The 57,671-nt window shown below is 60.5% G+C and carries 38 protein-coding genes; 7 read left to right on the top strand and 31 right to left on the bottom strand.

All coding sequences use genetic code 11. The features are described 5' to 3' along the window. Window positions 1-326 precede the first annotated feature (326 nt). Window positions 327-1,649 carry a hypothetical protein gene (locus ACSQ84_RS08580; RefSeq protein ID WP_436211241.1) on the top strand — a complete coding sequence of 441 codons (1,323 nt, stop codon included), beginning with the start codon at window positions 327-329 and terminating at the stop codon, window positions 1,647-1,649. A 144-nt stretch (window positions 1,650-1,793) separates the two neighbouring features. After that, window positions 1,794-4,103, top strand: coding sequence for a glycosyltransferase (locus tag ACSQ84_RS08575; RefSeq protein ID WP_436211240.1), 2,310 nt, complete (start codon window positions 1,794-1,796; stop codon window positions 4,101-4,103). 52 nt (window positions 4,104-4,155) lie between these two features. Here the strand turns inward: ACSQ84_RS08575 and ACSQ84_RS08570 are convergent, their stop codons facing one another. From ACSQ84_RS08570 to ACSQ84_RS08450, 25 genes are all read right to left on the bottom strand, one after another. Further along, window positions 4,156-5,283, bottom strand: a complete 1,128-nt coding sequence (locus tag ACSQ84_RS08570) for a CgeB family protein (RefSeq protein WP_436211239.1) — start codon at window positions 5,281-5,283, stop codon at window positions 4,156-4,158. A 50-nt stretch (window positions 5,284-5,333) separates the two neighbouring features. Continuing rightward, window positions 5,334-5,759, bottom strand: coding sequence for a sugar 3,4-ketoisomerase (locus ACSQ84_RS08565; protein WP_436211238.1), 426 nt, complete (start codon window positions 5,757-5,759; stop codon window positions 5,334-5,336). A gap of 62 nt (window positions 5,760-5,821) precedes the next feature. Further along, window positions 5,822-6,697: a glucose-1-phosphate thymidylyltransferase RfbA gene (rfbA, locus tag ACSQ84_RS08560; RefSeq protein WP_436211237.1), complete on the bottom strand. Its 876-nt coding sequence runs from the start codon at window positions 6,695-6,697 to the stop codon at window positions 5,822-5,824. A gap of 12 nt (window positions 6,698-6,709) precedes the next feature. Beyond that, the gene (locus ACSQ84_RS08555) at window positions 6,710-7,870 is read right to left on the bottom strand and encodes a glycosyltransferase family protein (protein WP_436211236.1); all 1,161 of its coding nucleotides are present in this window, start codon (window positions 7,868-7,870) and stop codon (window positions 6,710-6,712) included. 31 nt (window positions 7,871-7,901) lie between these two features. Further along, window positions 7,902-9,206 carry a glycosyltransferase family 4 protein gene (locus ACSQ84_RS08550; protein ID WP_436211235.1) on the bottom strand — a complete coding sequence of 435 codons (1,305 nt, stop codon included), beginning with the start codon at window positions 9,204-9,206 and terminating at the stop codon, window positions 7,902-7,904. Between the two features lie 24 nt (window positions 9,207-9,230). Beyond that, on the bottom strand, window positions 9,231-9,998 hold the full coding sequence (locus tag ACSQ84_RS08545) for a class I SAM-dependent methyltransferase (protein ID WP_436211234.1): 768 nt from the start codon (window positions 9,996-9,998) through the stop codon (window positions 9,231-9,233). Continuing rightward, window positions 9,995-11,101: a DegT/DnrJ/EryC1/StrS family aminotransferase gene (locus ACSQ84_RS08540; protein WP_436211233.1), complete on the bottom strand. Its 1,107-nt coding sequence runs from the start codon at window positions 11,099-11,101 to the stop codon at window positions 9,995-9,997. Before ACSQ84_RS08540 ends, ACSQ84_RS08545 begins: the two co-directional genes overlap by 4 nt. A gap of 31 nt (window positions 11,102-11,132) precedes the next feature. After that, on the bottom strand, window positions 11,133-11,636 hold the full coding sequence (locus ACSQ84_RS08535) for a hypothetical protein (protein ID WP_436211232.1): 504 nt from the start codon (window positions 11,634-11,636) through the stop codon (window positions 11,133-11,135). Between the two features lie 153 nt (window positions 11,637-11,789). Next, window positions 11,790-13,421 carry a hypothetical protein gene (locus ACSQ84_RS08530; RefSeq protein ID WP_436211231.1) on the bottom strand — a complete coding sequence of 544 codons (1,632 nt, stop codon included), beginning with the start codon at window positions 13,419-13,421 and terminating at the stop codon, window positions 11,790-11,792. Further along, the gene (pseI, locus tag ACSQ84_RS08525) at window positions 13,337-14,410 is read right to left on the bottom strand and encodes a pseudaminic acid synthase (protein ID WP_436211230.1); all 1,074 of its coding nucleotides are present in this window, start codon (window positions 14,408-14,410) and stop codon (window positions 13,337-13,339) included. Before pseI ends, ACSQ84_RS08530 begins: the two co-directional genes overlap by 85 nt. Continuing rightward, on the bottom strand, window positions 14,407-14,808 hold the full coding sequence (locus ACSQ84_RS08520) for an N-acetyltransferase family protein (RefSeq protein WP_436211229.1): 402 nt from the start codon (window positions 14,806-14,808) through the stop codon (window positions 14,407-14,409). Before ACSQ84_RS08520 ends, pseI begins: the two co-directional genes overlap by 4 nt. Window positions 14,809-14,864: 56 nt before the next feature. Beyond that, complete coding sequence (locus ACSQ84_RS08515; protein ID WP_436211228.1) at window positions 14,865-15,635, bottom strand: SDR family NAD(P)-dependent oxidoreductase; 771 nt, start codon at window positions 15,633-15,635, stop codon at window positions 14,865-14,867. Then, the gene (locus ACSQ84_RS08510; protein WP_436211227.1) at window positions 15,632-17,215 is read right to left on the bottom strand and encodes an aldo/keto reductase; all 1,584 of its coding nucleotides are present in this window, start codon (window positions 17,213-17,215) and stop codon (window positions 15,632-15,634) included. The genes ACSQ84_RS08515 and ACSQ84_RS08510 overlap by 4 nt, the downstream gene beginning before the upstream one ends. Before the next feature lie 85 nt (window positions 17,216-17,300). After that, a complete protein-coding gene (pseC, locus tag ACSQ84_RS08505; protein ID WP_436211226.1) occupies window positions 17,301-18,473 on the bottom strand; it encodes a UDP-4-amino-4,6-dideoxy-N-acetyl-beta-L-altrosamine transaminase in 1,173 nt (390 codons plus the stop codon). Further along, window positions 18,470-19,465 (bottom strand): UDP-N-acetylglucosamine 4,6-dehydratase (inverting), encoded by a 996-nt coding sequence (gene pseB, locus ACSQ84_RS08500; protein WP_436211225.1) that lies wholly within the window; start codon window positions 19,463-19,465, stop codon window positions 18,470-18,472. Before pseB ends, pseC begins: the two co-directional genes overlap by 4 nt. Window positions 19,466-19,480: 15 nt before the next feature. Continuing rightward, entirely contained in the window at window positions 19,481-20,980 is a 1,500-nt protein-coding gene (locus ACSQ84_RS08495) for a putative sugar O-methyltransferase (protein ID WP_436211224.1), read from the bottom strand. A 26-nt stretch (window positions 20,981-21,006) separates the two neighbouring features. Then, complete coding sequence (locus ACSQ84_RS08490; protein ID WP_436211223.1) at window positions 21,007-21,873, bottom strand: phytanoyl-CoA dioxygenase family protein; 867 nt, start codon at window positions 21,871-21,873, stop codon at window positions 21,007-21,009. A 56-nt stretch (window positions 21,874-21,929) separates the two neighbouring features. Further along, the gene (locus tag ACSQ84_RS08485) at window positions 21,930-23,084 is read right to left on the bottom strand and encodes a hypothetical protein (RefSeq protein WP_436211222.1); all 1,155 of its coding nucleotides are present in this window, start codon (window positions 23,082-23,084) and stop codon (window positions 21,930-21,932) included. Window positions 23,085-23,154: 70 nt separating this feature from the next. Next, complete coding sequence (locus tag ACSQ84_RS08480; RefSeq protein ID WP_436211221.1) at window positions 23,155-23,859, bottom strand: class I SAM-dependent methyltransferase; 705 nt, start codon at window positions 23,857-23,859, stop codon at window positions 23,155-23,157. A gap of 40 nt (window positions 23,860-23,899) precedes the next feature. Further along, window positions 23,900-24,694, bottom strand: a complete 795-nt coding sequence (locus ACSQ84_RS08475) for a class I SAM-dependent methyltransferase (protein ID WP_436211220.1) — start codon at window positions 24,692-24,694, stop codon at window positions 23,900-23,902. 48 nt (window positions 24,695-24,742) lie between these two features. Beyond that, entirely contained in the window at window positions 24,743-25,966 is a 1,224-nt protein-coding gene (locus ACSQ84_RS08470) for an ABC transporter ATP-binding protein (protein ID WP_436211219.1), read from the bottom strand. Window positions 25,967-25,998: 32 nt separating this feature from the next. Beyond that, entirely contained in the window at window positions 25,999-26,937 is a 939-nt protein-coding gene (locus ACSQ84_RS08465; protein ID WP_436211218.1) for an ABC transporter permease, read from the bottom strand. 137 nt (window positions 26,938-27,074) lie between these two features. After that, window positions 27,075-27,590 carry a transcriptional activator RfaH gene (locus tag ACSQ84_RS08460; protein ID WP_436211217.1) on the bottom strand — a complete coding sequence of 172 codons (516 nt, stop codon included), beginning with the start codon at window positions 27,588-27,590 and terminating at the stop codon, window positions 27,075-27,077. Beyond that, window positions 27,590-28,189 carry a winged helix-turn-helix transcriptional regulator gene (locus ACSQ84_RS08455; protein WP_436211216.1) on the bottom strand — a complete coding sequence of 200 codons (600 nt, stop codon included), beginning with the start codon at window positions 28,187-28,189 and terminating at the stop codon, window positions 27,590-27,592. The genes ACSQ84_RS08460 and ACSQ84_RS08455 overlap by 1 nt, the downstream gene beginning before the upstream one ends. A gap of 304 nt (window positions 28,190-28,493) precedes the next feature. After that, on the bottom strand, window positions 28,494-30,479 hold the full coding sequence (locus tag ACSQ84_RS08450) for a hypothetical protein (protein WP_436211215.1): 1,986 nt from the start codon (window positions 30,477-30,479) through the stop codon (window positions 28,494-28,496). A 151-nt stretch (window positions 30,480-30,630) separates the two neighbouring features. Here ACSQ84_RS08450 and ACSQ84_RS08445 point away from each other — a divergent pair, with 151 nt between their 5' ends. Next, entirely contained in the window at window positions 30,631-31,629 is a 999-nt protein-coding gene (locus tag ACSQ84_RS08445; RefSeq protein WP_436211214.1) for a glycosyltransferase family 2 protein, read from the top strand. A gap of 46 nt (window positions 31,630-31,675) precedes the next feature. Continuing rightward, window positions 31,676-32,725 (top strand): CDP-glucose 4,6-dehydratase, encoded by a 1,050-nt coding sequence (rfbG, locus tag ACSQ84_RS08440; RefSeq protein ID WP_436211213.1) that lies wholly within the window; start codon window positions 31,676-31,678, stop codon window positions 32,723-32,725. On the opposite strand, the gene ACSQ84_RS08435 is transcribed toward rfbG, so the two are convergent. Then, window positions 32,713-33,774, bottom strand: coding sequence for a Gfo/Idh/MocA family oxidoreductase (locus tag ACSQ84_RS08435; protein ID WP_436212243.1), 1,062 nt, complete (start codon window positions 33,772-33,774; stop codon window positions 32,713-32,715). The genes rfbG and ACSQ84_RS08435 overlap by 13 nt on opposite strands. A gap of 276 nt (window positions 33,775-34,050) precedes the next feature. Here ACSQ84_RS08435 and ACSQ84_RS08430 point away from each other — a divergent pair, with 276 nt between their 5' ends. Genes ACSQ84_RS08430 through ACSQ84_RS08420 form a run of 3 tightly spaced genes read left to right on the top strand, consistent with a single transcriptional unit; the run spans window position 34,051 to window position 36,841 of the window. After that, window positions 34,051-35,301 (top strand): class I SAM-dependent methyltransferase, encoded by a 1,251-nt coding sequence (locus tag ACSQ84_RS08430; protein WP_436211212.1) that lies wholly within the window; start codon window positions 34,051-34,053, stop codon window positions 35,299-35,301. Between the two features lie 53 nt (window positions 35,302-35,354). Then, a complete protein-coding gene (gene rfbF / locus ACSQ84_RS08425) occupies window positions 35,355-36,125 on the top strand; it encodes a glucose-1-phosphate cytidylyltransferase (RefSeq protein WP_436211211.1) in 771 nt (256 codons plus the stop codon). Window positions 36,126-36,130: 5 nt separating this feature from the next. Further along, window positions 36,131-36,841, top strand: a complete 711-nt coding sequence (locus ACSQ84_RS08420) for a class I SAM-dependent methyltransferase (RefSeq protein WP_436211210.1) — start codon at window positions 36,131-36,133, stop codon at window positions 36,839-36,841. A 30-nt stretch (window positions 36,842-36,871) separates the two neighbouring features. Here the strand turns inward: ACSQ84_RS08420 and ACSQ84_RS08415 are convergent, their stop codons facing one another. The 5 genes from ACSQ84_RS08415 to ACSQ84_RS08395 form a co-directional block, all read right to left on the bottom strand. After that, window positions 36,872-38,488 (bottom strand): hypothetical protein, encoded by a 1,617-nt coding sequence (locus tag ACSQ84_RS08415; RefSeq protein WP_436211209.1) that lies wholly within the window; start codon window positions 38,486-38,488, stop codon window positions 36,872-36,874. 432 nt (window positions 38,489-38,920) lie between these two features. Continuing rightward, window positions 38,921-40,228, bottom strand: coding sequence for an HlyD family type I secretion periplasmic adaptor subunit (locus ACSQ84_RS08410; protein ID WP_436212242.1), 1,308 nt, complete (start codon window positions 40,226-40,228; stop codon window positions 38,921-38,923). Next, window positions 40,225-42,009, bottom strand: coding sequence for a type I secretion system permease/ATPase (locus tag ACSQ84_RS08405; RefSeq protein ID WP_436211208.1), 1,785 nt, complete (start codon window positions 42,007-42,009; stop codon window positions 40,225-40,227). The genes ACSQ84_RS08410 and ACSQ84_RS08405 overlap by 4 nt, the downstream gene beginning before the upstream one ends. Before the next feature lie 243 nt (window positions 42,010-42,252). After that, a complete protein-coding gene (locus ACSQ84_RS08400) occupies window positions 42,253-46,125 on the bottom strand; it encodes a M10 family metallopeptidase C-terminal domain-containing protein (RefSeq protein WP_436211207.1) in 3,873 nt (1,290 codons plus the stop codon). Window positions 46,126-46,753: 628 nt separating this feature from the next. After that, window positions 46,754-57,671: VCBS domain-containing protein (locus tag ACSQ84_RS08395; protein WP_436211206.1), on the bottom strand; the 10,918-nt coding region annotated here is incomplete at its 5' end.

Raw genomic sequence — 57,671 nt, 5'->3', positions numbered from 1 at the left:
ATTGAGGTATCCCTGAGGAAACCCGCAATGGCTGATACCCCGAGGGCCAGCAGGACGCGGCGACGAAACCCGCCGGCGACGGATTTCGGTCCGGCGGCGGCCCGCGCTCTGTTGTCAGGTCCGCGGTGACTGTTTCGGGCCTTAGCCGTTCGCGACGGCTTCTCGAGGGCTGGTCGGCCAATTTCCTTCAAATGCTGTTGGGGATTACGCAGCAGGTCGCGCTGATTCCCGTCTTCCTGCACTTCTGGACCAGCGACGTTCTGGCGGCGTGGCTCACGATCTATGCCGCCGGAAACCTCGTTCTCGTCGCTGATTGCGGCTTGCACGTGCGGGCGATCAATAGATTCCTCTCCCTTCGCTCCAGTGCGGATTGCGAGGGCCGGACAGCCCACTTCTATGCAGCCCTGCTCCGGATCTATCTCGTGCTGGCGGGAGCTCTGGTCGTCCTGTTGATGGCCGCCATGTGGTTGTTCACGCCGTCGGCGAGTTTGGGTTTTGCTGCGGTATCCCAGTTCGACCTGGCGTTCGCGACCATGACGCTGGGCATGTTGCTGGCGGTACCGTCCAATCTGGCGACGGCGCTTTATCGGGCACGCGGTCACTATGGACGCGCGGTACATTTGCAGAGTTGGGGCATGCTGGCGGCTCAACTCGCCCAGCTGGCCGCCGTCATTGTCACGGGAAATCTTCTTGTCGTGACCCTGGTTTACGTGACCGCGGTGCTGCTGTGGTCGATCTATATCCTCATGGTTGATGCGCCACGGCTGTTTCCGGAACTAGCTAGCAGACGCGTCACACCGTCGTGGCGCTGGATCATCGGCCAGTTCCGGATGGCCATGCCATTCGCCTTATCAGGCGCGACGGAACTTGCGCTGACGAACGCACCTGTGCTGCTCGTCAGCGCCTTCGTGTCTGACCGCGTAGCGGTCGCCCAATGGGCCCTCACGCGCGTCGTCGCGGGCCTGCTGCGCACAATATGCATGCAAGTCACGCTGCCATTGGCCGCCGAGCTTGGCCACGACCATGCGATGGGCCTGAAAGACCAGTTGCAAAACCTCTATGCGCGGGGATCAGCACTGGTGACTTTGCTGGCGAGCGTCGTGGTATCCGCGCTGCTGGCGTTCTGGCCGGATTTTTTCGCGATCTGGACCCACGGGTCGATTCCTTATGATGCATCGCTCACAGTAACTCTGCTGATCGGCACGGCCATCGCCGCGCCGTCGATCCTGGCCTTGAGCTACGCCAACTACAGTGACCGCGGAAAGCTCCTGGCATCGACCAAGGCCTTGCAGCTCGTCGCCTTTCTTGTCCTGTCGTTTCTGCTGATCCCGATGTTTGGTCCAATCGGCGCCGCGTTCGCGATCGTCTCGTGCGACGTGGTCGTCCAGTTTGGATTTCTCACCGTCAGCATCATGCGGCAGACCCTCAAACAGCCGCTTCGTCACGTAGCGCTCTTGACCGCCATCGTCGCGGTCGTCATGCCCGGCGGCTGGCTCCTCGGAACCAGCCTGCGCGCGTTCGTCCCGGGAACAGGACTCATCCATCTCGTGGTCGAATGCACGCTTTGGCTTTTGGTCGTTGCGTTGGCCGCAGCGCCGTTGTGGAATGCCGAAATCCGCAACCGGCTAACTGCGATCATTCCCCGTTGAGCCGCGGTACCGCGACTGTATGCACTGCGAAGCACCATACGTTGCACCGATCCCGCCGGTGCTATAGGAATTGCCGATCAGGACCAGCGTCCAGATAACTTTCCTTTCGCGCCGGACACCCATGGCCGATCAAAGACAGGCACAATGGAAAATCGCGTTTACTGTACTTGCTTCGATCACAACTACCTGTCGCGCGGATTGGCGCTCTATCATTCGCTTCAGCGGCACGCGCCGGGCTCGCGGCTCTGGGTCCTTTGCCTGAGCAACACCTGCTACCAGGTTCTGGTCAAGCTCGACTTGCCAGACTTGATAGCCGTGCCGATGGCGGATTTCGAAGCCGCCGACCTCCAGGTTGCGGCAACCCGTTCGAGCCGCAGTACGATCGAATACTATTTCACGTGCACGCCGGCGTGGCTGCTCTACGTGCTGGAACGTGAAACGACCGCGGAATGGGTGACCTATCTCGACGGCGACCTGTATTTCTTCGAGTCGCCGGCGACGATCTTCGCCGAATTGAATGATGCCGCGGTCGCAATTATTCCGCATCGCTACACCGACAAGCTGCAAAGGTTACGCAAGTTCGGCATTTACAATGTCGGATGGGTGGGCGCGCGGAACGATCCCGACGGTATCGCCGTCGTCAAATGGTGGCGCGAACAGTGCATCGATTGGTGCTACGACTACGTCGATGGCGGCCGATTTGCCGATCAGGGTTACCTCGATTCATTCTCCCGGCTGTTTGCACGGGTCAAGGTGATCGAGAACGTCGGTGCGAACCTGGCGCCCTGGAATATCGGCAACCACCGCATCGACGTCCGCGACGACAAGGTTCTGATCGACGGCAAGGATTCCCTGATCTTCTTCCACTTCCAGGGCCTGAAGAAATCGCTGGGCTGGTTCATCTTCAATAGTCATCGCCGGTACCGTGCGCCGTTCTCGCAAACCGCCAGCAATCATATCTACAAGCCGTATGTCGATGAACTGCTTGCCATCGAAAAAAACATCGATCCGATCTTTGACGCTTCCGACGCCAAGCCGCTGCAACGATCGGGAGCGGTCGATGGCCGGCGCTACCTCAGAAGCAAGATACAAACCACCCGCGACCGGGTTTTTCAGCTGCTGGACATCGTCTCCGGTCGCGCCTTCCTCGTTGTGGACGGCATGCGCAAAAGCCTGCGGTTCTGGAACGGCAACGGCCTGTTCGGCATTCCCGTCGGGGCGCCGGACCGCCGCAAGGACCTCGATCTCAACAAGCCGCTTCGTGTTGGCGTCATCCTTGAACAGCCGCTCGAGGTCGGAGGCGGATTTCAGCAGCCGCTCAACGATCTGCTGTGGTTTCGCGACTGGGCGAAGTCGGCGGGGACCGAGATCGTGGTATTTACCCCGCATGCGCGCAGCATCGAGCTGTTGCAGGAATTTGGCGTCAGGGCCCGCTTTCTGAAGGCGGGCTTTCTCGATGGCCTTGCGCTGTTCATGAAGTATCTCGGACCATTCGATCTTTTCCAGCGCTTCCTGCGGGTCCGGGTGCCGCTTGAAAAGCAGCTGATGCGAAACGGCATCGATGTCGTCTACTTCACGACCACGTCGATCTGGCACCTGTTGCTTTACAAGCTGCCATTCATCATCACGATATTCGACGGCTGCCATCGCGATGCACCCGAGTTCGACGAAGTACGCGAGTTCGGCGAATTTGAAAGGCGCGAAATACTGTTTCGCAGCGCCAGCACAAAGGCGGTGCTCGTCGTCGCAAATAGCGCGGGGCTGATTGCAGATCTCGGTCGCCGGTATGCGCTGGAACCCAACCGCGCCATCTGCATTCCATTTTCACCCTCGACCTACGTCACGCGATCGCTGACCAACGACAGCACGGCGGACGCCGCGGTGCTCGAGAAATACGGCCTGCAGCCTGGTTACCTGTTCTACCCCGCCCAGTTCTGGTCCCACAAAAATCACTCCACGCTGCTCGCTGCCGTGGCGCTGCTGCGGGATGAAGGCTCGACGCACAAGCTGGTGCTGTGCGGATCCGATCGCGGCGCCGGACGGCGGATCGACACCCTCGTCGCGCACTACAATCTGGCGGACCAGGTATCCATCATCGGCTTCGTCGACTCGACGGAACTCGGCGCGCTTTATCGCGCCGCCAGCGCCCTGGTGATGCCGAGCTATTTCGGTCCGGCCAATTTGCCGCCGCTCGAAGCCTGGACGGTGGGCACACCCGTCATCTATCCCGAGGAATTCGAGAGCTTCGTGGGCGATGCCGCCGTTCTGTTCGACTACGACAACACCCGCTCGCTTGCCGACGCCATTCTTCGCACCGGGTCACCGGAGGTTCGCGCTTCGCTTCGCAAGGCGGGCGATATCCGGCTGCAGCATTTTGCTGAACAGATCAAACTCGGCCGCCAGCAGTTCGCCGACAACATGGAGCGGCTCAAATTCCGCCGGCTGGCGATCTGACGGCAATCCGGAAAGCCGGCAGCTTTGTCCTATAATTCTCGCCAGTGCCGGATCATGCCCGAACGTGTTTGTTCAGGATATCGAGTATCTCGCGCATCCGTTGCTTAAAGGTATGTTCGCGCAGCGTGCGGGCATTGCCCGCCGCAGCAATGCGGTCGAGCCGCTCATGGTCGCGCAATAGCGCATTGATCTTCTCGACCGCCTCATCACGATCCCGGTAGGTTTCGATCTCGCGGCCAGGATCGAACAGATCGGAAAGATTGTCCTTCCGTTCCGTAAGCAGCAGCGCCCCCATCCCCGTGGCTTCATACAGCCTCATATTGTTGGCGTAGTTCTCGGACACGGCGATGTGCCTGTTTACCGCAATCTTGCTCCTGGCCAGGGCCCGGTACATTTCGAGCCCCCACACCTCGCCCTCGAATCTTTCCCTGATCGGCGAAAGCGCCGGAAGCTGGTCGACCCCGTAGCCGAAGAACCGGATCGGCGTGTGGCGCGCGAGGTGTTCCAGAAGCGGGATCGCCTGCTTGTGGCTTGGCGCCATGCCGCCGACGAATGAAACCGGGATGTCCCGCTCAACACCGCGGAAGGCTTCCGCAATACTCGGCTCGAACCCGAGCTTGACGTATTCGGCCCGCACGCCGATCGCCCGCAGTCGCGGCACGAAATGCGGAAACGATGTCAGGATGAGGTCGAAGCCGCTGACAAATCCCGTCGGCGGCAGCGGCGACGCGATCTGCCCAACGACCAGTTTTACATCGCGTTTGAGTTCTCGGAGCGCGGCCGGCGGAAAGAACGTCAGATCGTGGCAGAACAAGACGTCCGGCTTGATCGACCTGATCTGCGCCATCGCCGTGTCGAGAAAGCCGGGCAGCGCAGCCAGCAGTCTTCCAGCCACCGGCACGCGGTAAAATCGGTGCGGCACCGAGAAAGCCAGGGAATTCATCCGAATGCCATGCTCGCGGAGCCACGCCAGCTGCAACTCACGGCAATTCGGAATGAGATCGACGACGTCGCAACCGAGATCGCCAAGATGCCTCGAGTAGAAGTCGGACGTCGCAAACCGGGCTTCGATCAGCGACTTTTTCTGCCGCTCATAGCTCTCGGAGGCCAGCGACGGATGGTCCGAATAGTGCTGCTTCAGAAACCGCCGGTAATAATTATCGACAATCGCTATTCGCATCTTCTACCTGACGTCGTTGCGCGCACGGCTATCGCGCGGAGGCGCGCAAGCTAATGGCCTGATCCAGGCATCAGCGACGCCCTGTCGACAATATAGTCCTCTGCCTCGTATGGCCGGTCGCACAGCGCCAACAGGACGCAGCCGTCGTCCAAAAATGTCTCGGTGGCAAAAATCCCGGGAACGAGATTGAGAAAATCGCCGCGTTCCAGGACGAACTGCTGCGTGAGCGTTCCATCGAAGGCATCGACCTTGATCCGGCCTTGAAGACAGACAAGGAACTGGCTGCACAGCTTGTGAGCGTGCCCGCCTCGGATCGTTCCACGCGCGACATCGGCGATCCAGAACATCCGCACCGGGGCAAACGGCACGACATCGACGGTGTCGATGACGCCAAGGCCGCCACGGTCGTCGTCGACGAGCTTGGCCTTGCCACGGCTGATCCTGCTTAGTGGTGTATCGAGATTAGGACTGTTCATTGGTCTCATTCTCCCAATGGCTGCGATCGCGCCAGATCGCCCGTGTTGCGCGCCGCCTCGCCTCACGCAAAAAGCGGAAGTTCACGCAGATAGGCGCCGTACTCACTGTTGCCGCACCGATCGGCGCTGACCATGAGCTGAGCTTTCGTGATCCATCCTTTCCGGAAGGCGATCTCCTCCAGGCAGGCGATCCGCAGCCCCTGCCGTCGCTGCAAGGTCGCGACAAAATTGGTCGCATCGAGCATCGACGCGCAAGTCCCGGTATCCAGCCACGCAAATCCGCGGCCCAGTTGCTCCACGAACAGATCCCGAAGGTCGAGGTAGCAACGGTTCAGATCAGTGATTTCCAGTTCGCCGCGAGCCGACGGGCGCAACTCACGGGCAAATTGCGGTGCGCGTTCATCGTAGAAATAAAGCCCCACCACCGCTGAACTGGAACGCGGCTTTTGCGGCTTCTCTTCGATCGTGGTCGCGTGACCGGTCTGATCAAAGGTAACGACGCCGAAATCGCGCGGGTTCTGAACCGGGTAACTGAAGATCGTGGCGCCGGCTTTCCTGCTGCCCGCATTGATCAGATGGTCGGAAAACCCCTCGCCGTAAAACACGTTGTCGCCCAATACCAGCGCGCTGGGCGCTCCGCCGAGAAACTGCTCGCCAATCAAGAACGCCTCTGCCAGCCCGTTCGGGCGGTCCTGGACGGCGTATTCGAGCCGGACACCAAATGTCGACCCGTCGCCGAGCAGTTCGCGGAACAGCGGCAGATCGCGCGGCGTCGAGATGATGAGGATTTCCCTGATATCGCTCAGGAACAAGGTCGAGAGCGAGTAGTAGATCATCGGCTTGTCATAGATCGGCAACAACTGCTTGCTGACCGCAGCCGTCATCGGGAACAGGCGCGAGCCGCTGCCGCCTGCCAGGACTATTCCACGGCGATCCATGATTTCCCCTCGCTACTGCGCCGCCGGGGCGCTTTTGGCAGCCAGGTAGCGCGAGAAGATGCGCGCCTGGTCCGCCACGACCTGGGCATACGAATGCGACTGCAGGGTGCGGCGCTGGCCTGCGGCCGCGATCGCCGCGCGCTCGGCTTCATGCTGCGAGTAATACTTGATGAGTTCGAGACATTCGTCGAGCGACCGGTAGCAGACGACTTCCTTGCCGGGCTCGAACAGGTCCGCGATGTTGTCTTTCCAGTCGGTGATCAGCAGGGCGCCCATGCCGGTTGCCTCGAACAGGCGCATGTTGTTGGCGTAATTCTCGGCGATGTCGATGTGCTGGTTGATGGTAATTTTCGAGCGGCCGAGCACGCGGAACATGTCGCGACCCCACGCCTCGCCCTGATAGCGCTTCATGATGGGCGACCAGTTCGAAACGGAAACCAGACGTCCCCAAATCTTGATGTCCGTCTCGGCGACCAGCCGATTGATCAGGTCGTACCGCGATCCATGATCGGACGTGAGGCTGCCGACAAAAGACAAGGGCACGTCGCGTTCGGCGACCTTCACCTCATCGAGTACGCCGGGCTCGAACCCCAGCAGATTTGGCTCAGCCGCAAGACCCCGCTTGCGGTAATAATTCACGAAATTCGGCAGCGAGGAAATCATCAGATCGTATGCCGAATAGGTTTCGTGTTCGGGATACGGCGAGGCGATCTGGCCGACGATCAGTTTGCAGTAAGGCCGCAATCGCTGCAGTACCCGGCTCTCAACTTCGCTGACGGCCTGGTTCAGGATGACGTCCGGAGCCATCTCGCGCGCCTGCCTGACAATGATCTCCTCGAGGTCGACATTGCCGGGCTCGATCGGCGAGCGAAGCGGGCTCGGGGTCGACGGCCGCGGCCCTACCTCCTGCCCTCTCTCGCGGAGCCACGCCGTCTGCAGCGCGCCATTGTTGACATGAAATTCCCAGGCCTCGTGACCAAGTGCGTGGAAATTCCTGGAATAGAAATCCGAGCCCGCAAACAGCGTATCGTTACGCTCCTTGAGCTGCCGGGCATAGGGCGCGTCGCGCAACGAAGCGGACCGGTCGAACAGCCTTGCGAAGAACGACTTGCCCGGATCATAGAGCTTCTTCAGAAACGGCCCATAGTCGGTACTGATGATCATAACGCGCATGGCGCGAGGCTCCGCTCGAACGTGAAAATGCTTATGGCCAGCAACGGCGGACGGATTCGAACTCGTCAAACAACGCCTGCATCTGAACAACGTAATTGGACATTGAATTCCGCTCGGCGATCAACCTGCCCTTGGCGACGCGGCGCTCACGCTCTGCCGGGTCGTCTACCAGCTTCTTGACGCCATCGGCGATCGACCTGCCGTCGCGCGGATTGACCGGCACCACGGCGTCCTCATACAGCTTTTCAATTCCTGGAATGTCGGAGAGCACGACAGGACACCCGAGCGCGAAAGCCTCCAGCGGCGGCAAATTATCCGGTCCGAAGAATGTGACATAGGTCATCGCGAACGCATGCCGGTAGAGCGCGGCCACCTCGTCATAGCCGACGAAACCGACAAAATGCACCTTGTGCTCCAGCCCGAGACGCCGGGCTTCCGCCTTGACGTGAGCCGCGTTGCCATGATCGGCACCGGTGAACACCATCGAGAAGTCGAGGCCATGGACATCGCGCAGGTCCTTTAGCCCGTGAAGCAGGTTGATATGATTCTTGTGCGGCCAGAACTGCGCCGGATAGAACAGATAGGGGCCGGTGATGCCGTGTTTGGACCGCAGGTCCGCTTCGCTCACCTTTGGCGTTTCGGCCGATGCGACGGCGTCGACCGCCGGTTGCGGCGTTGGGAACGGGATCACGCGAATCCGGTCCGGCGGCACACCATAAAACAACCCGACCTGGCCTCTGGTCTCCTCCGATGAGGTAATTACGAAGGCGGCGCGCTGGAGGGCCTCCGCGTAGCTGCCCTCACGCAACCGAAACTGCCCCTTGTCGCTCACCTCGGGAAACCACGGCTGCAGCCGGTGTTGCAAATCAAAGACGTTGAAGATGTAGGGAATACCGACGTGGATCGGCTCGATATTGTTGAACCACAACAGATCGAACTTCTTCTTGCTGATGTCCTCATCAAACTCCCGCATCAGGTCGGGATTCGGCCAGGTGAGCTTTTGCTCGATCGCCCAATCCACATAGGAGCGCAGCTCACGATCGATACCCGGGACGCTGCGTCCGGCAACAAACCGCTTCGCTCTCCCCGCGATCTGGCGCAGTCCGCTCTTCAGCCGCGCCGGCTTCAGGACCGATGCGAGACCGTCCCGCGCGACCGCCCCGCCGACCGATCCGCCAAGGCTTTCCGCATAGCGCGGCTGCCGGGGCCGTGCCCGCACGAGATCGAGCGTGTGACGGCCCGGATTTGCCAAAGCAGCCTGCGCCAGGCTTTCGCGAAAGACATAGCCGCCGCCAAGCGAGGCCGGCATGTCGATGACGCAGAGACCGATCTTCATTGAAAACCTTGCGAGGGAGAAAAGCTAGACTGCGACCGCAGCAAGGATTGCCAGCCAATCCTTTGCGCTTACCGGCTTGCCGATGTCGGGATAGCCGGTCAGCGCCGCAGCCTTAAAGCCATGCGAGCGCAGCGCCAAATCGAGTTCCAGAGGGAAGAAGTACCGCATCGTGTGAACTTCCTCGCTATCGGCGCGAACCTGGTCGCCCTGGATCTCGATGACCCTGATCGAGATACGAATGCGCTGTAGCTCGGGCTCATGCGTGCCGCGGGAGTAGCGCAGAAATTTTGTCTCACCGGCGACGATCTCGCGCAAACGCTCTCCCGGAGGATCGACGACGACGGCCGGCCCATACCAGAAGTCGGCCGCGAATACCCCGCCCTCGCGGAGGTTGGCCCGCGCCGTCGCCAGCGCACCGAGAAATTCGTCATTGCTGTTCATATAGCCGAGGACGTTGAAGTTCATCAGCACGGCATCGAACGGCGCCGCGGACCGATAGGTCCGCGCATCGCCCTGTACGAATTCGAGCCTCCCGCCGCTGGCACTGGCGCGCTCGCGGGCCCGGCTCAGCATGGCTTCCGAGAAATCGACACCGGTGACATCGAAGCCGCGCCTGGCGAATTCGACGGCATGCCTTCCCGTGCCGCAACCGAGATCCAGGATGCGGGAAATCCTGCCGTCACCGAATTTCTGAAAGAGACCCACGACGGCGTCGCATTCGGCCGCGTTGTTCTTGTCAGCGTACATGACATCGTAGGCCGACGCATAAGCTTCGTTGAATACGCCGCTCATGACAGGACCGTATGCACCGCTTTGCTGACCGCGTCGATTTGATCGATCGTCAGCGTCAGCCCCGACGGCAAATAGAGCCCGCGCCGCGCCAGCCGTTCGGTGACGGGATAGCGCTCATTCAGATGCAGTCCGCGTTCGTGGAACACCGGCTGCTCGTGCATGCCGAGAAACAGCGGACGGGTCTGTACGCCGGCCTGCGCCAGCCGCCGGGCAAATTCCACGGCGTCGAACGGCACGTCATCGCTCAGGATCAGGCAATACATCCAGTAAACGTTCTTGTAGCCGGGCAGTTCGATCGGCAATCTGAGTTGCTTGAGATCGGCCAGCCGTTCGGCGTAGGTTGCAGCCATCCATCGCTTCTTGGCGACGTGGTCCTCGATCCGCTCCAGCTGCGCCAGACCGATCGCCGCCTGCAGATTCGTCAGCCGGTAATTGTGCCCGAGTTCGGTGTGAAAAAATCTCCGCTCCGGCTTGAAGCAGAGATTGCGCAACGATCGAAGACGCTTTGCCAGCTCGTCATCGCTGGTCAGAACCATGCCGCCTTCGCCGGTCGTGATGATCTTGTTGGCGTAAAAGCTGAAGGTGGACAGATCGCCGATGCCCCCCACCTTGCGGCCGTCGACTTCGGCGCCATGGGCCTCGGCGGCATCCTCGATAACACTGAGATTGTGCTTGCGGGCGATCTTCATCAGTCGCGGCATATCGACCGGATGGCCGAACATGTGCACGGGCATGATCGCGCGGGTCCGGCTGGTGATCTTCGCCTCAACCTGATCGAGATCGAGCGCCCAGGTTTCCGGATCGACATCGACCAGAACGGGAATGCAGCCAGCTTCGATAATCGCGAGCGAGCATGAGATGATCGTGAACGAAGGCAGGATGATTTCCGAGCCGGGCTCCAGATTCAGGGCGGCGACAGCGATCTGCAATGCCGTCGTGCCATTGGAAACCGCGATGCCGTGCTCGGCGCCGCAATATTTCGCCCACGCCTGTTCGAAAGCCGCCAGATATTTTCCTTCTGAGGAGACCCATCCGGTCTGGACGCAGTCTGCGACGTATTTCGCTTCCGCTCCGGTCAGAAGCGGTTCGGATACCGGGATCATGTGCATCTTTCTCGAAAACAGCGCTTGCGGATTAGGTGGAGACAGCCGCGCCTTTTTTGGCCGTGGACGTGCCAGGCGCCAGCGTCGGCGGGTTGGAAGCAGTGATGCCCTTGAAACGTGTTTTGTCGCTATCACCGGCATAGGGGCCCTGCTTGACCTCGATCATATCGAGCTCCTCGAGAACCTCGAATCCATGACCGCCGGAAATGAGCAGAATGGTGTCTCCGGCTTCCAGCACGTGGCTGAAAAGATACTCCTGGGCCTCGGTGTAGAAATCGACCCGGATCTTTCCACTACGGATGAACAGGGCCTCCTGGGTGTAATTGACGCTGCGGGCAATGTGATTGTGCACGTGCGGCTCGATGACATGGCCAACCGGGTGCCGCATCAAGCCCATCTGCTGGGACAGCTCATCGCTGGTAAAGAACGTGATGCCCGGCTTGCGAAAATGGTGCCGCACGATCATGGCGAACAACTGTCCGTCATGTTCGACGCGCACCAGAGGATCTGTGGATTCCTGAATTACCAATGCCATGCTGAGCACCCAAATGCCCCGTCAACGGGCTTCGACCAGCTATACAGAACGGGTATTGCCGTTGCAAACCCAATGTCCCAAGTCGTTAATTTCACGACAGATTCAGCTCGTTTCCCGGACGGAACGCCCTAAGGCCCGACACCCCAGCCGCTCTCATCGCAAGAGACGCCGGCGGCCTCGCCAGCGACCGCTATTTGGCCTCTTGTCCTCGATTTCGGCCGCAATTGCCTCCAGCGCCTGTTCCCCATTTTGAGCGAACAGCAGCGGCCGTTCCCGCTCGAGGGTCTCTCCGAACGACGCGCAAAACGTATCGTCGTCCATCAGGCGCTCGAGCGCGTTCCTCGCCTCCTCGAAATCCCTGACTTCGACCGCCGCACCCTTTTCGGCGATGTTCGGGTGATAGGGACCAAATCCACTGACATCGAGGATCAACGGCACCGCGCCGCTGGCGGCCGCCTCGAGAATGGTGGTCGAATTTATCGCGACCGCCACCCGACATCCGGCGAATACGTCCTGCAGTGAAAACTTCCCGGGAGACATCAGCCTGACGTTTCCCGCCGCCTTCAAGCGCTGCTCATCCTCCGGCGCAAGCGGCACTCCCGGATGCTCCCTCACCCGAATCTCGCGATCGGGAAATCTTCCGGCCGACCAGACAATAAGGTCCACCATGCCACGCCAGGTTTGTTCGGTGAGCCAGTGAGCGCCATACTGCAGGAAAAATGCGATGGCGCTCCGTTGCGCCACATCTCCCTGCGGTTGGCAAAAGATGACGTGGTTGCCGGTCGCCACGAAACGCTGCCGGGGATTGAACGGTGCCAGCAGTTCAGCGAAATCTTCGCCCCAGACGCACATCTTTCCGTAGCTCATGTTTCGGAAGCCGGGATGCACGACGGGTGCCCAGCCCTGCTGAACGCACAATGTCCGCACGCCAATCGCCTTCGCACTCTGATTGACGAGTTCGTAAATCGCTGCATTGCCCTCGGGTACGACGATGCAATCAAGACGGAGTTCTCGCAGAACCCGGCGAACGGCGTTGAAGCGGATGAACCATGAATCGAACAGGCCAGGCCTGAACTTGCGGCGCATGATTTCGACTTCCGGCTTCATCATTGCCAACGAATGTTCCGAGAGTTCGATGCTGACGCGCGGCAGCCCTTCCGCGGCCAGCGCTGCGAACATGGCAGGGTCTTCGACGGTCAGAAAGGCGTAGGGCACGGAGAGCTTTTCCGCGATCGGCTTCAGGTAACGGACGAACTTCGGATGAATGACGTGAAAGAGGACCCGCGGCCGCTGTTCCCCCACGCCTTCAATGCGAACCGAGCCCTCTCCAAGCCTGCGATACAGAAAACGCAAGTACCGTTCCCGCCAGGCCAGCGTCTCAAGGCGCGGCCGTTCGCCACGGAAATACGGGGCGACCCATCGCGACCAAAACGGCAAGCTGTCTTCGTCCGGCAACACCGCATGCGTGCGGCACGCGACGAAGTAATCATACAGTTTTCTGTCGGAAAAAAGCGCAAAGAACAACTGCCGTTCCGCCACGTAGCGCATGTCACCCTTGGCGCTGCGAAGCGCAGCCCGGTCTTGCGCGACCATATCGGCGGTCAACTGCTCGATCGCTTCATTCAACTGCAAATATTGCGGAAGAAAGTAGGGATCGAAACGAATGGCTTCAGGGCGCGTCAACATCGCTTTCCGGCTAACTATCTTGGACCGAGCGCGTCCGCCGGGACGATATCGGCCCACGCCAGAGGCTCGCCGCGCTTCAGCGGCCGCGCCGCCTTGCATCCGAGCACTTCAGGCAAGTGTTTCGGAGCCAATCCATATCCGGGTCGAATGGATCGGACATTACGCGCGGTCAGCGCTTCACCAGCGGCGATATCGGCGACGACATAGAGCGAGCGCCGGAACATGCGGCTGCCGCGTTCCTCGTCACTGCGGGAATAATCGGCCGAGCCGATCGATAGCCACGCATTGTTGCAATCCTCGACCAGCCGCCGGAACTCGTCCGGCTCGAGGCTGAAAGCTGAATCCGGGCCGCCATCGGCGCGCCGCAGCGTAAAGTGCTTCTCGATCACGCTGGCCCCGAGCGCCACGGCCGCCACCGCGCAGGCCGTTCCGGGCGTGTGATCGGACAGACCCGCGACAACCCCAAATCTTTCGGCGATATCCCCGATCGTCCGCAGATTGGCGTTCTGAAATCTTGCCGGATATGTCGATACGCAGTGCAGCAGCACCAGTTCGGTCGCGCCGGCGTTGCGTGCGGTCGATACCGCCTGATCGATCTCCTCGACGTCCGTCATGCCGGTGGAGATGATGAGCGGCTTGCGCTCGCGCGCGACCCGCGCAATCAGCGGCAGGTCGATCGCTTCAAAGGAGGCGATCTTGTAGGCGGGAGCGCCAAGCCCGCTGAGAAGCTCCACCGCCGACTCATCGAACGGGGTCGAGAACAGGGTGACACCGTATTGCCGCGCCCTATCCATGAGCATCGGATGCCACTCATAGGGCGTGTACGCCTCCTTGTAGAGGTCATAGAGCGAATAGCCGTCCCACAGACCGCCACTGATTTTGAAATCCGGACCCTGGTGGTCGATCGTCAGGGTATCCGGCGTGTAGGTCTGTATCTTTATCGCATCGGCCCCGGTTGCCACCGCGGCGTCGACCAGCTCCAGCGCCCGTTCAAGCTTGCCGCCGTGATTGGCGGAGAGCTCGCAGATGATATAGGGCGGATGGCCGGGCCCGATCTTGCGGCCCCGAATCGAGATCTCCGGCGTCATGTGCTTCGCAGCTCGTAGGTTTGCTGGACGATGTGGAAACCCATATCGCGGAACAAGCGTATGGATGCCGCGTTGCCAGGATTGACATTGGCCAGAAAGCGATTGCGGGGATGCTTGCGCATCAGCGCCAGGATGGCGGCGCGGGCAAATCCGCGCCCGCGCCATTGTGCGAGGACGCCGACGCCGATTTCGCCCAAGGCCGTCAGGTAGATCGCCCCGACATAATCCCGTCCGGAGCGGATCAGATACCACGCCGCGTAGGGGTGCCCGGCGATGAACTTGACGTGGTTTTTCCAGGTCGGCATGCCGCGATGGCTGATGTTGACGTGCGGCTCACGCTCCTCCAGCAGCCGGTAAAGAAGATCGGGCGCAGTTTTCGGAAGCCGATAAACGCTCACCAACGCCACCGGTGACGCGGCGGCGCGAGGTTTTCGGCGGACATTTCGAGCCTTCGCTACCAAGCCGTCCATCCTCCATCGACCGGAATATTCGCGCCGGTCACGTAGCTCGACGCATCGCCCGCGAGAAAAACCACGACCCCCGCCAATTCATCGGGACGGCCGACGCGCCGCATCGGCACCTTGCGCTCGAGTGCCGCCAGAAAATCGGGCTGTTCGTTGGCGAGTTTCTCCCGAACCGGAAACGGGCCCGGACTGACGGCGTTCACCCGTACACCCTGAGGCGCAAGATGACAGGCCAGATAGCGTGTGAGCTGGATCAAGCCGGCTTTCGCCGCGCCATATTGCGGCGGATTGTTGAAGCCGGAGCTTCCGTAGATGCCGGGATCGGGACTGACGATACCATACATGGACGCGATATTGATGATCGAGCCGCCGCGAACGCACATGATCGGCAGGGCAGCCTGCGCCAATACAAAGGCTGCCTCGACAATGCCGGCGGCGGACGACGCGAAGGCCGAAGCTGAAACGGTCTCGATCGTTCCGGTGTGGATGGGCGCCGCATTGTTCACCAATATGTCCAGCCGTTCCAGCTTGCCGACGATCGACGCAGCGCGTTGAGAATCCGTCACATCGAAGGGCAACGCTGCCGCGGAATGTCCCTGCCCGCGCAATTCGGCGGCGAAGGTTTCCGTCCTTGCGGGATCCCGACCGTTGACCAGAACGTGCGCGCCCGCTTCCGCAAGCCCGCGGCAGATCGATCTTCCGAGATGCCCGGCCCCGCCGGTCACGAGCGCAACCCGGCCGGTTAGTGAAAATGAGGTCATTGGAATTTCCATTGCGCGGGATCGAGCAGTTGATCGGGCAGCAGCGGCAGGTGGCGCTTCACGGTTTCGACCTCCGCGGGGCTCAGCGGCGGCCCCGCAAAGCGCCCCAGATTTTCCGAAAACTGCGCCTCGGTTTCCACACCGATGACCAGGCTGTCGACCCATGACTGGGCACGAACGAAGGCAACCGCGAGGTCGGCGACAGTGTGACGCCCGAGTTGCAACGCCAGCCGCCGAAGTTGCTCGACGAGTCCGGCGGCATCGAACCCGGTAACGACGGGCCATCGCGCTGCCGGCATATCGGTCAGAAGTCCCTGGAGAAATACGCTTCGTGTATGGATCGTCAGATTGTCGCGCATCGGCGCCAGCCGTTCCCAACGCCGGTCGAGCAGATTGAACGGCATCTGGATCAACTCGACATCGGGATCGCCGGCGGCACGATCGAATTCCTCGCGGTTCTGCACCGAAATGCCAAGGCGCCCGACGAGGCCCTGTTGCCGGAGATCCAGCAGTGCGTCCCAAATCACGCCGCCGGCCCTGGTGCGATCCGCAGCACGGTGCAGCAACAGCGTTTCGACCCGCTCGCCGCCCAAGGCCTTTAGCGACCGCGCAACGCTCTCTGCGGCGGCCGCTCTGGCCAACGTGACATCATCAGTCTGGATCAAACCAAGCTTCGTAATGACATGGACCCTCGACCGCCATCGTCCTGCCAGCGCGGCCCCGATGCGGACTTCGCTCTCCCCATACAGCCGCGCGGTGTCGACGTGCGTGACGCCGTGGTCGATCGCGGCATGGATGATCCGGGCGATCTCGCCGGGCGACGGCACGCCGGTCGCGTTGGCCACACCATAGGGCATGCCAAACTGCGCGCTGCCGAGCGTCAGCTGGGATTGCAGCCGGCCGGCCTTGTGAGCGCACGGCACCCGCACCGCCGGCAACGCGTCAAGGCGATGGCACAATTGCCGCCATCCGATCGTGACCGGGTCATCGACGCCATCGAAGACCTGCGTCACGCGTGAATAGTCATCTGCCGTATCGACGGTCGCGCGCAAATACGAAAGCGTGAGTTCGGTCCCGAAGCCGGAGTTTCCTGCTCTGCGTCGCAGCGCGGCCGTGACATGCTCGGCATCCTCGCGGGATTCGGGACGAGCTTGTCGCAAGGCTCCCAGACGGAACGCCTCGGCCACAACGCCATAGGGCAAGCCATCTTCAGGCCAGCGCGGACAGAGATAAGAACCGTTCATTGCATTCAACCGGTCTACAACTTCCTGAACGAGTTCGGCATCGGGAAATACGTTGTCTGCCGTCAGCCTGACGATTGACGCGTCGTCGTTCAGATCGGCGGTTGCGCCGATAAATCTCTGGTAGACGTCTTGCAGCGGTCCGCGAAACACCGGAACCTTGGCCGCGTCGCAAACCTGAACGATTGCGTCATCCGCCCCTTCGCTTGATGTCGCGACGACGAGACTTATCCCGCTCCGCATGATCCGTTTCGCTGCCAGGACGACCATTGGCAGATGGCCGATAGGCAACAGCGCCTTGCCGGGCAGCCGGCTCGAATCGTAGCGAGCCTGAAGCACGGCCCTTGTCGTTACGGGCATCGATGCAAGCCCTCTCAACAACCCTCAGCCGCGATCAATCCCGCTCTTGCTGCTTCTGCCAGTCTCACCGGCGCAACAGCTCATTCAGCCGGGTGACGACGGTATCCTGCTGGTCTTCGGTGAGTGTCGCATACAGCGGCAACGTCAGGGTTCGCGCGTAATGCGCTTCCGCGTTGGGAAACTGGCCGGCCCGAAAGCCGCGCGCCTGAAAGAGCGGTTGCATGTGAACCGGAATGTAATGCACCTGGACGCCGATCCCGGATTCGCGCAAGCGCTCGAACGCTTCGCGCCGCGAAATGCCGGAGGCTTCCTCATTCCAGCCCACCGTGTACAGATGCCAGGCCGATTTGCCGCTCGCATCGCGCGCCGGCAGCGTCAGTCCGCTGTTGGCAAGCACCCTGTCGTAGCGGTCCGCCAGTTGCGTGCGGCGGCTGACATATTTGTCGAGCCGCTTCATCTGGCTGACACCGAGCGCCGCATGAACGTCCGTCATCCGATAGTTCCAGCCGACCTCGAGCGCCTGATAATCCCAGGGTCCATCCGGCTCACCCTGCATCAGCGCCGGATCTCGGGTCGAGCCGTGCGAGCGCAACCGGCACATTCGGTCGGCCAACCCGTCGTCATTCGTCATCGCAGCACCGCCCTCGGCTGATGTCACGACCTTGACGGGGTGGAAACTGAAGACCGTGACATCCGAAAACCGGCAATCGCCGACCGGTCCATCGAGATAGGTGCCGCCAATGGCGTGCGCGGCGTCCTCCACAATCCGGAATCCGTAGCGGTCCCCCAAAGCGCGGATGCCTTTCATGTCGCATGACAGGCCGGAAAAATGCACGGGCATCACGATTTTCGGCAAGTGCCCGGCCTGTTCGGCAGCCTCCAGCTTTGCGGCCAGCGCATCGACGCTCATGTTTCCGGTACGAAGATCGATGTCGACGAAATCCACCTCGGCGCCGCAAAAGAGGCCGGCATAGGCTGATGCCAAGAACGTATTCGGCGTGGTCCAGAGCCAATCCCCGGGTCCGAGCCCCAGCGCCAGGCAGGCGATATGCAAAGCCGATGTCGCGCTGTTCATCGCAACCGCGCGCCTGGCCGAACAGTATTCAGCGAGGACGCGCTCAAACTGCGCGACTGCCGGGCCTTGTGTCAGAAAATCCGAACGCAGGACCGACACCACGGCGTCGATATCCTCCTGCTCGATCGCCTGGCGCCCGTATGGAATGAGAGGAGCGGTCAATGTTTCCCCAGACTATCGCGATTGGCTGCGATCCAGTTGCGCAGGGTGTCGACCGACATCCATTCCGTGTTGGTGTCGGAAGCGTAGACGAATCCGTCGGCAACCTTCCGTCCACCCTTGATCCGCTGCTCGTTTCCCCATCGATTGATCGCCGGCAGAATCTTGAAGTAGCTGTCGTACTCGTAGGTGTGAGCGGAATCCTCTTCGCTGATCATCTGCTCGTGCAGCTTTTCACCGGGTCGAATACCAACGATCTCGTGGCGTGCCGCGGCGTCAACCGCAAGCGCAATGTCCGTGACCCTCATCGACGGGCCCTTCCGGACATAGATCTCGCCGCCCTCGGTATCTTCCAGCGCATGACAGGCCAATTCGACGCCCTGCTCCAACGTGACCATGAACCGGGTCATCGCCGCGTCGGTGATCGGCAGGCTGTTGCGGCCGGCCATCGACTGGAACAGCGGGATCACCGAGCCGCGCGAACCCATTACATTGCCGTAGCGGACGACGGCAAAGCGGGTGTTGTGGCCACCCGCATAGGCATTGCCGGCGATGAACAGCTTGTCGGACACGAGCTTCGTCGCCCCGTAGAGATTGACAGGACTGCTCGCCTTGTCGGTCGACAGCGCCACGACGCGCTTGACGCCCTTGTCGATCGCCGCGTCGATCACGTTCATGGCGCCGTTGATGTTGGTCTTGACGCATTCAAACGGGTTGTATTCGGCGGTCGGAACGATCTTCAGCGCCGCGGCATGAATGACATAATCGACGTTGTCGAGCGCCCGGCTCAGCCGTTCCTTGTCTCTGACGTCGCCGATAAAGAAACGCACCCGTTGCTCGTTCTCATAAAGCTTGGACATCTCCCATTGCTTCATCTCGTCACGTGAATAAACGATCACCCGGCGCGGATTGTACTTCTTCAACACGGTCGCGACAAAGGCGTGACCGAAGGAGCCGGTACCGCCGGTGATCAGGATGCTGCTGTTATCGTTCATGATGATGCAAACAATCTATGCCGAAGCTGTTTCCATTCGGTGCCGTCCAAACGCCCGGTCAATGTGCACGATCGCGTGGGCCAGGTCGCCGGTCTCGATAATGTGTTTCGCGTCGGGATAGGCGTAGGCTGGATCAAGCCCGTCGACCGCATCAGACCGAAACGACGCGCCCGCTTTGCCAGCCAGCCCGGCCAGGAAGACTTCCGCGCGGATCCTGGCAAACCCCTGCAAGCCGGACGCAATCGCTTCCTCAAACAGCGGCACCGCCTGCTTCCTGTCGCCGCGCGCAAGAAAAAGCAGCGCGGTTATGAACGGCAAGGCCGGAGAACTATCGAGATGTTTCAATTGCTGAAGCTTCCGGAAACGTTCATCGTCGCTGCGGCTTAGGAAGAACTGATTATATCCGCCGAGGAGCTCAATTTGCTGCGCGCCGAGATTTCCGGCCACCAGCGCCGCCGCAAGGCCTGCGATATCCTTGTCCAAACCAACCTGCATCAGCCGGCCGACACCATCCTGACATTCCACGGGATAGTCCGGTGATTGTCGGTTACGCTTGCCGGCCACGACCTCGTAGGGAATCGTATTGAAAAACCCGGAAGGGACCAGCCGAAACACGCCCCAGTGATGAATGTGGAATTTCTCGTACCCGTAGTCGCTGGGCTTCTGCACCCCTGCTTTGGCATGAGAGTTCAGCGAAACAAAGATGCCGTCCGGCGACAGTACGGTCTCGATCCAGTCGATATATTGCTGGACCGATTCAAGATCCATTTCCTGGAGACTGTATGAATTCACGACCAGATCGAACTTCGCCTCAAGCCGGCTGATCGCTCCCGGCAAGCACGCATGGATCTTGCCGCGAGGAACTTCCGTGACCTTCTCCCCAACGACGTCGATGAACTCAACCGGGCGGTCCGGCAGCACCGTTCCCAGATGGAGGGTCGACATATATAGATTTTCAGGCAGATCGACCAGGGTATAGCTCTCGACGTCGATCGAGTGATGAAGTTGATAGACGCAAGCGCCCCATCCCGGGCCGATCTCCAGCACTTTCAACGGACCGCTCTTGCCAAATTTCTTGACGAAATCGGTGACGCGGGCCGTCGTCGCGGCATTCATCCAGAAATTTGCGCTCCGCGCGATTCCATCATGCTCGAAAACCAAGGGGGAGCCAAAGGTGGATTCCGGCAGCGAGCGCACGAAGTGCTTGTCAACCATCAGCCGATAGATGTGATGCACGCGCGCGCAATAGGCCTGCTCTCGCTCCAGCGATCCCTGCGGGTTGTCCCCCGCACCGGCAATCGCCCCCTCGCGCCTGCTCACCATCAAGGTGTTGATATCCGGATAGATGCGACGCTCGCCGAATATCTCGGCCCAGAATTTGGAGGTGCGACCGGCCGCCATCTGGCGCGACAGTTCGGCATTGCGCTCGATTGCCTCGCGCACGACTCCAATTCGCTGTTGCAAGTCTTCCAGTTGCATTGCCTCGGTCGCCTTCAGCAAATCAGGATTACGCATGTCGATTCTAACCGGCTTGCCGAAACCTACGGAAGCTGCAGATCGCTGATGATCCGATCGGCGGTACCCGGCATCAGCGTCGGGAAGTTCTGCACGCGCGCACGATCGATTTGATACGGATGATAATAGTAGTTGGTAAGCGCGTAGCGCGAACCGGCCTTTAGCGGCCGGCCCCGATGGATGCCCGTCGTGTTGACCAGCAGCAGCGTTCCCGCCTTGCCAAGGAAGCGGCTTGCCTGGATGTGGTACCGCGACAGCAGTCTATCGACCAGGGCCGGTTCATAACGCGTACTCGGAGCCGACGGAAGATTACCGACCGCGGTGTCGAAGATGGCGCGCCACTTCTTCTGGCTTCCGGCCACATACTCAAAGGGGCCGTTTTCGGGGCCGACATCGGAGAGATAAAGAATGGCCTTGAACTGGAAATCATGCGCATCGCGATGCCAGCCGTCACCCGATCCGTTGTTCTCCGTTGTGGCGTCGATACGGGCGCCAAGCGTCGCAAAATTGTAGAGAGCGGACCCGCCGAGCCTCTCGCCGACCGCAATCAGCAAGGGATCGTGGTGAAATTCGGCGAGCCGAGCGCTGACAGATTCGACACCGAACATCCGCTTGTCCGCGCCGCCGGAGTTGCGCTGTACGACATCGGGATATTCGATCGCCAACCGGTCGATTTCATCGCGAGCATCAGCACATTTCTCGGCCGACCAATAATCGGGGATCGCGACGACGCCGGATGATTTCAGCTTGCGCAGCAACCGCGCACTGTCGGGATGCAGACCGGGTAATTTGGAATCCAGACTTGCCGGATCGGCCCGGCGTTCTTTCTCGGCCCGGATACCTGCCAGCAGATTCCAATGGTGATAGGTGTCAATTGCCGAACGAAGCCTCACAGCATTGCCTCCTGCTCTAACCCGCTCTTTTCAAGTCGCAACATCAAATTCTTGCTTTAGCGGCCGCGCGAAAGAAGGCGCCGCAGACCGGTCTTTAATCCGCGCAAGCCTGGATTGGGTTCCTGTGGCGCGACGCTCGGCTGTGTTTTCAATTCAGCAACGCGTGTTAGAGAAGCCATTTCAAGCTCAGGCTCACGGCATTCCGCCACGGTTGCCAATTCGGCGTCACTCATATTCAGCAGAAGTCGGCAAAACTCCCCCAGCGGCTGGTCGACCTGGTTGGCTCCGCCACCAATTCCATGATGGCGGCCGAGGCGAATATCGAAGCCGAGCGAGTGGATATTTTGCGAGGAAAGGCTTTCGCCGCGCCGGGTGGCCAGTGCCCGCAAGGCAATTTCCAACCGCTGCGTCGAGGGCCCGATCCGGAACTCATCGGCAACGGCCTTCCACTCGGGATCGTCTGTTTTGCCGTCGAGCGCCGTGAGAATAGCCTGCGACATCTGCGCGGGCTCGTCGTACTCGAAAAAGAACGGCGGACGGCGCAGTTGCTTCGGAAGGATACTCGCGACGTTATCGCGCGAAACCATCGGCATGCCGGTTGCCCAGGCATATGCGCCGGCGCGGGCGCGGCGCTCGCTCGGCGCCGAGTGTACATAAATCCTCGACGATCGGTAAAAGAATGCCAACGTCTCAAGGTCCAGCGGGAATGGATTGTCCCATTCCATGGTCATCAGATTGAAGAACCGCCGCTCTTCGGGAGAGAACATCGCCTCGAAGCGCTGCCGGATATCGTGCAGAACCGTGCCTTCCTTGTTGGCGGCAGGCACCGGACAAAGATGCAGCACGCGAATGAGCCGCCCCGAATCGTAAATCGTGCGGATGGCCTGGAGGAATTCGGGCAAGCCCTTGAAGAATACCGCGCGCGAGGTGCTGATCACGTCCCAGAACTTTTCACCGCCCGGCCGCGGCGCAAACGAGGCAGGCGCGAAATTGCAGGCATCCAGGCCGATGCGTTCGAATGGCTTTCCTTCGCGCTCGATCAGGTCGTCATCGCCGGCCATGCTGAAATCGAACAGCGGGTCGTACGCAAAGTCGTGATCATGCCAATTGTGGTGCAGACCGATGAAAAACCTCGCCTTGAGTTTCTCCACGGCAGCCCGCACCGCCGCATCCTTGATGAGGTGGTCCCGTTCGGGTGTGGTGAAGGACACACATCCTTTTCCCGAGGCATCCGGTGCTTTGATGAGACATGCCATACTGTAATCTTGCCTGGTAGCTCTGCTATTTGAACCGAAGCAGGTGAACCTGGTCCTTGTCGCCATCGACCTGATGAACATCGACGGATGAACACCCGGCCTCGTGGAGCAGCAGGTTATAATACCCTTCCGACATCGTACGTCGCAGATAGGGCCCGGTCGAAGGGCCACCCGTATTGAGTTGCAGTAACTCCGTCACGTCATAACGACCCGTCGGCGGCTCAAAGAACCGGATCATGACCAGCGGCGAGGTCCGGCGCGCGGCGAGCAGCGATTTTTGCGGTGACTGCAATGTTTCAAGCACGTGCGAGAACAGCGTGACGTCACAGGCGGCAATCGACAGCTCCGGATCTTCGATATCGGCTTCCAGAAAATGCGTCCTGGGATCGTCCGCGTATCGCTCGCGCGCCGCATCGAGCAGACTCGTCGAAAAATCATAGCCGTAATATTCGCAGGCCAATCCGGCCTGTTTGAAGAAACTGGCAAGATGACCGTTTCCGCAGCCGAAATCGGCGAGGCGGAATTGCTTATCGCCAAACTGCTCTTTGAGCAGGCTGGTCACCAGGACCTTGGATCGTTCCGACGGATGACCGTAGCCGTCCAAATAGACCTTGGCGACTTCTGGCATGAAGCTCGACCAACTCTTTTTCAGGATACTCATGCATGCACCGTTGGAAACACCTTGATATGGTCGCCTGCTGCGACGTCGAGCCGACGCGAGGGACGGCATGGCGACGGATGGCACGCCGGCGCAGCAATCAAAGTCCTACTCACGAATTATCTTCCTCACGCGTGGGCGGCGGCACAGACAGTTTCTCGAAGATCAGAATGGAATCCATGTGGCCGAGCGCCTGACCGGTCTCCGCCTTCACGAAATGGCTCCGCCGGACGTTCGCGATCCCCGGCAGCAGGTCGGTATAGTTTCTGATCCAGTACGTCGTGTTGGGGTAGTAATCGGCCTTTCCGGCCCAACTCGCGTCAGCCGGATCGTCCGAGTATGGCTCGACCAGCACCAGCCATTTGCGGGTGACCCGCAACAGTTCCGCAAGGCTCGAATGTATGGTGTCCGGCCCAATGCACAGCAGCACCCCGCTCGCCAGTACGACGTCGAACTCATCTGGTTCGAAAGGCAAGGCATCCGCCGCCGCATACACCAGTTCGATCGGACGGCCCAGCGCCTCCGGCAAGGTGGCTGCCGCGAAGGAAAGCACCGGCCTGGAAAGCTCGGTGCCGGCAAGCCGGTCCCACTGTTTGCTGCGGTGGATGGACCAGAAATTCGGACCGGCATGACATCCGACTTCAAGAAGGGCGCGCCCATCGAGCTGCGAGATCGTTTCGCCAATCTTCAAGCGAAATGGATGCTCTTTTTGTTTCCAGTAGCCTTCCGCCGAATTTTGCCCCGCGTCGTCACGCGTCTCCCACCACTGCCGGGAATGTTCGCCATCAAATCGCGGCTTGTCGTCGGCGGTTTCGGCAGTCGTGACGGCCGGTGGCAGCGGCACGGGATGAGGCCCGCGCAACCTGTTCAAGGCCTGACGAACGCCCACGGGAATCAACCGCCGCATTGAGGATTCAGCCCGCGTCGCAACAACATGAGCGGTAGCGGAGCGGCATCACGAGTTTTCCAGAACGTCATGCCAGTCGCCCTGGAAAACCGCCAATCCGGCCCGGTCGCGTCGGAAACTCTTGTACTGGTGATTTTGCCGGGACTCGATGGTGAAGCGGAGAACGCCTTCGTACTCATCGTAGAGATCGGCCTGCGTGCCGTTGATCAGGGATATCTGATAGTCACCCTCCTTTAGGAAGCGCTGCTTGATCCGAACCCGCTTCTCGAACACCCCGACATCGTGCGAGCTCAACGTCTCATGCTCGTCGGTATCGTAGGTTTGAGTCACAATGACCTGTTGCAGAGTGCGCACTGACAGCACCAATTGCATTCCAAATAGCCGCTTCTTCACCCGGTAGCGTATTCGTACCCAAATATCCTCGTCCAGATCGAACCGGTCCGTCTCCGTACCGTCGGCACGCTCAAGGGCAGCAGAAAGGAAGCAGGCGGGTGAGGCCGAGCCTTCGCCGAAATCCACCTTCGAGGTTCCGCCCACATCCTTGGGTATGTAATTTTCAACGACCTGACCCACCTCGCCGACCGAGATGACCCGCCCCTCCCTCAGCAGCATGGCGCGCTTGCAGATGCCGGCCACGCTGCTCAGGCTGTGACTAACGAACAGAATCGTGATTCCGCTCTTGCGCAGTTCCGTCATCCGCTCAAGCGACTTTTCCTGGAACATGACGTCGCCGACCGACAAAACTTCATCCAGAATGAGCACTTCGGGCCTGAGGTTGACCGCGACAGCGAAGCCCAGCCGCGCTTGCATGCCGCTGGAATAATGCTTGAACTGCGTATCGATGAACTTTTCAAGCTCGGCAAACCCAACGATTTCGTCAAACTTCGATTGAATGAAGGCGTGATCGAGCCCGAGCAGCGTGCCGTTGAAGAACACGTTCTCTCGTCCGGTCAGGTCCGGGTGGAATCCGGTACCAACCTCGAGCAACGCGCCGACGCGGCCGCGAATGATCGCGGAGCCGTAGGTCGGACGCACGATACCCGTGAGGATTTTCAGGAGCGTGCTCTTGCCCGAACCGTTGCGGCCAATGATCCCGAAAACCTCGCCCTGCTCGACGTTGAAACTGACATCGCGCAGCGCCCAGATATCCTCGCGCGCAATACCGCTGTCGCGGCCCAACATGCCGCGCAAACGCGCGGCAAGGGTGTTGGCAGATGAACCGACATTGATGCGGTAACGCTTGGAGATGTCTTCAGCGACGACGGCGGTCATGGGATTCCATATCTCGGTGTTGGGTGCGGGATTCAGATCCGGTCAATCACGCTGGATTCCAGCTTCTGGTAGACGAAGACCGAGATCCCGAGCATGACGATGATCGTGGCCAGATTGATCGCAAGATATGACAGATCCGGCGCCGGGCTTTCCGGAAGCAGCGACCACCGCACGCCCTCGATCAAAGTCACCATCGGATTGAGGTGGTAGAGCAGCTGGTACTTTTCAGGGATGAACCGGGTCGCGTAGTAGACCGGCGAGATGAACATGCCGAACTGGACGGCAAACGGCAAAACCATACCGACGTCCCGGTAGAGGGCGTTCAACGGCGCGAGGCCGACCCCTATGGAGAGCGATGCCAGGCATATCATGGTGAGAAACACCGGAAGCAACAGCAGCCGTGGCGACATCGGAATGCCGAACGCGAGGCACGCCAGGATCAGCAACGTCATCATGATGATCGTGTCGAACCATGCTGCCATGACCGAAGCCAGCGGCAGCATGATCTTCGGAAGGTAGATCTTCGTCAGGATGCTCGAATGCGCCAGCAGGCTCGCCGTGGCGTCCTGCAGGCCGCGCGTGAAGAACTGCCAGGTCATGATTCCCGAGAAGAGAAAAATGCCCTGATGGGAGCCGTCGGCGGTGTTGATCTTGATGAGATTGAACATGAAAAAGACCATGACGGTCGAGGCGATCGGCTGGACCACGACCCAGAACAAGCCAAGAAAGCTTTGCGAGTAGCGCAACGAGATCGAACGCCAGACCAGTACCTTGAACAAAGGCATGAAATTCGGAAGCAGCGTGAAGTTGCGCCAGAGATCGCTGAGTTTCGGCGCGCCAATCTCATGCACGCTCTCGTCAACGAATTCCTTCTTGACGCTCTCGATAGAGGTGCGAGCGGCGGGAACGGAGCCGTCCTTGATGAAGAAGCGGCCACCCTCCACCTCGGTTTCGAGATCGGTATGTGTCATGTCGATTTCCGTAGACTGCTGCAGTTTGAAACCTGGGACGGTGCGCGGGCCGCTGATTCACACGTGCGCTTCAGCCACGCTACCGCACTCCGGGTGAATCGCTTCACCCGGTTCGTCTATCCCGACAGAGGCCGGCCTTACGCCAGTTCTACCGAGTGTACGTCCAGCACGACCCTGACCTTGCGGCCGAGCATATCGAGCAGGATTGCGATCCGTTCGCCGTCGTTCATCCCCTCGAACAGGCCAAGGCAAGTCGAGAACACGCCGTCGAGAACGCGTATCTTGTCGCCGAGCCGGAACGGCGACGGCTTTTCGAGCCGAACGAATCCCCGGTCGTCTTCGTCCAGCCTGAGACCTTTGATAATCGAGTCTGCAACTTCTGCCGGACTGTCGCCGTGGCACACCAGCCGCGCCACCCCGATCGTCGACTGGATCGAGCGCCAGCGCTGCACGGCGATGTCGATCGCGACAAACATGTAGCGTGGAAATAACGGCGCGGCGACCGTCTCTACCTTGCGGGCATGCCTGCGGCGCGTCAGATAGCGCGGAAAATAGGTTTCGAAGCCCTGCCGCTGCAGATGCGCCGCCGCCAGCGCCTCGGAGCGCGGGCGCGTCTGCACCACATACCAGCGTTTGCCCGCACGATCGTACATCAGGAAGCCTCCGATCTGGAGGCCGGCTCGGAGAGTCCGAGCAGCGCCGGCGAATAGACCCGCTCGGCGCCGTAACGATCGGTGGCATCGCGCAGTATCTCACCGCCATTGTGAAGGGCCGCGATGACGACGGCGTCGAAAGGCCTGTCGACCTCGTCGAAAGAGGCAAAAACCGGAAAACCGACAAACTTTGGCTGGCTGGAACTCGCATCCACCACGCCGACGACTTCGGTTCCGCATTCGAGCGCACAGATGGTGGCGATCTCCGCCAGATCGGACAGCCCCGCGATCACGATCCTGGAAAAGCCGCGGCTCGACGCGGTCTTGATCGCGTCGCCATACTCCGCGCGCGCGCGGCGAAAAATTGAAAACGAAAAGCTGAAGTACTCCACCGTCAGACGCGCTTTCTCGGCGAAGCCCTGCGGCGTCAGGTAGTAGGCGTAGCGCCGCGCCGGCGCTTCCCCGACCTTCAGCAACCCCTTCTTAACGCAACGCTTCAGATACGCGTTCACCAATCCGAGCGCGACGCCCAGCTCGGACGCGAGATGGCGCTGGGTTTGCTCGCCATCGCGTTCCACCGATTCGAGGAGATCCAGCATGATCCGCGCTTCATGCATCCCCTGACGTTCGCTGCCACCAATCATCGTCCCGACCAGCTATCCCAGACATTGTTCAGGCCGTGAACGATTACGCTGTTCAAGGCATGAACGTCAAGGCTGGAAACAGGATTTTGAAATATGCGAATTATAACAATGGTTTACCTGGACGACAGCACTGCCGCCACGAAGATGACACCCAGTGGGCGACAACGGAGACCGGGACAAGCCCCGCGCGCCAGACCTGACCACCTCCGCCTGCAGCTGGCGAAGCACGATGAAGGCGGGCTCGGGCTCGATCGATTGCTTAATCGCATTTCAGCCGCCGAACGTCATTCTCGGAACGCAAAACGACGACTTCCGCAAACCCCCTCTGCCGCGTCAGCCGACACAAGTTGGCGTCGTCGATGCCCCCCGTCGCACGGGAAGCCGCCCCATAAAGCGCATACCCGTAATAGGCGCCGAACTGGCATTTCTCCGCAAGCGGAGGCAGCCCGTGCAGCAATGGCAAACCAAAGGCCGCCGGAATCAGAAAGGGCGCCGCCTCACAGATCGGCGTCAGCGTCCAGAACGAAGAGAATTCCGGCGCCACGCTGACGAGTAAATTGTCGCCGGCTGAAGCGTGAACATCGCGGAAGAGCCGTCCTATCTTTGCCCCGGTCGATTCGGCGGATTTCGCCGCCAGCGCCGCGAGTGCGCCGCGGTCGAACAAGCCCAGTGCTGCAATACGCGACGCATCGGAGGGATCGAGCCGCGCGTAGAGCGCGTTACGCTGCGCAATCAGCGTGGCGTAGGAAGTGTTCTTCCCGGGGTGGGCAACAACGCAGATCGCGATTGCGGTGAGCGACGTCACCATGACCGAAAACGCTCGGTCGCCGGCCCAGTCGATGATGCGCCCTGAAAGACTGGCGATCGCTATCCATGTTCCGACGTTCAGGAAGTAGTAGGCGCTTCCGCCTTCGATGCGCAACGTCAAGGCCGGCCCGACGGCGAGCAACATCATCAGCAACACCATTTTGGGCCATGTTCCGCCGCCGCGTCGAATATCCTGGAGATGAAAAAACCCCGCAAGACCGATCGGAACGAGATTCGCCAAGGCCCACATCGGATAGGTGACGAGAAAGTGCAGAAATCCGAATGTCGTTGTGCCGACATTGTCGCCAGGCAGCGTGAAACCAACGATGATCCATGCCTGCAGCGCGAGAAGCGCTGCCAGCACGACCCAGCAACGCTTTGGGATATTTCGGCTCGACAGCACGACGTAGATCACAGCGACCGTCCAGATCATACCGATCGAGATTTTTGCCGCGGAGAGCAGTAGTCCGTAGAGACCCGCAGTGACGACCGGGAAGAGAGACTGGTCATCCGTGAACGATCGCAGAAATGGAAGCCCGATCAGCAGCAGCAACAGGCCGAACATGTGACTTTCGGATACCAGGTACGACATCGCGTCGAACCGGTCGACGATGAACAGCACGGCAATCGGTACAACCACCAGCATGCCGAGAGGCGGTGCAGCCCGCTGCGACGAAACGAAGCCCAGGGTCGCAAAGCCAAGTCCGAACAGCAGCAAAGGCAAGCCTACCACCTGCTTGCCGATGACATACCCATTGAGAACATCGATGCCCGTCGCCTTCGCGTCGAGCCCAAGCCATAGATGAGAAAACACATGGTAGCGAAAGGCTTGCAGCCCATCCAATGCGCTCGCAACCTTCCCGTACCAAACCATGATCGCCGAAATCGAAGCGTGAAACAGCGGATCCGGCAACGCCATGCCGGCAAGTGTGCGTTCCGGACTCAATACGTTGCCGGTGACGAAAGAATTCACGTGAAGGAAATAACCTGCCGCCAGCAGCATCGAGGCGGCGGCCGCAATGCAGATACGCAGCGAATATTCCGACCTGACGATGGCCGCACCGGCCAGTACCGTCACGGCGAAGGCAGGCACCGCTGGAAGCCACGGCGCCAGAGGAACAGCCTGAAGCCCAAGAAAACCGAGGAGCGTCCCGACAAACCCGAACAAATAGGGCATCGAAAGACGGTACCTGGCAACGACCCAAATCGTTCCCATCAAGGCCGAAGCCTGTAGCCAGTAATAGAGGAATACAGCACTCCCGGGCCCTCCGAGCGGCTGACGGATCAACCAGAGTGCAAGCGCTATCGCACCCGAAAATACCGAATAGAAGCCCGCAAGTTGCAGCACCAGGGCGGCGGCTCGATCCTTCACAAAAACACCTTCGGGGTTGGTGCCCGTCTTATATTCCTGCGAAGTCGAACGGGCAAACCGCCTCACATTCGGCTGCCGGACATGCCTTAACGAGCGTGCCATGCGATACGAAAAGGGCAGACCCTTTCCCGCGCAAGCCGACCTATGAGAGTTGCATGTCCTTGCGGACCCGCTTACACGTTTCGGACTGACGCACTGCGAAATCGAGCCCGCTGAGATGACAAACGCGCATTCGGAGACCTTGGATGTTGGGGCAAGAGACCGCAAACGCCTGATCTCGCTGGTCATGCCGGTTTATAATGAAGAGGCCAACGTCGATCGGGCCTATGCGGCGCTGACGGCCATTTTCAAGGACCTTCCCCAATACGATCTGGAATTTGTCTTCACCGACAATCACAGCGAAGACCGGACGTTCGAACACCTTTCTGCGCTGGCCAAGGCCGACAGCAGGGTCAAGGTGATCCGCTTCACCCGCAATTACGGTTTTCAGCGCTCGCTGTTGACCGCCTACCGAAACGCATCCGGCGACGCGGCCATTCAGATCGATTGCGACTTGCAGGATCCGCCGGAGTTGATTCCGCAATTCATCGCACTCTGGGAAAAGGGCCATGACGTGGTCGTGGGGATACGCCGTCGCCGCGAGGAAGCAAGACTGCTTACCCTCGGTCGCCGCGCATTTTACGCGCTGCTCACCCAGATTTCCGACGACCAGATCACCCGCGACGCCGGCGACTTCCGACTTGTCGACCGCTCCGTGATCGACCGCCTCAAGGAACTGAACGACTACAACCCTTACGTCCGGGGTGTCGTGTCTTCGTTTGCCGCGCGGGAGACCGGCATTCCCTACGACCGGACGCAGCGGATACATGGCCGCAGCAAATTTCCAGTGCGCAAGCTGGTCGGCTTTGCACTCGATGGAATCATCGGCCATTCGGTTCTTCCGCTACGGCTTGCGTCCTATGCCGGGCTGCTGATCTCGATCGCTGTCTTTCTGCTGGGGCTGTTCTACATCGTCGAGGCGTTGCTGAGCGGCAAGTCTTGGCCCAGCGGCTTTGCAACCCTCATCGTCGTGATGCTGTTCGGGATCAGCCTGAACGCGATCTTCCTCGGCATAATCGGCGAATATGTCAGCCGTATCTATCAGCAGGTCCGCTTCAGGCCGCTTGTAACGGTCGAGGCCACCGCCAACATTTCCACGGAACAAGCCAAGCAATGACGGCAGCCATTCCCACAACCTGCGTCTCGCTGCGGGGAAGATGAAAATGACCCCGAGCTTCTGGCACGGCCGCCGCGTTCTCTTGACCGGACACACCGGCTTCAAAGGTGCGTGGGCCAGCGTGATGCTGGCCGATCTCGGCGCCAAGGTGACCGCATTCTCGCTCGAGCCGCAGACCGAACCCAATCTTTGGCAGACCGTCGGCGAGCGCGTGGCCGTTGAAAGCTGGTACGCCGATCTGCGTGATGCCTCAACGATTGCCACGCTTTGCGAGGCCGCCGAACCCGAAATCGTCCTGCATATGGCCGCCCAGGCACAGGTTCGGGAAAGCTACCGCGACCCGGTCGGCACCTTCGCCAGCAACATTCTGGGGACGGTGAATCTGTTGGAGGCGCTGCGCTCCAGCCCGAGATTGCGGACAATCCTGACCGTGACCAGCGACAAGGTCTACGCGAACGCGGAGACCGGTTTGGCCTTTGCCGAGAACGCTCCGCTCGGCGGCTCGGATCCCTATAGTGCGTCCAAGGGCGCGACCGAAATCGTGGTCAGGAGCTACGCGGAGAGTTTCTTCACACCACTCGGGGTTCCGCTGGCCTCGGCGCGCGGCGGCAACGTGATCGGCGGCGGCGATTTTTCCAGCGACCGGCTCGTTCCGGATCTCTACCGGGCCGCGCGCAAGGGCGTGCCGGTCGAGCTGCGATACCCGGCGGCGACCCGGCCCTGGCAGCATGTGCTCGACTGCCTCGCCGGCTATCTCGGCTATGCGGAATACATCGCAAACCGTGGCATCGCCGATCCACCCGCTTTGAATTTTGGTCCGCTGACGGACGAGTCGATGTCGGTCGCCCAGGTCGCGGCGGCGATCGGCGAACGGCTCGGCAACGGCAACACCTGGAAGCAGGCGTCAGGTTCGTTTCCGCCGGAAAAGCAGACGCTGCGGATCAACAGCGCCCTGGCAGCGCAAACGCTGGAATGGCGGCCGCGGCTCGACGCCACCGAGACGATTGCCTGGACCGCGCAGTGGTATGCGGATTTCGCGAACGGCAAGGACGCGCTCGAATTGATGCGCGCGCAGATGAGCCGCTACTGGGCGTAGCCCGCTTCGGAAACTAGTCGGCTTCCCGCCAACAGCGCCTTCAGTTCTGCGGGACTGCCGATCGCCGGCCAGATTTTGGAAATGCCATCTCCGTTTTCGGCTGCACCGATGCCGAATTCCGCAAGCGCATAATCCAGAGCGGGATCGAGTGGTTCACCCAGCCGCTGCTCCAGCCATTGAACCTGATGCGCGATGTAGCGCTCCCGGATCGCATCGGCGAGTGCTGCGGACGCGATGGCCCGGCCCGGCGACAATCGCGGGTCGAGTGGCGCGCCTTCGACGGCCGCCATGAAGGCAGAGAGCATTGTTCCAAGTGGCCGCAATGCAGTGTCCCACTGCGGATCGCCGTTCACACGCTTTCCGGCGATGTCGATGAACCCTGGCTCGTCGGCGAAATCGAGGGTGGCGGCAACGTCCGCGGCCGTCTCGACTTCAATATGGCGCCGCCGGCGTTCGTCGTTGCGCGCAATGAGGAGGGAAACCGGCCGCCCCTGTGCCTGCGCTTCGATCGCCAATCGCGCACCGCCACGCTGAACATCAAGCGAAACGAGCGCGAGATCGCGGAACTGCAATTCGCCGACCATCGGCACGATGTGAGGCAGCACGTCATCGAACAGCGTTACGGCCGGATCGTAGCTCTTGGCCTCGCCGCGACGGATATCCGAAGCGCCGTCGGTCCAGACCAGCCGGAGGCCCTGCGGGCGGCCCAGCGTGGCCACGGAGGCGGCATAGGCCTCGATATATCGTGCGAACAAAAACACGTGGCTGGCCCCAAGCGCCGCACCGTTGGCTTGTGCGATGTCGCTGAGCTCTTCAATCCGGCCACGCGACGGGGCAACGGGTTTCTCGACCAGTACCGGAATACCGCTCGCCAGGGCGGCCGCGGCGGCAGCAAAGTGATCGCCCACGCGGTTGGCGACGATCACGGCATCCGGGCGCTCCGGACCGGCTCCAAGGGCCGGCCAGGCACCCACGGCAGTCAACCGGCCGGCGAACCGCGGCTGAGCGCCCCACGCCTCGACGCCCGCTGCGTTGCTGGGCGAGTGCATGGTTATGCGGTCGGACCTGCCCGGCAGCCCGCACAGCACCGACGCAATCGTGCGCGCCCAACGTCCACCGCCGATGACCGATATCTTCATTTGCTACCGCCCTAATGATCCGCACCGGTTCTGGTAATCCGCCTGAAAAGCCCATCCGGGGTTGCCGCCCGCACCAACCTTTGCCAAAAGGACCCCAATACGCAAAGTCACCAAGCATTTCAGGATACTGGACTTGATCCAGCAGTGCGCGCCGCAATGGCTTGGCTTGTTTCATATGGATGCAGAATGAATTCGACAACCGTGCCGGCAAATGAAATCGATCATTGCGAGGTGTGCGGCAGCCGCACCCTCGTCCCCGTCCTCGATCTCGGGGCGCATCCGATGTGCGACGATCTCGTTGCGATCGGAAGCTCGCGGGCGTGCGCGGAATATCCGATCGATATCCTGTATTGCGAGAACTGCCGGACCGCGCACCAGCGCTTTCAGGTTCCGAAACGGGAGTTGTTCCCCGAGAGCTATCATTACCGGTCGCGCTTTACCGCCGATGTGCTCTCCGGAATGAAGAGTCTTGCCGATGCCTGCGAGCAACGCTTCGGCCTGGTCGCAGGCAAGAAGGTCGTCGATGTCGGTTGCAACGACGGAAGCCTGCTCGATTTCTTCCGCGAGAAGGGCGCCACCACGATCGGCGTCGAACCGACCTCCGCCGCGAAGGATTGCGCGGCGAAGGGACACGTCACCATCCATGATTTCTTCACCGAAGCTACCGCGGATCAAATCGTGGCGGCTCACGGCAAGCCGGACTTCATTACGTTCACCAACGTGTTCGCCCACATTGAAGATCTCGGCGGCGTGATCGCCGCGCTGAAGCGCCTGATCGGCGAGAAAACCATCCTGGTTATCGAGAACCATTATCTCGGATCGGTTCTGCTGACCAATCAGTTCGATACCTTCTATCACGAACACCCGCGCACCTACAGCTATCGCTCGTTCGTGTTCATCGCGCGCGCGCTTGGACTCAATCTGATCGACGTGCAGTTTCCCGCGCGCTACGGCGGCAACATTCGTATTTTCGCGGGCAAACAGGCATCCGTCGTCGAGCCCTCCGCGATGCGGGATCTCGAGGCCAAGGAAGCGCGCTTCGGCGAAGAGTTCGCGACACTGCGCACCGGCGTCACGCGCTGGCGCGACAAGAAGAGCGAGGAGTTGAAAACGCTCGTACAACGCGATGGACCGCTTCGCGGCAAGGCGTTCCCGGGGCGCGCCGCCATTCTGATCAAACTGCTGGCGCTCGACAGCGACGCGATCTCGATCGTGCATGAAAAGCCGGGCTCGATGAAAATCGGCCATTACCTGCCGGGCACCCGGATCCCGATCGGCTCCGACGACGACCTATTCAAGGCCTCGCGGGGCGCCAACCCGTTGCTCAATCTGGCGTGGCACATTCCGGTCGAGATACGCAGTTATCTCAAGGAAAACGGTTACGACGGCCCGGTGATCGACATTCTGAGCCAGCAGGATTTTCAGCCCGGCACGTAAGCCGCCGATGCAACTCAACTGCGCCACGACGCGGCGAACTGAAGGCTCAAGACATGAAAGCGGTCATTCTCGCCGGCGGGTTCGGCACACGCCTCTCCGAGGAAACCGACCTCGTGCCCAAGCCGCTGGTCGAAATCGGCGGCCGGCCGATTTTGTGGCACGTGATGAAGCTCTACGCCGCAGCGGGCCTGAATGATTTCGTCATTTGCGGCGGCTACAAGGCCTCGATGATCAAGCACTATTTCGCCAGCTATTTCCTCGAAACCAACGACATCGAGATTCAAACCGCGACGCGCGAGGTCCGTTACCTCACGCCCAAATCGCTCGACGACTGGACCGTAAAGATCATCGACACCGGCTTGAACACCATGACCGGCGGGCGCATCAAGCGCGTCGCACCGCATCTGGACGGAACCTTTTGCCTGACCTATGGCGATGGCGTCGCCAATCTCGATATCGCCAAGGTGATCGCTTTCCATCGCAGCCATGGCAAGCTCGCAACGGTCACCTCGGTCCCCTCGCCCGGCCGTTTCGGCATCCTCGACATGGACCAGCACGACGCTGTTTCCCGGTTCCACGAAAAGCCGGACGCTGAAATGGGCTGGATCAATGGTGGATTCTTTGTTCTCGAACGTCGCGTCATCGACTATATCGATGCCGACGAAACGGTGTGGGAACGCCAGCCGCTGGAGCGACTGGCAGCAGACGGCCAACTGATGGCGTATCGTCACCCGGGCTTCTGGAAGGCCATGGACACGCTACGAGAGAAGCGCGAACTCGAAGAAATGTGGGCCTCCGGCTCCGCGCCGTGGAAACTATGGTGAGACCGATGAAACAGCCCGATGACATCAAGGCTGCCGAGTTCGACGCCTACACCGCGAACTACAATGAAGAGATCAACAAGGCGCTTAATTTCTCGGGCCTCGACATCGACTTCTTCGCGCGGGTCAAGAACGACTACCTGGTCGACATCCTCGACGCGCGGCAGGGCGGCGCTGCCAAGGCCGAGTTGATCGATGTCGGGTGCGGCGTCGCCAATGCCCATAAGCAATTGACCGGCCGGGTTGGCGCGATTGCGGGAATTGACGTTTCAGCCGCCAGCATCGCCGTGGCGCGTCAACGCAACCCTGGCATCCGCTATGAGGTCTTCGACGGCACTCACCTTCCATTCGAGGACCGATCGTTCGACGCCGCGTTCGCGATCAATGTGTTTCATCACGTTCCCGTCGCACAGCGCCCGGCGCTGGTTGCCGACGTCCGCCGGGTGCTCCGTCCCGGAGGATTATTCGCGATCTTCGAGCACAATCCGCTCAATCCCGTGACCCGGCGCATCGTCGATACGTGCGAGTTCGACAAGGATGCCGTGCTTCTGAAGCGGCGGGATTCGGAAGCGCTTCTGCAGGGCGCGGGCTTCAGCGACATCAGCACCAGGTACATCTTCTCGGTGCCGGCGGCCGGCACCCTGCTCCGCAAGGTCGACCGGCTGTTCTCGCTGCTGCCGTTCGGGGCGCAATATTATACCCTCGGAAACAACCGGTAGATCGCTGGCAGTCCGGCAAATCCCCTTCGTCTACATCCTGAAATCGCTGCTGCAGCTGGGCTCCGCCGGCCCGTCAAACCCGATGCTCAGGCATCCCGACTTTGCGCGTTCCGCGATCGTAGCGAGAGCAACGAACTCGTCACGGCCGCCGCTCAATTCCCATTGCTTGATGATCTGACCGAGACCGGCAAGTTGCGGGTTTGGATTCGGCTCCGGATAAAACTTGACGGCGATCGGATTGGCAATCTTGTAGTAGCCGTGCAGATAGATCGCCACTGACACGATCTTTTCGTAGGTCCATGCCCCGTTTGCCCGGAGAACAATTGGCATGTTCGGATCTTTGTTGGCGAGTGCCGACAGTTCGCTCAGCGTTTTCTGGAACTTCGCGGTGAGATCGATATTGGCGGCAACGGCCGTCGAAACTGGAAACGGCAATCTGAGCAATGCCATCACAATCGCGGTAGCCGCGCCAGCCAGCGCGCAGCCCCTCACCGCCGCATTCAACCAAGGGAAGGGCCGCAAGACAGTCGTTGCAAAGGCAACGCTGATGACGACCAGCGCCGGAAGCGCAAACACGCCCGGAAAATCGTAACGATAGCCCGTCGGCCACTTACCACTGTAGCCGATGTATTGGGAGAGATAGAGACTCCAGACCAACGCGACTCCGGCGCAGTAAACGGCGGCCGGCCCGAGCCACAAATTGCGAAAGTCGCGCGGATCACGTGAGAGCCACCGGACAACGCCGGCTGTCACACCGAGCAGCAACAGCGCCGGCAACAGGAACTGCAAACCCGAATCGCCCAGCGGCGACAGAATTCTTGCCAACCGCTCCCCTAGCCCGACCGGCTGACCGAGAAAGTCCTGGCCTGCTCGTGACAGTGCAAGGCCAATGGCGACGGCAGACAGTGAGCTGTAGGCCAGGATGAAAGCAAGATGGACCTTCGCCGCGAGTGAATCGCGATGCAGGTAGATATAGACTGCTATCGCACAGAATGAATATCCGGCGAACGGAAACAGGGTTTCCTTGCTGCCTACCATCATGACAGTGCCGATGGTCACCGCGAGCAGGCTGAGATTGCGCACCCGGCTGCGCGAAGAGGTAAACATCCCCTCGATGCCGACAAGCCACAGGCCGAGCCCCGCGGCGCCGTAGATTTCACCTGGGCCGAGCCGGGCCCACACGTCGCCCCAGAATGGCGCGCGCATCACGACGAGAACGACGGCCAGACCGATAATGATGCCGAGATGCCGCGCGACCACAATCCATATGCCGGCAATGAAGACCGCGAGCAGCCCGACCCTGCTGGCATACCAGAGATGAACATTGTCGCCCCACAGCACCGCTTCGCCCAGCAGGGCGGGATAGTAGAACGGACGAAAGCGAGTGTATTTGCCAATCGCGCCTAATTCAGTCTGCGTGAAGAGAACATGGAAATATTGCCCAATCGGTAGATGATGGTTGCCGGCGCCGATCAGCCGTATCGTGTCGTGATCATCGATCATGCCCCAGCTGGCGTGGAGAACCTGTCTGCCGATGAGCCACGCGGACACCGCGATCGAGAGCAGCACTATTGCGATCGCCTGCTTCCGCCCGACACCGCTGGTTAGAGCAGCATAACGAAACCAGGTGCTATTCGGTCCGGCCATCAGTTCTGTTTTCCATTTTCAAATGCGCAAGCGAGCTTTGTTTCTTTCGACCATCAAGAGGCTGACGATTCGAGGCACTGCTACCCGTTTTTGCTCGCTTCCACGACGCGGTATACCGGCAGCAGTCCCCGATACGGAAGCGCTATCTCGCCGTCCAGGTATCGAAGATTCGCTATGTCCGATTTCGGGCCCAAGCGCACGCACCAATCCGGCCCAGCCCGCCCGATACCGGCGGTAAATTCCAAGGGCTCATGAGCCTGCGCACATCACTCGACGGACGCCAATCATCAATTTATTAAAGTATTTCAATACTTTATTTCGGTCGAGGGCGCATCTTCAGGGAGTTGGCGATCAATGCTGACAAGATGCCCGGCCCTGCAAACTGATATCGATGCGGGCGTGCAAGACGCCTGCGAGCATCCCGACGCTGTTCTATTTCTCTCGGAACGCGTGGGCGATGTGATCGTTGAGGGGCTTCGTCAAGAACGACAGCACGGTCCGTGGAGTCGTTTGTATGAATGCCTCGACGGGCATTCCGGGGATCAGCTTCAGGTTTCCCAGCCGGGCAATCTGACTGGGGGCGACCCCGATCCGAACCGTGTAGTAACGGGTTCCGGTCTTCTGATCTTCACTGACGTCGGCGGAAATCTGGCTCACGACGCCATCGATTTCGGGTGTCGTGCGCTGACTGAATGAAGAGAAACGGAGCAAGGCGGTCTGCCCGATATGAACCTGGTCGATGTCCTGCGGCTGAATTTTGGCTTCGACGTTGAGCAGGTCCAGGCTCGGAACGATCAGCATGATCTGTTCACCTGGCGATACCACCCCGCCAACCGTATGTACCGTCAATTGGTGCACGAAGCCGGCCTGCGGCGCGCGTATATCGATACGCTTCAGCTGGTCTTCGGCCGCAACCCGCTTTTCGACGAGCTCCGCTATCTTGCCCCTGATATCGGCGAGGTCCTTGCCGACCTCGGTTCGCATATCCTGATCGATTTGAAGGATCTGAAGCTCCGTCTCCGCCATTCTCCCCTTCGACTGAGCGATCGACGCGACAAGCTGGCCGCGCTCGCCTTCGAGGCGTTCCTTCTCCCGCTCCAGCGTCGTCACGCGGGTGTACGGCACCAGATTTTGCTGCCAGAGCTGATTGACGCCTTCGAGCTCCTTGGTGATCCATTCGACCTGCTTCACTTTTGACGTGATCTGGGAAGCGTATCCGGAGATTTCCTCTCGAAGCTGAGTAATGCGTTCTCTCAATTGCGAGCGCTGGCCATCCCGGGTTTGACGACGAACGTTGAATTGGGTTCGTTCGCCGTTCACCGCCTTGGCGACGCCCGGCTCGTTCATTCGGTCGAGCAGTTCCTGGGGAAAAGAGATTTCGGTGAACCCGTCGCGCTCCGCCTCTTCGCGAGCCTGCCGGGCGCCAAGATCGTCGAGCGCCTTGGTGACGATCGCCAGATTGGCGCGGGTTTGCGTTTCATCGAGGCGCAATACGATATCGCCCGCCTTGACGGGCGCGCCATCCCTCACTCGCACCTCACCCACAACTCCGCCGGTCGGATGCTGTACCTTCTTGACGTTCGAATCGACGACGAGCTGGCCTTGCGCAATCACCGCGCCGGAAAATTCAGTCGTGGTGGCCCAGCCGCCAAGACCGAACACGAGGATAACGGCCGCAATGGCGACCGCCCAGATGTGCTTCTTGAGCGAAGCCAGCATGTTCGGAGTATCTGCGCTCATGACTGCGACGTGCTTGCAGCTTCGTTGACAACCCGCAGACCGCCTGGCGGAGCAACGGGGGGTGGACGTCGCATCATCTTGGCCATGACCTCTTCCTTGGGTCCGATGGCCTGGCACCGTCCCTGCGCGACCACCATGACCTGGTCAACGCCGGCCAGCGCGCTCGGGCGATGGGCGATCACGATCGCAATGCCATTCCGCGCCCTGACCGACAGGATCGCGCGCGTAAGGGCCTCGTCGCCCTCCGGATCGAGATTCGAATTAGGCTCATCGAGCATGACCAGGAATGGATCGCCATAAAGTGCCCGCGCGAGCGCAATGCGCTGACGCTGGCCTGCCGAAAGCGAACTGCCATTCTCGCCGATGTCGGTCTCGTACCCATTGGGCAATTTGAGGATCAGCTCGTGAACGCTGGCGAGTTTGGCGGCGGCCAACACCTTTTCCGAGTCCAGCGCCGCTTCGAACCGGCTGATGTTCTGGGCGATCGTGCCGGCGAGCAGTTCGACGTCCTGCGGCAAGTAACCGATGTGCTTGCCGAGTTCTTCTGGCACCCATTGATCGAGCGTTGCGCCATCTATCCGGACGGTACCCCGCACCGGATTCCACACACCCACAAGCGCGCGGGCCAGGCACGACTTGCCGCCGCCGCTCGGCCCGACAATACCCAGGGCGGAGCCGCCCTCGATGCGGAAGGTGACATCCTGAACAATCACGCGCCGGTCGCCGGGAGGGCTGACGCACACCGCCTCACTCTCGAACGACTTGCTCGGTTTGCTCAGCGCCATCTGACTCTTGAAGTCGGGAATCAGCGCCAACAGCGACGTCAAGCGATGCCAACTCTGTCGAGACGCCACGAAATTCTTCCAGTTGGCGATCGCGGCATCGATCGGCGCAAGCGCCCGGCCGCCAATGATCGAGGCCGCGATGATGACGCCGCCGGTCGCCTCCTGGCGAATCACGAGGTATGCGCCGATGCCAAGCATGGCCGATTGCAATACCATGCGCGCAACCTTGGAGATTGCGCCGAAACCGCCGCTGATATCGCTGGTCCGTTGCTGCGCTTCCAGATACTTGACGTTGGCTTCACCCCACAGCGAGGCAATGCGTGAATTCATCCCCATGGCATGCAGAACTTCAGCGTTTCTCCGCGAAGCCTCTGCGAGTGAATTGCGCTTGATCGCGTGTCCGGTGGCTTCGCGAGAAGGTTCCTTTGTGAATCGGTCGGTCAGGATGGTGAGCGTCACCAGAAAAAGCACACCGACAAGCGATGCAATGCCGATCCAGAAGTGAAAGATGAAGCAGATCCCGACGTAGAACGGCAGCCAAGGAAGGTCGAGAAACGCGATCGGGCCAGGACCGGACAGAAATCCGCGGACCTGATCCAGATCTCGCATCGGCTGCAGACCGTCTCCGCCGCTGCGCGTCGTCAACGAGAGCCGGGAGATGGTGTTGTAGACACGGATGCTTAAATCCTGCCCCAACGATCGGCCGATGCGCACGAGCATCCGCGAACGCAACAGGTCGAGCACCGCCTGAAAGGCGTAGAGCGAAATCGCGAGAAGCGAGAGTCCGACCAGGGTCGGAAGGCTGCGGCTCGGAATGACGCGATCGTATACTTCGAGCATGTAGAACGAGCCCGTGAGATAGAGCACGTTGATGATCGCGCTGGCGATGGCCAGGGTTATGAATGCATGCCGGCACGCCGCAAGCGCGGCAACCAGTTCGCTGGACGAACCCGACCCCCTGGGAGACCCGCTTCTATCGGAAGGAATTGTGCTCACGGCCGCCAATCACAAAATTTGATGTACGATGCAAAAGAAGAAAAACACAAACAGCGAGAGGCAGGCGCCAACACAAGGTTGCGCCAGGACTCCCTTATTCGCGGAGTTTCCCGCTCGAATAATATAGCCTCGGGATTAGCCAATAGTAAAAATTCAACTACCGCCGGCAGGCCAAACGGCGGAGCCGAAACACCGCCGTCGCAAATTCCAATTGTTTTACAATATCTTAGGTCTCAACCCCGGTTAAGCATGTGCGCTTGAGGTCACATGAAACTCGGTCCAGTCGCTCCAAACCGCTCCGTCGGATGCCCGCACCCACAGTTGATCATTTGCACCGGTCCCCGCCACGAAGCTGGCATGGGCAAGATCGGCGGCCAGCACGGTGATCGCCGAGCCCGTAGCTTGTTCGGCTCCATTGACCGCGAAATGTCCGGTGCTGGATCCGGCGGTGCCATCCCAGAACTGGTACTTCACGACCTGGTCCGAGAGGTCGACGTCGCTGACGGAGAACAGCGAAGAAGCGGTCACCGTTTGACCCGCCGACAGCGCGACATTGCCCGCCGTGACAACGGGAGCATGATCGATCGGCGCCGCCACCGTGAAGCCCTTCCAATCACCCCAATCCTGTCCATCAAACGCACGGACCCACAACTGATCGGCGCCGGAACCGCTCTGGAACGTGGTGCCGGCGAGCTGCGCTGCCGAAACGTCGATCGCCAGGCCGGCCCCCTGCGTCACGCCATCGACGACGAAGCTGCCGCTGTGGCTATCGACCGTTGAATCCCACAGCTGGTATTTCACGACCGTGTCGCCTGCGTCGGCGTCCGAAACCGAGAAAAGCTGCGAGGCTGAAAATTCCTGACCCTTGGACGCGGTCAGATTTCCCACCGTCGCGATCGGCGCGTGATTGGGCGCACTGACGGAGAAAGGCTGCCAATTGCTCCAGCTCACGCCGTCGAACGCACGAACCCAGAGGTCGTCGACACTGCCCGCCTTCGCGGAGAACGAAACCTGCGACAGCTGGGATCCCGCGACATCGATCGCCACGTTGGCAGCTTGCTGCACACCATTGATCGAGAAATGCCCGCTATTGGCTCCGGCCGTGGAGTCCCAGAACTGATAGCCGGCAATGGTGTCGCTGTCCTGATCGACGACGGTGAAGAGCGAGCTCGCGGCAACGGTGGCATTCTTCGCCACGATCTGATTAGACGCGACTGAAACCGGCGCGTGATTGATCGGCGCGACTACGTTGAAGCCCTTCCAGTCGCTCCAGATCTGGCCATCGAAGGCACGTACCCAGAGCTGGTCCGTCCCGGAGCCGCTCTGGAAGACCGTGTTCGCGAGATCCGATGCGTTCACCGTGATGCTTTGATTCGACCCCTGGCGGACATCGTTGATGGCGAAATACCCGCTATCGCCATTGGCCGTCGAATCCCAGAACTGATACTGGGAAATTGTGTCGCCAGCATCGCTGTCGACCGCGTCGAACAGATCGGCCGCCTGAAAGGTTTCGCCTTTTGTGGCGATCAAGTCAGCGGCGGTCACCACGGGCGCGGCATCCGGCGCATAGACGGTGAAGTGCACCCAGTTGCTCCAGGTATTTCCCGTCGCTGCGCGAACCCAAAGACTGTCGGAGCTCGCTTCATTCGCCTGGAAGTAAGTGTGAGCCAGGTTCGAAGCCGATACATCGATCGCTTGGCCGGCCGTCTGCGCCACGCCGTTTACGACGAAATAGCCGCTGTTGGCTCCGGAGGCATCGTCCCACAATTGATAGGCCGTGACGGTTTCCGACGAGTACGGAACCGACGCATGGAACAGATCCGCAGCCAAAATAGAACCATTCTTCGCGATCGTCGTATCCGCCACGACAACCTTGGGCGCAAGGACAACCGGAGCGGTCACGGCGAAACTCTTCCATTCGCTCCACAGCACCCCGTCAAAAGCGCGAACCCACAGCTGATCGGTGCCGGGCGCTGAAGGCGAGGTAAAGGTGACATTGTTGATCGAGGACGCAGTGACGCCGATCGCCTGTCCCGCCGCCTGCGCTACCCCACCGACATTGAAATGGCCGCTCGTCGCATCAGCGCTCGAATCCCAGAACTCATATTGGGTTACCGTATCGCCATCGGGGTCTGAGCTGCTGAAGAGCTGGTTCGCTCCCAGCGTGTAGTTCATCGCCACGCCGATATTTTCGACCGTTACATTGGCGGCCCGATCGACCGGCGCCGTGACGTTGAATTGCTGCCAGGCGCTCCAGTCCAAGCCATCGGACACGCGCACCCAAAGCTGATCCATACCCGACCGGCTCTGGAACACGGTACCGGCTAGTTGTGCCGCCGAAACGTCGATCGCCCTGCCGGCATCCTGGCTCACGCCATTGATCATGAAGGAGCCGCTGGACGGACCTGTCGTGCTGTCCCAGAACTGATACTTGACGACGCTGTCGTTGACATCCGCATCCGATACGCCAAACAACGAGGACACGGCGAACGACTGGCCCTTGTTCGCGACGACGTCCGAAGACGTCACGGCGGGTGCGTGGTTGATCAGATTGACCGAAAGCTGGGTCCATCCGCTCCACTGCACGCCATCAAAAACCTGGACCCACAGCTGATCGGACGCATTGCCCGATTGATAGGTCAGATTGGCGAGATCGCCGGCATCGACGGTGATGTTTGCATTCGCCGCCTGAGCGACGCCAGAAAGAACGAATGCACCACCACCCGGCACCGCCGCTTCAAAGAAACGGTACTGCTGGATATAGGGGGTCGACGTGGAGAACATCCACGATGCCGGAACGGCCTGGCCATGCACGAGCGTGACGGTGGTCGCGTTGGCGATCGGAGCAGCAATGCCGAGCGCGCTGGGTGAAAACACGCCGTCGCTGAACTGGAGATTTTCGACCGACACCAGCACGTCAGAACCGTCCGGCGAGCCGGCACGCAAATCGGTAATGTAAAGCGATCCATTTTCGCCGCGGGACACCCGGTAGTTGCTCCTCGCACCGGTGAAGACGGCGGTATCGCTGCCCAGGCCGCCGTCGACCGTATCGTTGCCCGCCAACCCGTACAGCACGTCGGTGCCGGCTCCGCCGGTCAGAACGTTGTTGGCCTGATTGCCGACGATACTGTCATTGCCGGATCCGCCTGCGGCGTTTTCGATCAACGACCGCGCATCGTTGTCATAGAGCCACGCGTTCGCAATGTTTCCAGCCGCGATGTGCGCGCCCGGAGCGGTCACGCCGCCGAGGTCAGCGAGCTGGGCGGTCGATACCGTCGTCCAACCGCCGGCGCGCAGGTCGACGGACAAGTTCGTCGCATAGTTCGAGAAATCGTAGGTGTCGACGCCGTTGCCATCCCAGATCGTCTGGAAAATCTTGTTTCCACCGGGCGCGCCCTGACCAGCGCCGTTGATGAATTGCTCGCCAGTCGTCGCGCTCCAGGAGTAGACGGTGTTGCTCGAGTTGGTGTTGTAGTTCGCACCATACATCTGCTGGATTGCAGCGATGTCCGCGATCATGATGGACTGAGCATAGCTCCACGCTTCATTCTGGTACCCATTGACGGCAGCGCCGACATAGGAGCGGTACGTTTCGACACTGTACTCCATCGAATCGTGAGCGTAGGTCAGCAAGGTGCCGGTCGTGTTGTCACGCAGACCGAGCGCCAAACCGATCTCGTGCAGGAAGGTCAGATAGCCGTAGCTGCCCTTGACCGGGTCCAGATACCAGGTGCGATAGCTGCTGAACCAGGAGTCGCCGCTTTCCGCATCGGCAAAGCTCGGATTGGGATTGTAGCTATCAGCTGTGCGCGACACGCCCGATTGTGCTTGGCGCAGAGTAGCGTGCTGCGTTGCAGTCTCTTCCATCTCGGTGAAGGTCAGCCCGCTGACGGCCTGATACTGCGCCAACACGGATCGCGCCGCGCCCTGCTGAGCAGCGTTGAGCTGTGCGAAACCTGTCGTGTTCTGCGTGTTCGTTGTCGCGTAGTGCGAACCGTAAAACGAACCATCGGCAGGAAAACTGTATGTCAGCGATGTCTGGGCCCACTTGTACCCAGTCAGGAGTCCATCGATGTCCTGGTTACCCGTCCAGGTGACGGTTGTTACGCTAGCCATTTGACGCCCCACTGCAGAACTTTTCGTTCTTGCTTATGGGTCGACGGTAGGCGTGCGGACTTAACGAGATCGCACCACGAATAGATAACGAAGTCTGATCGGACAGCTACGATAAATACTTCGTTTTCATCCGCTGACGTTCACCAGTCGTCAGCCTTTCCGACTCGTTACGAAATTCGTTCAAGTTGAAAGCATGCTGGCTGTATTGAATGTGAAACTTCGATCGAAAATCCGCAGCATCACGTCCAGACTCTTGAAACCAACGCCATGGCGTTGTGCCTGCTACGCCTGACGAAGCATCGAGTGCTCCGATCGTGGGCTCTCGCATATTCTCGACCGCGCTGCGCCCAATTGCGTGAGAGCTGTCCCGGTGAAGCGCCGGTAAGTTGCCGATAATTAATCGTCAACGAAACGCTAAAAATCGCAACGGTGCGATTTAGGGTTGGTTAGGCGTATTCAGGATTCAGATTTGCGAAAGGCTATCTCGCAAGGGGTCAAGCCTGCCGATTTCGCCTGGACGACAAGTCAGACGCCGCCCTGCCATCCACCTTGATACCCCCGGCTAAAAGAAAGCCCCGTTTGCCGGACTGGCAAACGGGGCTTGGTAAGCAAGCTTGGTTAAGCGGTATTAATGCGAGGTGATGTTGAACGCATGCCAATCGCTCCACATCGTGCCGTCGAAGGCGCGCACCCACATCTGGTCGGTTTCGGCCACGGAAGCGGCGGTAACGCTTACAGAGCTGAGATCGGCGGCCAGCACATCGATACCGGCGCCGGTTTGCTGAGGCGCCCCGTCGATCGCGAAGTGGGCACTGTTCGCGGCCGGTGTCCCGTCCCAGAACTGATACTTAACGATCTGGTCACCAGCATCCACGTCGGTCGCATTAAACAACGTTTGCGCCGACACCACCTGGTTGGTCACAAGGTTGAAGTTCGATGAGCCTGTGACGACGGGAGCGTGGTCGACCGGAGCATTGACGTGGAAGCTCAGCCAGTTGCTCCAGGCGTCGCCATCGAACACGCGCGCGTAGAGCAGATCCGAGCCAGACCCGGTCTGGAACGTCAGCGAGTTGAGGTCGCTGATCGCGAAGTCCAGGGCCTGACCTTCGGCGAGCCTCGTTCCATTCATGACAAAGTGGCCACTGGTATCGACGGCCGGATTGTCGTCAGCGCCGCCGTTCGTTCGGTGGTCATCCCAGAACTGGACCCGGGTGATCTGATCGGTCGGATCCGCGTCTGCCGAAGAGAACAGCGAACTCGCCGACAATGTCATCCCGTGGCTGGCAACATTGATATCGTGAACCAGCGTTACCGGCGCGTTGTTGAGTGGGCCAGGCACGTTCGCTGATTCAGTAACATGCATTCTCTGCCAATTACCCCAATCAGTTCCATCGTAGGCGCGCACCCATAGATATTCAGTGGATCCGGCAGTGGCCTTGAGGAAGTTGGCGCTGTCCAATTGATCCGCCGAGACCTCAATGGCTGTGCCAGCGGATTGCCTGACACCATTGACCGTGAAGTAGCCAGTATTGTCGACCGCCCGGATGTCATCGGAAGGGCCAAGGTCTTCGTTACCATCCCAGAACTGATACTTGGTGATAACATCTCCGTCGCTGTCGGTGACCTTGGCCGGGAGATCGAACAGCGTGGATACCGAAGTAGAGGCCTGGCCGGACGGAATTGTTACGACTCCGTCTGCATTAGGCCCAAGCATCGCCACCACCGGTATGTGATTGGGCGCGTTGACTTGGAAGTTGGACCAACCGCTCCACTGATAGCCATCGAAGACTCGCACGGACAGATTGTCCGAGCTGCCGTTACCGGCCTGGAAGTACGTGCTCGCCAACTGCGTTTGCGTCAGCGTGATCGTATCGGTTCCTGCCTTGGCAACCCCGTTAACAACGAAGTAACCGCTCGTGGCCGAGTCTGTCGCATCGCGCAACTCAACTTGCGTGATAGCGTCTCCGTCGCTGTCCTGCGCGGCGAACAACGCGTTCGCCGAGACTGGACTGTTTTTTGCAATCGTGATGGTGGCGCTGGTCGGCGTGACGGTCGGCGTTGCATTGGCAGCTCCCGTGACCGTGAACTGCTTCCACGTTCCCCAGGCCTGACCGTCATAGGCTTGCACCCATAGCAAATCTGTCCCGCTGGTGGAGTGGAACGTCAAATTGCCGAGTTCGGACGCTTCAACCTCGAATCCAACGCCTTCGGCCATTCGAACGCCGTTGTAGACGAAATAGCCGCTGTTGTCGGTGGCAGGACTATCGTCTGCTGTTCCCCCCGCAGTGTGATCGTCGTAGAAGCGATAGCGGACAATGGGATCACCATTGGCATCATTTGCCGCAGTCACGAACTGCGAATGGGTGAATACTTGGCCTTTCGTTGTCGCTGTCACGTTGGCGACGAGAACATCCGGTGCCACGTTGTTGATCGTGCTTCCCTGCACGCTCGTCGTGGCATCGAAGCGTGTCCAGCCACCAAAGCCCTGCGCATCAGACGCCCTGACCCACAAGATATCACCCGTGGCTCCTGCCGTGTAAGACACGCTCGAAAGGTCGGTTACATCAATGACTACGCCCGATGCCTGGCGAATGCCGTTGACCGTGATGTAGCCTGAAGTGCCGCCGGCAGAATTGTCCGCGACACCCAAGTTGCCGTTATCATCCCAGAATTGATAACCCGTGATCGAGTCGGCGTCGGAGTCCGTAACCGAAACTTGCGTCGATATTGCGATCTTCTGGTTCTGGCCGATCGCAAAGTTGGCTGCCGTAGCCACCGGCGCATGGTTTGCCGCGGACGGATCCACCTGGATCACAAGCGGCGTCGAGGCCGGGCTGGCATGGTTCTGGGCGTCGTAGGCCACCGCGCTGAAGGTGTGGAAGCCAATCGCGAGCGTCGCCGTATTGAAGCTCCAGTTGCCTGCGCTATCGGCGAAGATGATGCCGATCTGGCTCGGACCGTCGAAGATCACGACTCTTGAACCCGCGTCAGCCGTCCCACCCAGTTCAAGTTTCCTGTCGGCAGTGATATGATCGCCCTTGACGCCGGTATCGTGGCTGAAAGTGGTGATCGCCGGTGCCGGATTGGTGCCGGTCACCGTCACCGCCAGGTTCACGGTGTTGCTGACGCCGGAGTGGTTGTCGGTGTTGACGTAGGAGAAGATGTCCGACACCTGCTGGCCGCCCGCAAGCACCTGCACATTGGCCTGGTTGTTGGCCACCGTGTAGGTGTAGCTGCCGTCGCTGTTGAGATGCAGCGTGCCGTAGGTTCCGACGACGTCGACTCCGACATTGCCCGCCAGACCGTTCACGGCCGAGACCGTGTGGGTGTCGCCGGCATCGACATCGGTGTCGTTGGTCAAGACGTTGCCCGTGACCGGGCTTCCACCTTCGGTGGCCGCCGCAACGTCCGCCACCGCGACCGGCGCATCGTTGGTGCCGGTCACCGTCACCGTCAGGTTCGCCGAACCGCTGACCCCGCCATGGTTATCGGCGTTGGTGTAGGTGAAGACATCGCTAACCTGTTGCCCCTGCGCCAGCGCCTGGACCGAAGCCAGGGCGTTGTTGATCGTATAGGTGTAGGTGCCGTTGCCGTTGAGGTGCAGCGTGCCGTAGGTACCGGCCACGTCGATCCCGACATTGCCCGCGAGGCCGTTCACGGCCGAGACCGTGTGGGTATCGCCGGCATCGACATCGGTATCGTTGGTCAGGACGTTGCCCGAGATCGCTGCGACCGCGTCCTCGTTGACGGTGGCGGTGTTGGCCACTGCCACCGGCGCGTCGTTGGTGCCGGTCACCGTCACCGTCAGATTGGCCGTGTTGCTGGCACCGCTGTGGTTGTCGGTGTTGACGTAGGTGAAGACGTCGGTCACCTGCTGACCGGCCGCGAGCGCCTGCACGTTGGCCTGGCCGTTGGCCAGCGTGTAGGTGTAGCTGCCGTTGCTGTTGAGAACCAGCGCGCCGTAGGTTCCGGCGACGCTGTTCCCGACACCGCCCGCCGACCCGTTCACGGCCGAAACCGTGTGGGTATCGCCAGCGTCGACATCGGTATCGTTGGTCAGGACGTTGCCCGAAGTCGAAACCACATCCTCGCTGATGGCGGCAGTATCCACCACCGCGACCGGCGCGTCGTTGGTGCCGGTGATCGTGACCGTCAGCGTCGTCGAGTTGCTGACGCCGGAGTGGTCGTCGCCGTTGGTGTAGGTGAAGGTTTCGGTCACCTGCTGACCAGCCGCCAGCGCCTGCACCGAGGCGAGAGCGTTGTTGAGGGTGTAGGTGGCGCTGCCATCAGCGTTCAGGTGCAGCGTGCCGTAGGTACCGGCCACGTCGACGCCGACATTGCCCGCCGACCCGTTCACGGTCAGGACCGTGTGGGTATCGATCAGATCGATGTCGGTATCGTTGTCCAGGACGTTGCCGACGATCGGCGCGTCGTCCTCACTGATGGTGGCTGTATCCGCCACCGCGACCGGCACATCGTTGGTGCCGTTCACGGTGATCGTCAGGTTGCCCGGAACGCTGACACCGCCATTGTTGTCGATGGCAGTATAGGCAAAGACCTCGGTAACGAACTGGCCTGCCGCCAGCGCCTGGACGGCGGCGAGAGCGTTGTTGAGCGTGTAGGTGTAGCTGCCGTTGCTGTTGAGACGCAGCGTGCCGAAGGTACCGGCCACGTCGATCCCGACATTGCCCGTCAATCCGGCCACGCTCGAGACCGTGCGGGTGTCACCGGCATCCACATCGGTGTCGTTGGTCAGGACGTTGCCGGAAACCGGGTTCGGCTTGGCGCCGGTATCGGTATCTTCCGTCACCGCCGCGGCATCCGCCACCACCACCGGCACATCGTTGGTTCCGGTCACCGTCACCGTCAATGTCGTCGAATTGCTGACGCCAGTCTCGTTGTCGATGTTGGTATAGGTGAAGGTATCCGTCACCTGCTGACCCAGCGCCAGCGCCTGGACCGAGGCCAGGGCGTTGTTGAGGGTGTAGGTGTAGGTGCCATCGCTGTTGAGAACCAGCGCACCGTAGGCACCGGTTACGCTCGAACCAACATTGCCAGCCAGGCCGTTCACGGTCGCGACCGTGTGCGTATCGCCGACATCAACGTCGGTGTCGTTGGTTAGGACGGTGCCCGAGACCGAAACCGCGTCTTCGTTGATGGCGGCGGTATCGGCCACCGCGACCGGCGCATCGTTGGTGCCGGTCACCGTGATCGTGAGCGTCGCAGTGCCGCTGGTCGCGCCGGCAACGTCCTTTGTCACGTAGGTGAAGGAATCCGTGACAACGTCACCGTCCGCCAGCGTTTCGTTGGTCGCGACGTAGCCATAGCTGCCATCGGCATTGATCGTCAGGGTACCGTGCAGGCCATTGAGCGTGACGCTGCCGCCGGCCGGAACCGTCTGCGCGCCCGATCCGTTGTTGATCGAAGCGACCGACAGGACATCGTTGATGTCGATGTCGGTGTCGTTGGTCAGGAGGCTGCCGATCGCAGTGGCGTTCTCGTTGACCGACTTGATGTCGGCAACGGCGACCGGCGCATCGTTCTGACCTGTTACGGCGATCGACAGCTGTTCCGTACGGCTCAGGCTGCTTGCGCCATGGTTGTCGATCACGGTGACGGTGAAGTTGTCGTTGACCGACTGACCGGCCGCCAGGAACTCCGCCTGGTCGGCGGTGTAGCTGTAGGTACCGTCACCATGGATGGTGAGCGTACCGAATGCACCGACGATGATCTGCTGATCACCAACCGCAGCCAGTGCGCCGGAATTGCCGTTGGCGTTCGACGACACGGCGCTTACGCGCAAGGTGCCCGCATCGTGCGCATCTGGATCGCCGTCGTTGCCGATCACACCGGTGACCGGAGCGACCGTCTGGTTTTCGTTCACCGCGGCCGGATCATTGACGACCGTCGGAGCGTCGTTACGGCCGTTGATGGTGATGGTGATCGGCTGGCTGATCGTACCACCGTTGCCATCGGAAACCGTAACCGTGCGGATTACCGTGAGCGTCTCGCCCAGACCAAGGAAGTCCAGCGAGCTTTCCGCTACGCTGTAGGACCAATCGGCGTGAACATTGTTGCCGCTCCCAGCCAGGCTGGCCGTCAGGTTCGAAAGTGCCGCAATCTGGCCTGCCGTCAGCTGACCGCTGACGTCGATATTGCCAGCGTCCTTCCAGACCACTGACACTGCCCCGAGAGGCTGCAGGGTCAGCGTGTCGGTGGAATCGACGTCGGTGAAGAACACCGAGCCTGCCTGGGTCCGTACCTGCGCACTGTTGGTGACACCGGCCGCTTCGGAGAACGTAGTGCCGACAACCGAGTGCACCACGTCGACGACCGGCGCATCCTCGGCTCCGGTGACGTCGAACACCACGGACGTCGAGCTGGTCTTTCCGTGGCTATCCGTCGTCGTGTAGCTGAAGGTATCGGTACCATGGACACCCACTGCGAGCGCTTCCGCCAGCGCAGTGTTGGCCAGATAGCTGAACGTGCCGTCCGCATTGAGGGTCAGCGAACCGTAGACGCCGACGATCGGAACGCCGACATTGGCGTTCACGCCGTTGACGGCGCTGACGACAAGCGTGTCGCCCGGCGCATCCGGGTCGTAGTCGTTGGTCAGCACGTTGCCGGTGCTGAGCGTCACGTTTTCGGTCGCCGAGAACAGATCGGGCGCCGCCGTCGGCGCGTGATCCAGCACGGCAGCAAGCGAGAAGGTGCCGTCCGCGAAGACGAACGTTTCGACGCCGTACAAGGTATCGAAGCCATCCGCCGCGCCGGGGCGGCTGTCGGAAACATGGACAGCCCCGTCTGGCGCCTGGATGAAGACGTAATCCGAACGCAGGCCGGTATACCGGGCCGTGTCGGTGCCATCGCCGGCGACGATGAAATCGTTGCCCGCGCCACCGGTGATGTCGTCATTGCCGTCCGACGTGAAGATCCCGTCGTCGCCGCCGCGGCCATCGACCGCGAACGGTCCCGGGCTGGTGCCGGTGTAGTTCGGGAAATAATTCCCGCCACGGATCAGCTCGGCCTCATTGGTGCCAAGGATGGTCTCCGCGCCCGGCGCGTTCGGATAGACCGAGATCGGCGTCGGAGCCGCAATCGGTTCATCGAACGTATTGCCGTTGATGAAGGTGTTCAGATCGACAACCGAAGATCCCGACACGACGACGACATGGGTGTACGCCCCATTCGCGAAGTCGTTGCCGTTGATCAGCATCAACACCGATTCGGTGACGATGGAATTGTCGTGCATGTCGCTGAAGTGGTTGTTCGCGATGACCCCGGAGGTGCCCTCGGTGATGTAGGCGCCGAAGTCCCAATCCGTGACCAGGTTGTTCTGGAAATCGAGGCCGGTGACACCCGCCTGCGTGGTGAACGCGTGCGCGCCCGATCCGACGCAGGAGCAGCCGTCAAGGATGGAATTCGTGAACGTGAAATCGTTGGCCTGGATATAGATGCCACTCGGATAGGGCCCGGACTGGCCTTCAATCTGGAAGCCGTCGATCGTCGCACCATTGGCGGACACCAGCACGCCGCCGGTGATGACGCTCTCGCCGCCGCGCAGGCCACTGTTACCGTCAATGCTATTATTGGCGCCGACCAGCGTCACCTTCTTATTCAGGTCGATCGTTTCGTTGTAGATGCCTTCCGCGACGACGATGATATCGCCTTCGCTGGCAGCATCGATTGCCGCCTGGATCGAACCGCCGTCGTTGACGAGGAACACATGATGGCCGTCGCCATCAACGATCTGTTCGACGTTCTGAAGGGTGTCGACGCCTTCCGCGCCGGCATCCACGACCCATGAGGCGCCGTTGTAGCTGACGTCGGCACCGGTCAGCGCCGAGGCGTAGAGCGCGATATCGTTGCCATCGCCGCCATCGAAGTAATCGGCGCCCGCACCGCCGACGAACAGGTCGTCCGCCGTCGTGCCGGTGACGGCGTTATCCGCCGGCGTGCCGTTGACGATCGAACCGAGAGCCTGGCCGTTCAGCGGATAGAGCGGATGAGTCGGCCCGACGTTGATGACGATATCGTTGGAAACCGTCACGTTGCTGAGATCGATGATGTCGTCGATGCCGGTGGTGAACTCCGGTGCGTCCTGGCCTGCGGTTTCGTCGATATAGAACGCGTAGCCCCAGCCCGCGTGGCCTTCGACCGACGTTCCCGGACCCTGGCTGAAATCGAGGCCGTTCATCCCGGTATAGCCCTGCGCATAGAACAGGACCTTGGCGTACGAACCGCTGATATCGACGTTGTCGATGACAACATTGCCGATCTCGTGCGTCACGTTGTAGGTGCCCGGCTCGAAGCCGCTGATCTGGATCGCGAAATCCGCGTTGCCGCTGTTCGGGACGGCATTGCTGCCGCCCTCGATGGTGACATCCTTGATCAGCGCATCGCCATGGAAGCCGAACAGGCTGATATCGCCATCACCATTGGAACTGCCGTCGCCGTTCTGGGCGAACGTCGAATCCGTGATCTTGATGTCCGCGAGGTTGGGCGCGCCGCTGCCCATGCCGACGCCGTGCGTTTTGTTGCCAATGAAGTTCGAGTGGTCGATCACCAGGCTGTCGAGGTTGGTCGAAGAGGAGACCGAGACGCCGGCGTTGTTGTTCGCGAACGTGAAGCCGGAGATAAGGACGGTGGCGGAGCCGCCGGCGTTGAGGTCGCCCGTCAGCGTGATGCCGTTGCCGCCACTCAACGAGGAGATGATCGTTGTGGCCGCCCCATTCACACTGACGATATTCACGGCCTTGTTGACCGTTACGCTGTCATAAACACCGTCGGCCACGAGAATGGTATCGCCGGACAGAGTCCCGGCGTCGTCGATAGCATCCTGGATCGAGGCGTAGGTGCCGACCAGCACGCCACCATGCAACACCTGCACAGGCTGCGTCAGGTCCAGCGTAAGATCGCTAAACTGGATGCGCTCGATGGAAGAGAGTGTGTCGGTACCTTCGTTCAGCGTGGAGCCTGACAGTGTGTCGGCATCCTGGACGCTGGTGAAGCCAGTGACGAAGCCGCTGGGATCGCTCGTGACCGCAACAAGATACTTGTCGTGGGTATCGACATAAACAGCGGTGTCGTTGCCCGTCGAACCGAGCAAGCTGTCATTGCCACCCAGGCCCTTCAGGGTGTTTGCATCCGGGTTCGCCGAACCTGCACCAAAATCAAGGCCGCCCGAATGGGCACTCGCGTCGCCGGCGATGTAATCGTCGCCTTCCGTGCCCGTGATCGTATCGTCGAAATCGCCGCCGAGAATGACGGTCAGCTGTCCACTCTGCGACACGTTGCCGTGCGCTTCTGCATCGAACGTAAACCCGTTGTAGGTGGTTCGGATGTTGAAGTCGGTATCGACTGTGTCGAAGGTGTTGTTTTCGATGCTCTCAATCGGTGTCGTGACCGGACCGCCGAGAGAAATACCCGTACCGGAATGGCTAAACGTATTATTCGAAATGGTGTCAGAGTCGTTGCCGAGGATACCGACACCGGTCCGGAGATAATTGAAGCTGTTGTCCGTAACCGTCAGCGTGGTTGCGTCGGTTTCGCTGAGGATACCTCGGTTCCAGGCTGCACCGCTGTAGTAGCTAGCCGGCAGCGGGAACACATCCGTGGTGAACAGGTTGTCGGTGACGTGAACCGCCCCGCTTGCCGCCGTCCCGACGTAGACGGCGACGTCTCCCCATGCGCCAACATTATTGCCATTGGCTTGATTGGACGAGAATACGCTGTCCGTGACGGTGACATCGGCAGCTGCCTGGATGTCGATACCGTGATGCGCCGTCGCGTTGCTGGAGGTATTGAGGAACTTGAGGCCATCGAAGGTCACGAGACCACTAGCCGCGGTCACCGCCATCGTTCCCGTCAGGACGGATTCCGCCCCTCGGGGCGCAGTGCCCGCAACCCCCGAATTGTTGACGCCGCGGATCGTGAGCGCATGATCGATCGTCACCGCGTCGGAATGCACTTCCGCGGACAACAGAACGACGTCTGAGGCGCCGGCTTGATCGATTGCTCCCTGGAGATCGAGGCCGCCATCGACGCTGTCGTTATCGACCAGCCAGAATGTATCGCCGTCGATAACCACCTTTTCGATGCCGTGAAGCGTATCGATCCCGGTGCTCTTGTCGACCTGCCAGTTCGTGCCATCCCACAAGATCGAGGCGCCTGCATCATAAGTGGCGGTATCGATCGTGGTGTTGGCGTCGTCTGCGCCTCCGGCACCGCCGTGAATCTCATCGCTACCCAAACCGGCATGGAAGGTGTCGTTGCCGGTTCCGCCCGTCAGGATATCGTTGATATCGCCGCCGGTGATTTCGTCGTTACCATCCTCACCATTGACGACATAATCCACGTTCGAGCCGGTGGCGTCGAACGTATCGTTGCCGGCACCGAGATCGACCGTGATGGTGTTTGGAGACACGCCGGCATCGGTCAGATCTCCAGACAGAGTCAGGGTGTCGCTGCCGTTGCCGAGGTTGAACGTGATGTCTTCGACGCCAGTGACGCGAATATCGGTCGTACCGTCGCCGTTGACGTCGATCAGCGCGTAGCCTTCATCGCTGCTGCCCACGGCACCGAGGGTTACAGTTGCCGGGCCGTCATCGCCGTTAGTGAAGTTGACCGTCAGCGTATCGTGACCGCCGCTGCCATTGATGGTGTCAGGATTGGGGTTCGAACCATCCACGGCACGATAGGTCGTGGTGAATTGGTCGTCGCCGGCGCCGCCGCTTACGGTCAGGCCCGGACGCGGACCCGCCGGGAGCGTGAAGGTCTCCGGATCGACGTCAGCCACGTTCACGGTCAGCGTTTGATGCTCAACACCGCCGACTCCGTCGGAGACGATCACGTCCAGCGTGTAGCTTGGCTGCTGTTCGTAATCGAACAGCAGTCCGGCGCCTGCAGGGATGGTGATCACGCCTGTGATCGGATCGATGGCGAAGCGACCGCCAAAGTTATCACCCAGGCCGTACACGACAGACGCCCCTTCGGCGTCCGTTGCGTTGACGTCGGCGACCACTCCGCCGCCGGAAACCGTGCCGGTGCCTTCCTCGACATCCTGGGTCGTTGTGCTCGAGGTGATGACCGGGGTGTCATTGGCACCGGTGATGTTGACTGTCAGCGTTGTCGTTGCCGTGGCACCATGATTGTCGGTCACCGCGACGGTAAAGGAATCGACAGGGGTGCTGCCGGCCGGCAACGCGTTGATCGCGCTTGCGTTCGGCGCATACTCGTAGCTGCCGTCGGCATGCACCGTCAGCGTACCAAAGCTGGTTGTGACCGAAGTCGATCCATCGCCGGCCGGCGTTGCCCCGTCGATCGCGTAGGTGAGCGTGGCGCCATTATCGACATCGTCGCCAACCAGTGTTCCCGACAGGGTCGCGAACGGATCCGCTGCGGCGGTATCGGTCACGGTCTCAACGACAGCGTCGATCGTCGGCGCGTCGTTGTTGCCGGTGATGGTGATGGTGACGTCCCTGGTGGAGCGGCCGCCATGTTCATCGACCAGCGTCAGCGTGTAGGCCTGGGTGACAATCTCGCCC

It is taken from the genome of Bradyrhizobium sp. LjRoot220 (assembly GCF_964252915.1).
In the GTDB taxonomy this organism is placed as follows: domain Bacteria; phylum Pseudomonadota; class Alphaproteobacteria; order Rhizobiales; family Xanthobacteraceae; genus Bradyrhizobium.
This window is presented reverse-complemented; position numbering and strand designations above follow the sequence as displayed.

Bases quoted from the DNA above. Each gene is read 5' to 3' on its own strand.
- ACSQ84_RS08575 (WP_436211240.1), top strand. From the start codon at position 1,794: ATGGAAAATCGCGTTTACTGTACTTGCTTCGATCACAACTACCTGTCG.
- ACSQ84_RS08460 (WP_436211217.1), bottom strand. From the start codon at position 27,590: ATGTACGATCGTGCGGGCAAACGCTGGTATGTGGTGCAGACGCGCCCG.
- ACSQ84_RS08470 (WP_436211219.1), bottom strand. From the start codon at position 25,966: ATGACCGCCGTCGTCGCTGAAGACATCTCCAAGCGTTACCGCATCAAT.
- ACSQ84_RS08565 (WP_436211238.1), bottom strand. From the start codon at position 5,759: ATGAACAGTCCTAATCTCGATACACCACTAAGCAGGATCAGCCGTGGC.
- ACSQ84_RS08435 (WP_436212243.1), bottom strand. From the start codon at position 33,774: ATGCACTCGCCCAGCAACGCAGCGGGCGTCGAGGCGTGGGGCGCTCAG.
- ACSQ84_RS08495 (WP_436211224.1), bottom strand. From the start codon at position 20,980: ATGCGTAATCCTGATTTGCTGAAGGCGACCGAGGCAATGCAACTGGAA.
- ACSQ84_RS08550 (WP_436211235.1), bottom strand. From the start codon at position 9,206: ATGAAGATCGGTCTCTGCGTCATCGACATGCCGGCCTCGCTTGGCGGC.
- ACSQ84_RS08515 (WP_436211228.1), bottom strand. From the start codon at position 15,635: ATGACCTCATTTTCACTAACCGGCCGGGTTGCGCTCGTGACCGGCGGG.
- ACSQ84_RS08410 (WP_436212242.1), bottom strand. From the start codon at position 40,228: ATGAGCGCAGATACTCCGAACATGCTGGCTTCGCTCAAGAAGCACATC.
- ACSQ84_RS08475 (WP_436211220.1), bottom strand. From the start codon at position 24,694: ATGCGGCGGTTGATTCCCGTGGGCGTTCGTCAGGCCTTGAACAGGTTG.
- ACSQ84_RS08400 (WP_436211207.1), bottom strand. From the start codon at position 46,125: ATGGCTAGCGTAACAACCGTCACCTGGACGGGTAACCAGGACATCGAT.
- ACSQ84_RS08445 (WP_436211214.1), top strand. From the start codon at position 30,631: ATGACAAACGCGCATTCGGAGACCTTGGATGTTGGGGCAAGAGACCGC.
- ACSQ84_RS08455 (WP_436211216.1), bottom strand. From the start codon at position 28,189: ATGCTGGATCTCCTCGAATCGGTGGAACGCGATGGCGAGCAAACCCAG.
- ACSQ84_RS08545 (WP_436211234.1), bottom strand. From the start codon at position 9,998: ATGAGCGGCGTATTCAACGAAGCTTATGCGTCGGCCTACGATGTCATG.
- rfbG (WP_436211213.1), top strand. From the start codon at position 31,676: ATGACCCCGAGCTTCTGGCACGGCCGCCGCGTTCTCTTGACCGGACAC.
- ACSQ84_RS08555 (WP_436211236.1), bottom strand. From the start codon at position 7,870: ATGCGCGTTATGATCATCAGTACCGACTATGGGCCGTTTCTGAAGAAG.
- ACSQ84_RS08480 (WP_436211221.1), bottom strand. From the start codon at position 23,859: ATGCCGTCCCTCGCGTCGGCTCGACGTCGCAGCAGGCGACCATATCAA.
- ACSQ84_RS08415 (WP_436211209.1), bottom strand. From the start codon at position 38,488: ATGGCCGGACCGAATAGCACCTGGTTTCGTTATGCTGCTCTAACCAGC.
- pseI (WP_436211230.1), bottom strand. From the start codon at position 14,410: ATGACGCCGGAGATCTCGATTCGGGGCCGCAAGATCGGGCCCGGCCAT.
- ACSQ84_RS08535 (WP_436211232.1), bottom strand. From the start codon at position 11,636: ATGGCATTGGTAATTCAGGAATCCACAGATCCTCTGGTGCGCGTCGAA.
- ACSQ84_RS08420 (WP_436211210.1), top strand. From the start codon at position 36,131: ATGAAACAGCCCGATGACATCAAGGCTGCCGAGTTCGACGCCTACACC.
- rfbA (WP_436211237.1), bottom strand. From the start codon at position 6,697: ATGGATCGCCGTGGAATAGTCCTGGCAGGCGGCAGCGGCTCGCGCCTG.
- ACSQ84_RS08465 (WP_436211218.1), bottom strand. From the start codon at position 26,937: ATGACACATACCGATCTCGAAACCGAGGTGGAGGGTGGCCGCTTCTTC.
- ACSQ84_RS08530 (WP_436211231.1), bottom strand. From the start codon at position 13,421: ATGCAAGGCGGCGCGGCCGCTGAAGCGCGGCGAGCCTCTGGCGTGGGC.
- ACSQ84_RS08540 (WP_436211233.1), bottom strand. From the start codon at position 11,101: ATGATCCCGGTATCCGAACCGCTTCTGACCGGAGCGGAAGCGAAATAC.
- ACSQ84_RS08430 (WP_436211212.1), top strand. From the start codon at position 34,051: ATGAATTCGACAACCGTGCCGGCAAATGAAATCGATCATTGCGAGGTG.
- rfbF (WP_436211211.1), top strand. From the start codon at position 35,355: ATGAAAGCGGTCATTCTCGCCGGCGGGTTCGGCACACGCCTCTCCGAG.
- ACSQ84_RS08570 (WP_436211239.1), bottom strand. From the start codon at position 5,283: ATGCGAATAGCGATTGTCGATAATTATTACCGGCGGTTTCTGAAGCAG.
- pseB (WP_436211225.1), bottom strand. From the start codon at position 19,465: ATGAACGATAACAGCAGCATCCTGATCACCGGCGGTACCGGCTCCTTC.